Origin of the sequence: Dryocola clanedunensis subsp. sulfonylureivorans, from assembly GCF_016756775.1 — a bacterium.
GTDB lineage: Bacteria > Pseudomonadota > Gammaproteobacteria > Enterobacterales > Enterobacteriaceae > Dryocola > Dryocola clanedunensis.
Map to the genome: position 1 here is coordinate 170440 of NZ_JAERMU010000008.1, position 55414 is coordinate 225853.

The 55414-nt window shown below is 55.8% G+C and carries 56 protein-coding genes (2 of these 56 running past the window's edge); 25 read left to right on the forward strand and 31 right to left on the reverse strand.

Features of this window, described 5'->3' with window-relative positions; translation table 11 throughout:
- Both HYQ67_RS10435 and HYQ67_RS10440 read right to left on the reverse strand, forming a co-directional pair.
- On the reverse strand, positions 1 to 2837 hold the 5' portion of the coding sequence (locus HYQ67_RS10435) for a beta-galactosidase (RefSeq protein ID WP_202303623.1). It extends 259 nt beyond the left edge of the window; the window shows 2837 of its 3096 coding nt (coding positions 1-2837); the start codon lies at positions 2835 to 2837; its stop codon lies off the left edge, out of view.
- Between the two features lie 107 nt (positions 2838 to 2944).
- Entirely contained in the window at positions 2945 to 3535 is a 591-nt protein-coding gene (locus HYQ67_RS10440) for a hypothetical protein (RefSeq protein WP_202303624.1), read from the reverse strand.
- A 113-nt stretch (positions 3536 to 3648) separates the two neighbouring features.
- On the opposite strand from HYQ67_RS10440, the gene HYQ67_RS10445 reads away from it, so the two are divergent.
- From HYQ67_RS10445 to pptA, 3 genes are all read left to right on the forward strand, one after another.
- Positions 3649 to 4263 carry a glutathione S-transferase family protein gene (locus tag HYQ67_RS10445; protein WP_202303625.1) on the forward strand — a complete coding sequence of 205 codons (615 nt, stop codon included), beginning with the start codon at positions 3649 to 3651 and terminating at the stop codon, positions 4261 to 4263.
- A gap of 74 nt (positions 4264 to 4337) precedes the next feature.
- Positions 4338 to 5171 carry an arylamine N-acetyltransferase family protein gene (locus HYQ67_RS10450; protein WP_202303626.1) on the forward strand — a complete coding sequence of 278 codons (834 nt, stop codon included), beginning with the start codon at positions 4338 to 4340 and terminating at the stop codon, positions 5169 to 5171.
- Positions 5172 to 5184: 13 nt separating this feature from the next.
- Positions 5185 to 5415: a tautomerase PptA gene (gene pptA, locus HYQ67_RS10455; protein ID WP_202303627.1), complete on the forward strand. Its 231-nt coding sequence runs from the start codon at positions 5185 to 5187 to the stop codon at positions 5413 to 5415.
- Positions 5416 to 5487: 72 nt separating this feature from the next.
- On the opposite strand, the gene HYQ67_RS10460 is transcribed toward pptA, so the two are convergent.
- From HYQ67_RS10460 to HYQ67_RS10470, 3 genes are all read right to left on the reverse strand, one after another.
- The gene (locus HYQ67_RS10460; protein WP_202303628.1) at positions 5488 to 5856 is read right to left on the reverse strand and encodes a type II toxin-antitoxin system VapC family toxin; all 369 of its coding nucleotides are present in this window, start codon (positions 5854 to 5856) and stop codon (positions 5488 to 5490) included.
- Positions 5853 to 6092: a ribbon-helix-helix domain-containing protein gene (locus HYQ67_RS10465; protein ID WP_202303690.1), complete on the reverse strand. Its 240-nt coding sequence runs from the start codon at positions 6090 to 6092 to the stop codon at positions 5853 to 5855. The genes HYQ67_RS10460 and HYQ67_RS10465 overlap by 4 nt, the downstream gene beginning before the upstream one ends.
- Before the next feature lie 184 nt (positions 6093 to 6276).
- Positions 6277 to 7317 (reverse strand): AI-2E family transporter, encoded by a 1041-nt coding sequence (locus HYQ67_RS10470; RefSeq protein ID WP_202303629.1) that lies wholly within the window; start codon positions 7315 to 7317, stop codon positions 6277 to 6279.
- Between the two features lie 263 nt (positions 7318 to 7580).
- Between HYQ67_RS10470 and HYQ67_RS24200 the strand changes: the two genes are divergently transcribed.
- The 3 genes from HYQ67_RS24200 to mdtI all read left to right on the forward strand — a co-directional run bounded on the left by HYQ67_RS24200 (position 7581) and on the right by mdtI (position 8522).
- On the forward strand, positions 7581 to 7694 hold the full coding sequence (locus tag HYQ67_RS24200; protein ID WP_431355436.1) for a protein YdgV: 114 nt from the start codon (positions 7581 to 7583) through the stop codon (positions 7692 to 7694).
- 137 nt (positions 7695 to 7831) lie between these two features.
- Positions 7832 to 8206 (forward strand): multidrug/spermidine efflux SMR transporter subunit MdtJ, encoded by a 375-nt coding sequence (gene mdtJ, locus HYQ67_RS10475; protein WP_237391187.1) that lies wholly within the window; start codon positions 7832 to 7834, stop codon positions 8204 to 8206.
- Positions 8193 to 8522, forward strand: a complete 330-nt coding sequence (mdtI, locus tag HYQ67_RS10480; RefSeq protein WP_202303630.1) for a multidrug/spermidine efflux SMR transporter subunit MdtI — start codon at positions 8193 to 8195, stop codon at positions 8520 to 8522. The genes mdtJ and mdtI overlap by 14 nt, the downstream gene beginning before the upstream one ends.
- Before the next feature lie 76 nt (positions 8523 to 8598).
- Here mdtI and HYQ67_RS10485 read toward each other — a convergent pair whose 3' ends face one another.
- From HYQ67_RS10485 to HYQ67_RS10500, 5 genes are all read right to left on the reverse strand, one after another.
- Positions 8599 to 9405, reverse strand: a complete 807-nt coding sequence (locus HYQ67_RS10485; RefSeq protein WP_202303631.1) for a trypsin-like serine peptidase — start codon at positions 9403 to 9405, stop codon at positions 8599 to 8601.
- A 108-nt stretch (positions 9406 to 9513) separates the two neighbouring features.
- Complete coding sequence (gene ydgU / locus HYQ67_RS24485; RefSeq protein ID WP_489146062.1) at positions 9514 to 9672, reverse strand: small membrane protein YdgU; 159 nt, start codon at positions 9670 to 9672, stop codon at positions 9514 to 9516.
- Positions 9673 to 9798: 126 nt separating this feature from the next.
- Positions 9799 to 10131, reverse strand: a complete 333-nt coding sequence (gene asr / locus HYQ67_RS10490) for an acid resistance repetitive basic protein Asr (protein WP_202303632.1) — start codon at positions 10129 to 10131, stop codon at positions 9799 to 9801.
- A 174-nt stretch (positions 10132 to 10305) separates the two neighbouring features.
- Positions 10306 to 11790 carry a carboxypeptidase M32 gene (locus tag HYQ67_RS10495; RefSeq protein WP_202303633.1) on the reverse strand — a complete coding sequence of 495 codons (1485 nt, stop codon included), beginning with the start codon at positions 11788 to 11790 and terminating at the stop codon, positions 10306 to 10308.
- A 71-nt stretch (positions 11791 to 11861) separates the two neighbouring features.
- Complete coding sequence (locus tag HYQ67_RS10500; RefSeq protein WP_202303634.1) at positions 11862 to 13112, reverse strand: MFS transporter; 1251 nt, start codon at positions 13110 to 13112, stop codon at positions 11862 to 11864.
- Between the two features lie 110 nt (positions 13113 to 13222).
- Here HYQ67_RS10500 and HYQ67_RS10505 point away from each other — a divergent pair, with 110 nt between their 5' ends.
- From HYQ67_RS10505 to bioD, 3 genes are all read left to right on the forward strand, one after another.
- Positions 13223 to 14134 carry a LysR family transcriptional regulator gene (locus HYQ67_RS10505; RefSeq protein ID WP_202303635.1) on the forward strand — a complete coding sequence of 304 codons (912 nt, stop codon included), beginning with the start codon at positions 13223 to 13225 and terminating at the stop codon, positions 14132 to 14134.
- 114 nt (positions 14135 to 14248) lie between these two features.
- Positions 14249 to 15466, forward strand: a complete 1218-nt coding sequence (gene mlc, locus HYQ67_RS10510; protein WP_202303636.1) for a sugar metabolism global transcriptional regulator Mlc — start codon at positions 14249 to 14251, stop codon at positions 15464 to 15466.
- Between the two features lie 127 nt (positions 15467 to 15593).
- Positions 15594 to 16289, forward strand: a complete 696-nt coding sequence (bioD, locus tag HYQ67_RS10515) for a dethiobiotin synthase (protein ID WP_202303637.1) — start codon at positions 15594 to 15596, stop codon at positions 16287 to 16289.
- Here the strand turns inward: bioD and clcB are convergent.
- From clcB to HYQ67_RS10545, 6 genes are all read right to left on the reverse strand, one after another.
- Positions 16242 to 17537 carry a voltage-gated ClC-type chloride channel ClcB gene (clcB, locus tag HYQ67_RS10520; protein WP_202303638.1) on the reverse strand — a complete coding sequence of 432 codons (1296 nt, stop codon included), beginning with the start codon at positions 17535 to 17537 and terminating at the stop codon, positions 16242 to 16244. The genes bioD and clcB overlap by 48 nt on opposite strands.
- A gap of 271 nt (positions 17538 to 17808) precedes the next feature.
- Positions 17809 to 18975, reverse strand: coding sequence for a cupin domain-containing protein (locus tag HYQ67_RS10525; RefSeq protein ID WP_202303639.1), 1167 nt, complete (start codon positions 18973 to 18975; stop codon positions 17809 to 17811).
- A 10-nt stretch (positions 18976 to 18985) separates the two neighbouring features.
- On the reverse strand, positions 18986 to 19777 hold the full coding sequence (locus HYQ67_RS10530) for an HpcH/HpaI aldolase family protein (RefSeq protein ID WP_202303640.1): 792 nt from the start codon (positions 19775 to 19777) through the stop codon (positions 18986 to 18988).
- Positions 19774 to 20493 carry an alpha/beta fold hydrolase gene (locus tag HYQ67_RS10535; RefSeq protein ID WP_202303641.1) on the reverse strand — a complete coding sequence of 240 codons (720 nt, stop codon included), beginning with the start codon at positions 20491 to 20493 and terminating at the stop codon, positions 19774 to 19776. Before HYQ67_RS10535 ends, HYQ67_RS10530 begins: the two co-directional genes overlap by 4 nt.
- A complete protein-coding gene (locus HYQ67_RS10540; RefSeq protein ID WP_202303642.1) occupies positions 20490 to 21257 on the reverse strand; it encodes an SDR family NAD(P)-dependent oxidoreductase in 768 nt (255 codons plus the stop codon). The genes HYQ67_RS10535 and HYQ67_RS10540 overlap by 4 nt, the downstream gene beginning before the upstream one ends.
- A 140-nt stretch (positions 21258 to 21397) precedes the next feature.
- Positions 21398 to 22648 carry an MFS transporter gene (locus HYQ67_RS10545; protein ID WP_202303643.1) on the reverse strand — a complete coding sequence of 417 codons (1251 nt, stop codon included), beginning with the start codon at positions 22646 to 22648 and terminating at the stop codon, positions 21398 to 21400.
- Between the two features lie 367 nt (positions 22649 to 23015).
- Here HYQ67_RS10545 and HYQ67_RS10550 point away from each other — a divergent pair, with 367 nt between their 5' ends.
- The 4 genes from HYQ67_RS10550 (at position 23016) to hisD (ending at position 27688) form a co-directional block, all read left to right on the forward strand.
- Positions 23016 to 24086, forward strand: a complete 1071-nt coding sequence (locus tag HYQ67_RS10550; protein WP_202303644.1) for a LacI family DNA-binding transcriptional regulator — start codon at positions 23016 to 23018, stop codon at positions 24084 to 24086.
- Positions 24083 to 25054, forward strand: coding sequence for a nuclear transport factor 2 family protein (locus tag HYQ67_RS10555; RefSeq protein ID WP_202303645.1), 972 nt, complete (start codon positions 24083 to 24085; stop codon positions 25052 to 25054). The genes HYQ67_RS10550 and HYQ67_RS10555 overlap by 4 nt, the downstream gene beginning before the upstream one ends.
- A 183-nt stretch (positions 25055 to 25237) precedes the next feature.
- The gene (locus HYQ67_RS10560; RefSeq protein WP_202303646.1) at positions 25238 to 26377 is read left to right on the forward strand and encodes a nuclear transport factor 2 family protein; all 1140 of its coding nucleotides are present in this window, start codon (positions 25238 to 25240) and stop codon (positions 26375 to 26377) included.
- A 3-nt stretch (positions 26378 to 26380) separates the two neighbouring features.
- On the forward strand, positions 26381 to 27688 hold the full coding sequence (gene hisD / locus HYQ67_RS10565) for a histidinol dehydrogenase (RefSeq protein WP_202303647.1): 1308 nt from the start codon (positions 26381 to 26383) through the stop codon (positions 27686 to 27688).
- A 117-nt stretch (positions 27689 to 27805) separates the two neighbouring features.
- On the opposite strand, the gene HYQ67_RS10570 is transcribed toward hisD, so the two are convergent.
- The 3 genes from HYQ67_RS10570 to pcaH form a co-directional block, all read right to left on the reverse strand.
- Positions 27806 to 28729: a LysR substrate-binding domain-containing protein gene (locus HYQ67_RS10570; protein WP_202303648.1), complete on the reverse strand. Its 924-nt coding sequence runs from the start codon at positions 28727 to 28729 to the stop codon at positions 27806 to 27808.
- Between the two features lie 143 nt (positions 28730 to 28872).
- A complete protein-coding gene (pcaG, locus tag HYQ67_RS10575) occupies positions 28873 to 29493 on the reverse strand; it encodes a protocatechuate 3,4-dioxygenase subunit alpha (protein ID WP_202303649.1) in 621 nt (206 codons plus the stop codon).
- Complete coding sequence (pcaH, locus tag HYQ67_RS10580; RefSeq protein ID WP_202303650.1) at positions 29490 to 30230, reverse strand: protocatechuate 3,4-dioxygenase subunit beta; 741 nt, start codon at positions 30228 to 30230, stop codon at positions 29490 to 29492. The genes pcaG and pcaH overlap by 4 nt, the downstream gene beginning before the upstream one ends.
- Before the next feature lie 246 nt (positions 30231 to 30476).
- Between pcaH and hglS the strand changes: the two genes are divergently transcribed.
- From hglS to HYQ67_RS10595, 3 genes are read left to right on the forward strand one after another with little or no spacing between them, the layout of a single operon-like run.
- Positions 30477 to 31820, forward strand: a complete 1344-nt coding sequence (hglS, locus tag HYQ67_RS10585; protein ID WP_202303651.1) for a 2-oxoadipate dioxygenase/decarboxylase HglS — start codon at positions 30477 to 30479, stop codon at positions 31818 to 31820.
- Between the two features lie 41 nt (positions 31821 to 31861).
- Positions 31862 to 33388, forward strand: coding sequence for a carboxylesterase/lipase family protein (locus HYQ67_RS10590; protein ID WP_202303652.1), 1527 nt, complete (start codon positions 31862 to 31864; stop codon positions 33386 to 33388).
- 45 nt (positions 33389 to 33433) lie between these two features.
- On the forward strand, positions 33434 to 34054 hold the full coding sequence (locus HYQ67_RS10595) for a hypothetical protein (protein WP_202303653.1): 621 nt from the start codon (positions 33434 to 33436) through the stop codon (positions 34052 to 34054).
- Here HYQ67_RS10595 and HYQ67_RS10600 read toward each other — a convergent pair.
- Positions 34047 to 34907 (reverse strand): LysR substrate-binding domain-containing protein, encoded by an 861-nt coding sequence (locus HYQ67_RS10600; protein WP_202303654.1) that lies wholly within the window; start codon positions 34905 to 34907, stop codon positions 34047 to 34049. The two genes, HYQ67_RS10595 and HYQ67_RS10600, sit on opposite strands and share 8 nt — an antisense overlap.
- 115 nt (positions 34908 to 35022) lie before the next feature.
- On the opposite strand from HYQ67_RS10600, the gene HYQ67_RS10605 reads away from it, so the two are divergent.
- The 3 genes from HYQ67_RS10605 (at position 35023) to HYQ67_RS10615 (ending at position 38885) form a co-directional block, all read left to right on the forward strand.
- A complete protein-coding gene (locus HYQ67_RS10605) occupies positions 35023 to 36192 on the forward strand; it encodes a methionine aminotransferase (protein WP_202303692.1) in 1170 nt (389 codons plus the stop codon).
- Between the two features lie 12 nt (positions 36193 to 36204).
- Complete coding sequence (locus HYQ67_RS10610; protein ID WP_202303655.1) at positions 36205 to 36981, forward strand: ABC transporter substrate-binding protein; 777 nt, start codon at positions 36205 to 36207, stop codon at positions 36979 to 36981.
- 248 nt (positions 36982 to 37229) lie between these two features.
- On the forward strand, positions 37230 to 38885 hold the full coding sequence (locus tag HYQ67_RS10615; RefSeq protein ID WP_202303656.1) for a glucan biosynthesis protein D: 1656 nt from the start codon (positions 37230 to 37232) through the stop codon (positions 38883 to 38885).
- A gap of 163 nt (positions 38886 to 39048) precedes the next feature.
- Here HYQ67_RS10615 and HYQ67_RS10620 read toward each other — a convergent pair whose 3' ends face one another.
- The 4 genes from HYQ67_RS10620 to HYQ67_RS10635 all read right to left on the reverse strand — a co-directional run bounded on the left by HYQ67_RS10620 (position 39049) and on the right by HYQ67_RS10635 (position 41485).
- Entirely contained in the window at positions 39049 to 39411 is a 363-nt protein-coding gene (locus HYQ67_RS10620; RefSeq protein ID WP_202303657.1) for a type II toxin-antitoxin system HicB family antitoxin, read from the reverse strand.
- Positions 39408 to 39683: a type II toxin-antitoxin system HicA family toxin gene (locus HYQ67_RS10625; protein WP_202303658.1), complete on the reverse strand. Its 276-nt coding sequence runs from the start codon at positions 39681 to 39683 to the stop codon at positions 39408 to 39410. Before HYQ67_RS10625 ends, HYQ67_RS10620 begins: the two co-directional genes overlap by 4 nt.
- A gap of 113 nt (positions 39684 to 39796) precedes the next feature.
- The gene (gene hpxO / locus HYQ67_RS10630) at positions 39797 to 40954 is read right to left on the reverse strand and encodes an FAD-dependent urate hydroxylase HpxO (protein ID WP_202303659.1); all 1158 of its coding nucleotides are present in this window, start codon (positions 40952 to 40954) and stop codon (positions 39797 to 39799) included.
- A 129-nt stretch (positions 40955 to 41083) separates the two neighbouring features.
- A complete protein-coding gene (locus tag HYQ67_RS10635) occupies positions 41084 to 41485 on the reverse strand; it encodes a VOC family protein (protein WP_202303660.1) in 402 nt (133 codons plus the stop codon).
- A 65-nt stretch (positions 41486 to 41550) separates the two neighbouring features.
- Between HYQ67_RS10635 and rimL the strand changes: the two genes are divergently transcribed.
- A complete protein-coding gene (gene rimL, locus HYQ67_RS10640) occupies positions 41551 to 42105 on the forward strand; it encodes a 50S ribosomal protein L7/L12-serine acetyltransferase (RefSeq protein WP_202303661.1) in 555 nt (184 codons plus the stop codon).
- Here the strand turns inward: rimL and HYQ67_RS10645 are convergent, their stop codons facing one another.
- Positions 42106 to 43035, reverse strand: coding sequence for a hypothetical protein (locus tag HYQ67_RS10645; RefSeq protein WP_202303662.1), 930 nt, complete (start codon positions 43033 to 43035; stop codon positions 42106 to 42108).
- Between the two features lie 136 nt (positions 43036 to 43171).
- Between HYQ67_RS10645 and tehB the strand changes: the two genes are divergently transcribed.
- Entirely contained in the window at positions 43172 to 43765 is a 594-nt protein-coding gene (gene tehB / locus HYQ67_RS10650) for a tellurite resistance methyltransferase TehB (RefSeq protein WP_202303663.1), read from the forward strand.
- A gap of 57 nt (positions 43766 to 43822) precedes the next feature.
- Here tehB and pepT read toward each other — a convergent pair whose 3' ends face one another.
- A complete protein-coding gene (pepT, locus tag HYQ67_RS10655) occupies positions 43823 to 45058 on the reverse strand; it encodes a peptidase T (protein ID WP_202303664.1) in 1236 nt (411 codons plus the stop codon).
- 117 nt (positions 45059 to 45175) lie between these two features.
- On the opposite strand from pepT, the gene HYQ67_RS10660 reads away from it, so the two are divergent.
- Positions 45176 to 46768 (forward strand): ABC transporter substrate-binding protein, encoded by a 1593-nt coding sequence (locus tag HYQ67_RS10660; protein WP_202303665.1) that lies wholly within the window; start codon positions 45176 to 45178, stop codon positions 46766 to 46768.
- Between the two features lie 66 nt (positions 46769 to 46834).
- Here the strand turns inward: HYQ67_RS10660 and celB are convergent, their stop codons facing one another.
- The 3 genes from celB to HYQ67_RS10675 form a co-directional block, all read right to left on the reverse strand.
- A complete protein-coding gene (gene celB, locus HYQ67_RS10665) occupies positions 46835 to 48193 on the reverse strand; it encodes a PTS cellobiose transporter subunit IIC (protein WP_202303693.1) in 1359 nt (452 codons plus the stop codon).
- A gap of 75 nt (positions 48194 to 48268) precedes the next feature.
- The gene (locus tag HYQ67_RS10670) at positions 48269 to 49570 is read right to left on the reverse strand and encodes a 6-phospho-beta-glucosidase (RefSeq protein ID WP_202303666.1); all 1302 of its coding nucleotides are present in this window, start codon (positions 49568 to 49570) and stop codon (positions 48269 to 48271) included.
- A gap of 47 nt (positions 49571 to 49617) precedes the next feature.
- A complete protein-coding gene (locus HYQ67_RS10675; protein WP_202303667.1) occupies positions 49618 to 49941 on the reverse strand; it encodes a PTS sugar transporter subunit IIB in 324 nt (107 codons plus the stop codon).
- 276 nt (positions 49942 to 50217) lie between these two features.
- Between HYQ67_RS10675 and HYQ67_RS10680 the strand changes: the two genes are divergently transcribed.
- Entirely contained in the window at positions 50218 to 51315 is a 1098-nt protein-coding gene (locus tag HYQ67_RS10680) for a MurR/RpiR family transcriptional regulator (protein ID WP_202303668.1), read from the forward strand.
- Positions 51316 to 51756: 441 nt separating this feature from the next.
- Positions 51757 to 52419, forward strand: coding sequence for a DUF3313 domain-containing protein (locus tag HYQ67_RS10685; RefSeq protein WP_202303669.1), 663 nt, complete (start codon positions 51757 to 51759; stop codon positions 52417 to 52419).
- 71 nt (positions 52420 to 52490) lie between these two features.
- On the opposite strand, the gene HYQ67_RS10690 is transcribed toward HYQ67_RS10685, so the two are convergent.
- Positions 52491 to 53396: a DMT family transporter gene (locus HYQ67_RS10690; RefSeq protein ID WP_202303670.1), complete on the reverse strand. Its 906-nt coding sequence runs from the start codon at positions 53394 to 53396 to the stop codon at positions 52491 to 52493.
- Between the two features lie 178 nt (positions 53397 to 53574).
- On the opposite strand from HYQ67_RS10690, the gene HYQ67_RS10695 reads away from it, so the two are divergent.
- On the forward strand, positions 53575 to 54447 hold the full coding sequence (locus HYQ67_RS10695) for an AraC family transcriptional regulator (RefSeq protein WP_202303671.1): 873 nt from the start codon (positions 53575 to 53577) through the stop codon (positions 54445 to 54447).
- On the opposite strand, the gene HYQ67_RS10700 is transcribed toward HYQ67_RS10695, so the two are convergent.
- Positions 54427 to 55414, reverse strand: the 3' portion of a protein-coding gene (locus HYQ67_RS10700) for a benzoate/H(+) symporter BenE family transporter (protein WP_431355434.1). It continues 173 nt past the right edge of the window; 988 of the gene's 1161 nt are visible here — the last part of the coding sequence; the start codon falls outside the window, past its right edge — the gene reads right to left on this strand; the stop codon is at positions 54427 to 54429. The two genes, HYQ67_RS10695 and HYQ67_RS10700, sit on opposite strands and share 21 nt — an antisense overlap.

Genomic DNA, 55414 nt, shown 5'->3' on the forward strand with positions numbered 1-55414 from the left:
CGCAGGCCGTTTTCCGACGGAAATACGTACGGGGTGTACATTTCATCAAGCGGGAGCTGCCATTTATCGAATAATGCCGACTGCTTGCGGTCCGGGTAGTTCTCATGTGGCCCCAGCCCCAGCCAGCTCACGGCCGGCTGAACCTCCGCCAGCTGACAGCTCAGTCCGATACGTGCCGGGGCGGGCGTGCCGTACGCAACCTCCACGTCAACATCGAGATGCAGCACTCCCTGGCCATCAATGCGGTAAGTTTTCCGGCTGATGAACAGCGTCTGGCTGCGGTACTGCCAGCGATGAACGGAACGTAGCAGGACTTCGCTGTCCGTGGCGAAGGCGTCAAAACTCAGCAGCGCTGGCTCCAGATCGTAATGACCGGCGGCTTTCCAGCGCTCCACCCAGGCGTTCGGGTCGATGCGGGTGGCTTCGCTGACGCCGATATCGTTATCCAGCGGTGCGCGAGTGAACTGATCCTGCAGCGGAGACAGCAGCGTGTCTTCGCCATGCTGACACCATTGCGTCAGCAGGCCAGATTCGCGGCTGAACACCCAACGATGCTGTTGGTGGCTAATTTCATAACTGCGGTCGGTGGCGAGCAGCTCGGGTCTGTCACCGCCAGCGACCGTCTCTGGCATCGTCAGCACACCAGGCAGCTGCCACTGATCCCAGGCGCAGATGTGGCCCGCCGTTGACCACTCGGTCGCTTCGATTTGTTGCACCTGCACCGTTAGCCAGAGGTCGCCGCTGCGGGCAGTCTCCGGTAGGTCATCCAGAACGATAGTCTGCTTGCCCTGCGGTGATATCTCCAGCAGCGCTTCGCCACGCGCCAGCACCACGCCATTCTGTTTTACCTTCCAGAGCAGGCGCTCGTTATCCACCGGGCGGAACAGATATTCACTGGTAATTTCAATTTTTAGCGAAGCTTCCCGCAACAGAGCGAACTGGAAAAACTGTTGCGCCCGCTGTGCTTCATAAAGCGCCGGATGCGGCGTCCGGTCAGCAAACACCAGGCCATTCATGCAAAACTGGCGGTCGTTAGGGTTGTCCCCAAAATCGCCGCCGTAGGCGCTGTACGGCTGACCATTTTCATCGTGCTTTATCAGCGACTGATCCACCCAGTCCCAGACAAAACCACCCTGTAATTTAGGATGCTGGCGGAAGGCGGCCCAGTATTTGTGGAAGCCGCCAAAACTATTCCCCATCGCGTGAGCGTATTCGCAGAGGATGAGCGGGCGGGTTTCACCCGGCAGGCCAATCCATTTTTTTATCGACCACTTCTCTACCGCAGGGAACGGCTGATCCTGGTCCACGCGGGCGTACATCGGGCAGATGATATCGGTCGCCGCGCAATCGGCACCGCCGCCTTCGTATTGTACCGGGCGGGTTGGATCGCTGGATTTAACCCAGTTGTAAAGCGCATCGTGATTGGCACCGTGCCCGGATTCGTTACCCAATGACCAGATGATGATCGACGGGTGGTTGCGGTCGCGCTGCACCATACGCGTGACGCGTTCGGTCATGGCTGGCAGCCAGACGGGGTCGGCGCTCAGGCGGTTCATCGGCACCATGCCGTGGGTTTCAATGTTGGCTTCGTCCACGACGTACAGGCCGTAGCGGTCGCACAGGCGATACCATAGCGGATGGTTCGGATAATGTGAGCAGCGCACGGCGTTAAAGTTATGCTGTTTCATCAACAGGATATCCTGACGCATGGTGTCGATGTCCATCACCTGGCCATGGTTCTGATGATGCTCGTGGCGATTGGTACCGCGGATCAGCAGCGGCTTGCCGTTAAGCTTAAGCAGCCCGTTTTCAATTTCAACCTTACGGAAGCCCACATCGCAGGCTTCTGCCTCAATCAGCACGCCGTGCCTGTCTTTCAGCTCCACGACCACACGATAGAGGTCAGGCATTTCTGCGCTCCACAGCCGCGGATGGTCAACCGCGATGCGAACTGTGGTGCGGTCAGAATAGGTACCGCGCTCGTCGATAATGGCGCTGCCGATGGGCTGCTGTGTTTCAGCAATGAGCTGATTTGCCTGCCAGAGCCGGACGCAAACCTGGGTATTGGCCTGCGGGTCGCCAGTGACGATGACCTGCGTTTCCAGTTCGGCGCGGGTGAAGCTGTCAAAAAGATGCGTGGTCACGTGGAAATCGCAGATTTGGGCACGGGGTTTATGCAGCAGCGTCACGTCGCGGAAGATGCCGCTCATTCGCCACATATCCTGATCTTCCAGGTATGAGCCGTCGCTCCAGCGCAGTACCATCACCGCGATGCGGTTTTCCCCTTGCTGCAGCACTGGGCTGAGGTCGAATTCAGAGGGCAGGCGGCTGTCCTGGGCGTAGCCTACCCAGCGGCCGTTACACCACAGATGGAACGCGGAGTTCACTCCGTCGAATACGAGACGCGTTTGCCCCTCGGCAAGCCAGGCGTCATCAACGTTGAAATTGAGCGAGTAGCAGCCGGTTGGGTTTTCCTGCGGCACAAAAGGGGGATTGACCGGAATCGGGTAGGTGACGTTGGTGTAAATTGGCGCGTCGTACCCCAGCATTTGCCAGTTGGCAGGCACCGGGATCTCGTCGGCGTCGGCCAAATCCTCGTGTAGCCAGCTTTCCGGCACCTCTTCCGGGCAGGCAAAATAGCTGAACTGCCAGCGGCCATTCAGGGAGCGCAGCGATGTGGACGGGATGTCATCCCGCGCATCTTCAGCTGCGCGCCAGCTATGAAAAGGCGGATGTGCCGGGAGTTGGTTTAGCTGCGTGACACCCGGATTTTCCCAGTCACGGCGAGCCAGCACGGCGGCAAGAGAAGCGGCGTGGGTGCCTGCTTTGATGCTCATAATTTGATGCCCTAAGGTTCGCTCAGAATCAGAGGGCTACTATGATTTTTAAAATATTACCTGTAAAGGAAAAGCAGGGGATTACAGGCGGTTATCAAATGCATATCTCAATTCAGCGAGAGCACGCCCTCTAAAGCTGAAACTTTCTTCATACCAGAAGTGAATTCCGCCCGGAAATACTCATTTTGACTGGGGGATACAAGATGCTCGATGTTCCAGTTGTTTCTATATATATCCCGAAGGCGTAACAACGTGATGCCAGCGCTTACCAGGATCCAGATAGCGGGTATGACAGCGAGAAGCAGCATCCATGAAAATAGTGGTTCCCATATTTGACCAGCGAGAAATATCAAAAATACGATCTGCACAATCAGGCGGCATGTATAAGCCCGGATGAAGAAGGTTCTGGCGTGGGCTTTGGTGACAAAACAAGGATTCGTCAAAACGGAACGTTTTTCTTCTACCGGGATCCCATGTACATACATTGTCCATTGGGAAAATTTTGTTGGTAGTGCAACCAGACCCTTTTCATTAAGACCGTGAAGACGCATAGAGATTGAAATGGGCATGATAAGACCCATGGCTAATAGATAACCGACAGGGGCGGTCACGCCTGCAAAGGCGATGAATACGCAAAAAATTAAAATTAACAGAAGCTTAGTGGAATAGATTAAAAGAGCGGAGCTTTGATAGTTCATATTCTGTTCCTTCAGAATGCGAAATGAGTTGTTTATTATTCATACGTTGCTGAAAGGTGGCAACGGATTTACGCTAAGGTTTATAGGTTGATCACATCAGAGGGGATACCGTCATGATGAAGCTCTATGGCGCGCCGGGGTGCGGATCGGCGATTGTTGAAATGATGTTTGTGCTGGCGGGAGAGCAGTATCGCTGGGTAAACGTAGAGGGGTTTGATGCGCCGGGGCCGCAGCGTGATGCTTTGCTTGAGCTGAACCCGCTGGGGCAGGTGCCGACGCTGAAGCTTGACGATGGCACTGTCGTCACGGAAACAGCCGCCATTGCGCTCATGCTGCTGGATGCCCACCCTGAGCTGGCACCGCCTGTTGGATCCGCTGAACGGCAGCGTTTTCACCGGCTGCTGATCTGGCTGGTCGCTAACGTCTATCCCACATTCACTTACGGCGACTACCCTGAACGCTGGACGTCGGGTAGCGCCCTCGAGCTTCGTGACAGCACCAACAGATATCGCCAGCAGCTCTACCTGTGGCTGGAATCGCAGCTTGGTGCCGGGCCGTACGTCTTCGGCGACCACATCTCGTTACTGGATACTTACCTCGCCGCAATGATTAGCTGGCGACCACGGCAGGCGTGGTTTGAAAAAAATACGCCGAAAATGTATGCGATAGCGCTAAAAGTTCGTGAGCGCGAAGATTTGCAGGAGATTATCAGCCGCAACGAGCTGTAGCGATCGCACCAACGATCATATGGCCCGCCGCAGTTTCGCTATAGTGGACTCACTTAACACAGCGGAGCCTGTTTATGCCCTTTAATCTTGATGCCTATCTGGCGCGTATTCAGTTTAGCGGTGGCTACGCGCCGGACTTAAAAACGTTGCAGCAGATCCATCTGCGCCACACCTGTGCCATCCCCTTTGAAAACCTCGACGTCCTGCTCGAACGAAAGATTCAGCTCGATGATGACAGCGTTTTCGCGAAGCTGGTCACCGGTGGACGAGGCGGCTATTGCTATGAGCAAAATGCTTTGCTGCGGCGGGCGCTGGTGGACATTGGGTTCCAGGTTGAAGACTTAGGCGCGCGGGTGGTGATTATGCGCCCGCCGGAAATGCCGCCCAGGACCCATCGCCTGCAGTTGGTGACCCTTGGTGACGAACGCTGGCTGGCGGACGTAGGGTTTGGTGGTAAAACGCTGACATCCCCGATTAAGCTGGAACGGAACAGCGAACAAACTACCCCGCACGGCGTCTATCAGCTTTCGCTTATTGATGAAGATTATCTGCTGAGCGTAAGGGAAGGGAGCGAATGGCTGCCGCTGTACCGCTTCGATCTGCAAACGCAGTATTTTGCCGATTACGAAGTGGCGAATCACTATGTTGCCACCTGGCCTGCATCGCATTTTCGACATAACTTAACGGTTTGCCTGAAAGTGGCCGCCGGTCAGACCATCACGCTGAGCAACAATCAGCTGAATGTGGCGGGCCAGAAACAGGCGCTGCCCGATGCCGTGGCGGTGTATCAGGCGCTGCAAGCACAACTCGGTTTACGCCTCGACGATAAACAGCAGGGTATCGGGCTTGATACATTTACGGCTGCGTTTAATGTAGTGATACAACAAGACAAATCAATAACACCATAATGGAGAACAACCTGTGCCGCATATTACCGTTAAGCATTTCCCGCGTGAACTGAACGAAGAACAGAAAAAAGCCCTGGCAGACGACCTCTGCGAGATGGTGAAGAAGCACTTTGGCTCGAAGGACGGCTCATTATCAGTGGCGCTGATCCCGGTAGAGCAGGAGCGCTGGAAGGAAGAGGTCTACGACGTGGAGATTGGCCCGGAGCTTGAAACGTTAGCCAGAAAACCGGGTTACAGCCTGTAGGGGCTGGGTGAGGTGTTGGTTTCGGCGATCTCACGTTCAGCCTGAATTCAACACCTCAATATTCTATGGGGACTAATAGGGCAGTACGACGCCGGGTACCCGTTCAAAATCTCTACTATTTCGCGTGACAAAACGCCTGCCGTTAACGCGGGTGGTGGCAAGAATAATCGCATCCGGCAGTTTCATGCCAAACTGAGTACGAACCCCAACCGCTTCTTGCGCGACCGCCTGGCTGACCGGCAAGACTTCGAACTGCGTTAAAAAATGGCGGGTAGCGCCTTCCTGACCAAATTTTTTGGCCCCTACCATCACCTCCATCCAGGTGATGGCGCTGATAGCCGGTTTGTTGTTCCAGGCGGCAAGCGTGGCTTTTGCTTCGGGGATGCCGTTGAGATAATCGATAAGGATATTGGTATCAAAAACGGCGGCTTCACGGGTCATGACCACTCCTCCCTGAGCAGACGTTCGTATTCAAGGCCATCGATTTTACGCTCGCCCCATAGCCCAAAGGCATGGGTGAACACCGTTTGTGCCTGGCGCTCAAGATACTGGTCGACGGCTTCCCGCAGAAGCTCGGCACGGGGCAGATTGCGGCGTTTTTTTAACTCATCAAGGCGGCTGACGACTTCATCAGACAGATCCAGAAGAATGCGTCCCATCTTCTCTCCCAACATCATTATCATATATCACCTTATTATATCATTATTGTTTGAATTTAATACACCCGTGTTCGCAAAGGCTATCACCTGACGAAGAAAAAAATAAGCGTTTATCAAAACGAGCGTTTAGTTTTGCGTGGAGTATTCAAAAACGATGAAAAAAAGATGAAACGGCAGCCAGCATGCAGGCTGGCTGCGGCGGTTAACGCTGTGCTTTCGACATATCGCTCAGCAGTACGGCAATCCCTTTGCCGCCTTCACTTTGCTCCAGGCTAATTTTGACGACGATGGTGAGCGGGACAGAGAGCAGCATGCCCACCGGGCCGAGCAGCCAGCCCCAGAATATCAGCGACAGGAAAACCACCAGCGTCGACAGGCCCAGCCCGCGTCCCATGATGCGCGGTTCAATGATATTGCCGAACACCAGATTGATGGCCAGATAGCCGGCAACAATGATTAACGCCTCGTACAAGCCGCTAAAGACCAGCACCTGCGCGACGGGTGGGATGGCAGCCAGTACGGAACCTATGTTCGGAATATAGTTGAGCGAGAAGGCCAGCAGCCCCCAGACAAAGGCAAAGCGCACCTCCAGCGTGGCGAGCATGATCCAGACCACCAGCCCCGTGACCAGGCTGATAGCCGTTTTCAGCACCAGATACTGGCTCACGCTGTCCAGCGCACGCTGAATGGCTCCCATTCCTTCCGCAGGGCGTGACATTAACTGCTGAAGCTTCAGCGGCAGCTGCGGCACCTCAAATAACATAAACACCACGGTCAGCAGCAGCAGGAAGACGGACGTCATGGCATTGGAAAGCTGGGTAATGAGGCTGCTGACCAGCGTCATTGCCGCGTTCGGGTCGATATATTTAACCAGCTCATCCACCGACACCGCGATCCCGGCGCGCTGCAGCCAGGGTTCAATCGCCAGCAGCGGAGCTATCAATGATGAACGGTACTGCGGCAGGGTTCGCGCCAGCTCATTAAGGGACGTGCCAAGATAGGCCAGCAGCAGCACCATCAGCATCACTATCGCCATGACGACAAACGAGATCGCCAGAACTCGGGGCACCCTTAAACGTTCCAGACGACGGATCAAAGGGTTAAGAATGACCGCGATGAACATCGCCAGGATAAAGGGGACGATCATATCGGCGGCCACTTTCACGCCGGCCATAATGATGATCAGCATCCCAGCCATAATGACAGCTTTTAATCCGCCAGGGGTAATAATGGGTTTTGCCATGTAACGAGATTCTCCACATCATGGTGAGGAAAAAAATCGCCGCCGCTTTTGCCTGCGCGAATAATTTATCCTTTGTTAACGATATAATACGGGGAAGGGGGCCGCGTGACACAATTATTTTAGTGTCCGGCAAAGTAAAGAAGTGAAAAAGGGCGGCAGGACATTCCTTAAATATGGTATAAATCCGGCGTGTTTAACTACCGAGGACAATTGACTATCCGCAACTGATGAGAAGCAACCCCCGCGGATATGTTGTGAAAATCATGGACATTATGAGTGCGAACAAGCTGTTCAGAACGTTATTAATGAACCACCGCGTCATCCTCTCTTCTGCTTTATCCCTGGCTGGTGAACAACACTGGCGCAACGCGCTGTAGTCCCGCTCTCCTGCATATTCCTGCACGCAAAACGCTTGCGCTGTAAGGTTTTTTGACGATCTATTTTTAGCCTGCCTGTCGCCGTTGGCGATATTGCATGCTGTTGCACCGTTATTTTCTCTGTCAGGAGAGAAATCATGATTTACTGGATTTTATTAGGACTGGCAATTGCCACGGAAATTATTGGCACCTTGTCGATGAAATGGTCGAGCGTGAACGACAGTAACCTCGGTTATATTTTCATGCTGGGTATGATTACCCTTTCTTATATTTTACTGTCGTTTTCTATTAAGCGCATTGCGCTGGGCGTGGCGTATGCCATGTGGGAAGGGGTGGGCATTCTGTTCATTACGCTGTTCAGCGTTTTGTTGTTCGATGAAGCCATCTCTGCATTAAAAATTACCGGGTTAGCGACGCTGGTCATTGGGATTGTCTTAATTAAATCGGGGACCAGTACCAAAACGAATCGCGACGATAAAACAGAGCGTGGAGGCGATCATGCCGTCATTTGAATGGGTACACGCGCTCTGGCTGCTGCTGGCAATAGTGCTTGAAATCGCGGCGAATATTTTTCTTAAACAGTCGGATGGCTTCCGCCGTCTGGGGTACGGCGTGCTCTCTTTACTGTCGGTTCTTGCGGCGTTCAGCGCCCTGGCCCAGGCGGTCAAAGGTATTGAACTTTCCGTTGCCTACGCGCTATGGGGTGGGTTTGGCATTGTCGCCACCGTGGCCGCAGGCTGGATCTTATTTGGTCAACGCCTGAACCGCAAAGGCTGGCTGGGACTGGCCGTATTGTTAGTGGGCATGGTCATCATAAAATTTGCCTGATGTATCATCGCAGTCTGTGAGCGTTGCTCAGCCAGTGCCGATATATGACCCGTTACGGGAGCAGTGGCGGGACTAACTATTGTGTCGCCAGCTGCTCCAGCCGGTCACGGAAGCCGGTGACGGAGATTGCCCGGTTGTCGGCGCGGTAGCGATCTTTCGCCGCGGGGGCTGAGCTTTGTACGGCGATCAGCTGCCAGCCGTTATCTATTTTCAGCATCAAAGGTGAACCGCTGTCGCCGGGCAGGGTGTCGCACTGATGCGAGAGCACCGTTTTCTGAGCCCAGCCCGTGATCAGGCAGTCGCTGTGGGTATAAAGATCGTCGAGATGATCTTCAGGGTAGCCTGACTGCGTGACCTTTCTGTCCTGCGATTTCAGCAGCTGGGTCAGGGCGTCGCGATCGCCTTCGAAGAGGGGCAATGGGGTAATCCCGGAAGGAGGGTTATGCAAAATAACCAGCCCAAAATCATGGGGGGCAGCGCCTGCCGGCACAATCCAGCCGTCACCATCCGGCTTCAGCCGACGACCGAGGGTGCTCTCTACGCGACCCTCGATGTCATGAATTTCGTAGCGCCATTTCCCTTTATCAGAGATGAAGCGCAGGGCGACCGCCCGATCTGGTTTACCGCGTGGAGGTTGTAGCAGACAGTGCCCGGCGGTCAGCGCCAGATGGGGGGAAATCAGTGTGGCCGTGCAGAGATTGCCGCTGGCGGTTTCTAACTGGCCGATGGCGTCCCACGGACTGTCAGCCGGGTTAGCGACACGCACACGGTCATCGTTGCCAAAAAACAACGTTTTTACATCCGCCGCGCTGTTATCACCAGCGTGGGCGAGGGCCGCAATTAACAACAACGCTCCTGGCAGCAAAATTACTTTTTTTTGCATATCACTCTCTGATGGGGCGATTAATTCTGATTATGTATAAACCCGCTGAATGGGGTAACTATAGACGGGTAACGCTGAAAGTGGGAGTAAAAACAGGGTGCTACGTTCCTAAAACCAGAAACTAAAGGTAATGACGCCGCAGATTATCAGCAGCGAGAGGATGATTTCAAAACCGTAGCGTCGCAGCATCATCCGCCCTTCAGAAAGAAACACCCGGCAAGCCGAGTTAATGAACCTTTGTCGTAGATCGGATAAGCGCAGCAGCATCCGACATCGCGAGCGTCACTAGCAGATGACGCTACGCCTGTCCCCCTAAGAAACTCCAGAAAGAAACACCCGGCAAGCCGGGTGTTTTTATGGGGGAGGTCGTTCAGCGGGATAAACCCGATAAACTTAAGCTGCTGGCTGTGCGGCTGGTTTGGCTGCAGCTGGTTTAGCCGTGGCTGCGGCTGCTTTTTTATGGTGCTTTTTAGCCGCCTGGGCTTTCTGAGCTGGTTTTGCCGCGTCTGTCGTTACGGCTGCTTTTTTGTGGTGCTTTTTAGCGGCCTGAGCTTTCTGCTCGGTAGCTGCTTTTTTGTGTTTTTTATGGTGGGTAGATTTAGCCGGTGCTTTAGCGTGTGTGGTCGCCGTCGCAGCAGGTGCCGGCGCAGCAGCAGTTTCAGCAGCGAAAGCAGCGGAAGATAAACCCATCAGTGCAGCAACGGTCAGCGCTAATACTTTATTCATCTCGACATCCTCGAATTTGGTTTTTATGTAACCCCACGATGGGGCCGTTGAGATGACTATAGGCCTGTGGCTCAGCGCCTTCAGTGAGTGATTGGTATCGGCGTGTAACGCAATGTACGAAGAGGGGACGAGGCGTGTTAAAACGCCGGGAACCGTGGCTCCCGGCGCAGGAGGTTACAGATAACGTGATTCTAAATGTTGACGGAAATACAACGGATTGAGGTCTTCACCGGTGGCATGGGTCATCAGCTGCGAAGTGGTGAATCGGCTGCCGTGCTGCCAGATATTCTGACGCAGCCAGTCGAACAGCGCGGTGAAACTTCCTTCGGCGATATCACTTTCAAGCTGTGGCAGGGCACGGCTGGCGGCATTGAACAGCTGGGCGGCGTACATTGCCCCTAAGGTGTATGACGGGAAGTAGCCAAAGGCACCGTCCGTCCAGTGAATGTCCTGCATGCAGCCGTTGCGGTAGTTGTCTTTGGTGGACAGGCCCAGCCAGTGCTGCATTTTCTCATCCCACAGCGCGGGGATATCGTCCACTTCGATGTCGCCATCAATCAATGCACGTTCAATTTCGTAGCGCAAAATGACGTGCGCCGGATAGCTCACTTCATCGGCATCCACGCGGATAAATCCTCGTTCTACGCGCTGGTTCACGGCGATGAAATTTTGCGTCTCGAAAGCTGGCTGGTTACTGAAACGAGCAATAATCTTCGGCAGCAGCAGGTTGAGGAACGCTTTGCTGCGCCCCAGCTGCATTTCGAAGAACAGGCTCTGGGACTCATGAATGGCGGTTGAACGAGCAAGCGCCACCGGCTGGCCCAGCCACTCGCGCGGGAGGTTTTGTTCGTAGCTGGCGTGGCCAGTTTCGTGGATCACGCCAAACAGCGAGGTAATCAGATCGCTTTCGTCATAGCGGGTGGTGATGCGGACGTCTTCCGGCACGCCGCCGCAGAACGGATGTGCGCTGACGTCCAGGCGGCCGCCATTAAAGTCAAAGCCCAGCATCCGCATGGTGTCCAGGCCCAGCTCTCGCTGAGTCCCGGTAGCAAACGGGCCGACAGGATCGACCGCTGGCCGACTGGACTGCTTATCAACAACCTTTTGCAGGAGGTCTGGTAACCAGCTCCGCAGGTCGCCAAACACCACGTCCAGCTTTTCGCTCGTCATACCCGGCTCGTAAAGATCGAGCAGGGCATCATATGGGGATTTCCCTTTAGCATCGGCCCGCAGCCTGGCTTCTTCGCGGCTGACGCGAACAACCTCTTTCAGATTGGTCGCGAAACCCTGCCAGTCATTTGCCGGACGCTGCGTGCGCCAGCCGTGCTCGCAGCGGGAGCCAACCAGCGACTTCTCTTCAACCAGCGAGTCAGGTAACACTACGGCTTCCTGATACTGGCGAGTCATTTCACGCAGGTTCGCGCGTTCGACGTCATTAAGATCTTCCTGAGCCGCGGCCTGCAGGAAAGTGACCGTTTTCTTATCGGTCAGAATCTGGTGTTGCAGGACACTCAGCTCGGCCAGCGCCTCAGCGCGAGCGGTGCTGCCGTTTGGTGGCATATAAGTAGACATATCCCAGCCAGCGATAGCAGAGAGATGACCGAAGCGGGACAGGCGGCGGAAGGTGCGGGTGAGATGGTTATAGTTTTGCTTTTCCATAGGGCCTCGCGAGTATTATTGACGCAGCGAAAATAACAAAAAGCGTAAATAAACACGAGGCCCGACGGTGGTTAGTGTGTGCGATGATGCAAACGCGTGCCGGTCAGCAGGGCAACCACCAGCAGAGAGCCGATAAAACCGGCCACGCCGTTCCAGCCAAACTGGTGCCAGAACACACCACCGAGGGTACCGGCAATGCTGGATCCCAGGTAGTAGCTGAACAGATAGAGTGAGGAGGCCTGACCTTTGGCTCGTCTGGCGCGCGGACCTATCCAGCCGCTGGCGACGGAGTGCGCGGCAAAGAAGCCGGCGGAGAACAGCAGCATGCCGCCAAAGATCGCGACAAGCGGCGAGAAGACGGTGAGCAGAAGCCCCAGCAGCATAATGCCGATGGAAAACAGCATCACCGGGCCGCGGCCAAATTTCGCGGTCATCGCGCCTGCTTTAGGGGAGCTCCATGTGCCCGTCAGGTAAGCAACGGACAGCAGGCCCACCACGGCCTGGCTCAGGAACCATGGGGCCTGCATCAACCGATAGCCAATGTAGTTAAACAGCGTAACGAACGCCCCCATCAGCAGGAAGCCTTCGGCAAACAGCAGCGGTAAACCCTGGTCGCGCCAGTGCAGACGAAGGTTGATAAACAGCGTTTTCGGACGCAGGGAAGAAGGGCGGAAGTGCCGCGATTCAGGCAGGATCTTCCAGAACATCAGCGCCGAAGCCAGGGCAAAACAGCCGATGGCGGCGATGGCGATGCGCCAGCTAAAGAAGTCCGTTATCACCCCGCTCAGCAGGCGTCCGCTCATGCCGCCGATAGAGTTACCGCTGATATACAGCCCCATAGAGAAAGCCACCACGCTCGGGTGGATCTCTTCGCTCAGGTAGGTCATGCCTACTGCCGCCACGCCGCTGAGCGACAAACCAATTAGCGCTCGCATTATCAGGATGCCGTGCCAGCTGGTCATCATGGTCGACAGCAATGTGCAGCAGGAGGCCAGCAGCAGGGCGGTGACCATCACCGGTTTACGGCCAATCGCATCGGACAGCGGGCCGGTAAACAGCAGGCCAATGGCCAGCATGCCGGTAGAAATGGAAAGGGAGATACTGCTGCTGGCAGGGGTGACGCCAAACTCCTGTGAAAGCACCGGCAGTATGGGCTGCACGCAATAGAGCAAAGCAAAGGTAGCAAGCCCGGCGGAAAAGAGTGCGAGGGTGACGCGCATGAACTGCGGCGTTCCGCGCTTAATATAAAGAGGGGAACTGGCTGAAATTCGTTCGTCAACGTCCTGTGCCGGAGCGGTGCTGACGGAGGATATACGGCTCAAAATCAATCCTTACTGCGTGCGTTGCGCTGCGTGATGTCTTTCATTGCAGAGTAGGAAAATGTAAATGTTATGTCTAATATATTAATAATCTCAATTGATACTTATAAGATATGACAATCGAATTACGACATTTGCGTTACTTTGTGGCGGTGGCCGAAGAGCTGCACTTCGGCCGGGCCGCGGCGCGTCTGCGTATTTCGCAGCCGCCGCTGAGCCAGCAAATTCAGATCCTGGAACAGCAAATTGGTGCAAGGCTGCTGGCACGAACTAACCGCAGCGTCAGCCTGACGGCGGCCGGGACGCAGTATCTGAGCGATGCCAGGCAGATTTTGAGCCAGGTGGATGCGGCAGCGGCGCGCGCCGAACGATTACATCACGGCGAGACGGGGGAGCTGCGCATCGGATTTACCTCCTCGGCTCCTTTTATTAAGAGCGTGTCGGACAGCCTGTCGACCTTTCGCCAGCGCTACCCGGACGTGCATATTCAGATGCGCGAAATCAATACCCGCCAGCAGATTGCACCGCTTAATGACGGCGAGCTGGAGCTTGGGCTGATGCGTAATACGCGTCTGCCGGAGACGCTGGACTGGAAGCTGGTGCTGCGCGAACCCCTGCTGGGGATGGTGCATCGCGATCACCCCCTGGCGACCGCGACCGATATCTCGCTCCAGGATTTGGCCTCGCAGCCCTTTGTCTTCTTTGATGCCCATGTCGGGACGGGGTTGTATGATGACATCATCGGTTTGTTACACCGTAACGGAATCTCACCCTATATCACGCAGGAGGTCGGCGAGGCGATGACCATCATTGGGCTGGTCTCCGCCGGGCTGGGCGTCTCCATTCTGCCCGCGTCATTTAAGCGCGTGCAGCTAAGCGATGTCGTCTGGCTCCCCCTCAGGGAGCCAGAGGCGCAGTCAGAAATGTGGCTGGTCTGGCCAAAACATCGGGAGCTTAGCGCCGCCGCGGTTCGCATCAGCACGCTGTTGACCGAAGCGAATTTAGGAAATAAACAGCTAGTTTAAGGTTAAATATGTGCGTCAAATCACAACCCTACGCAAATATTTGACTCCTTTGCCTGAAGTGTTTAACCATAGCCCAAAGATTATTTCGAAGCGCGAAAATAAAGGGAGTCGCACGTGGTTGCTGACAGCCAGCCGGGACACATCGATCAGATTAAGCAGACCAATGCGGGGGTGGTTTACCGTCTCATCGATCAGCATGGCCCGGTCTCGCGCATCGATCTCTCCCGCCTGGCGCTGCTCGCGCCTGCCAGCATCACCAAAATTGTTCGCGAAATGCTCGAAGCGCACCTGGTGCAGGAAACCGAAATTCAGGACCCAGGAAGCCGCGGTCGTCCCGCCGTAGGTTTAATGGTGGAAACGGAAGCCTGGCACTACCTTTCCGTGCGGATTAATCGCGGCGAAATCTCTCTTGGGCTGCACGATCTCAGCAGCCAGCTTATTGTTGAGGACACCGTTTCTCTTCCCCTGGACGACCCGAACCCGCTGCTGTCGCGCGTTATCGCCCAGGTCGATCAGTTTTTTATCCGCCATCAGGACAAGCTCGAACGTCTCACCGCGATTGCCATTACCCTGCCGGGAATTATCGATACGGTGCGCGGCATCGTGCATCGCATGCCGTTTTATGATGTGTGCGATATGCCGCTGGGTGAAGAACTGGAGAGCCACACGGGGGTGCCGGTCTTTATTCAGCATGATATCAGCGCGTGGACGATGGCGGAGGGGCTGTTTGGCGCCTCGCGTGGCGCGCGTGATGTCATTCAGGTTGTTATCGATCACAACGTCGGGGCTGGCGTTATCACGGACGGGCGTCTGTTGCATGCGGGTAGCAGCAGCCTCGTCGAGATTGGCCACACGCAGGTCGACCCGTACGGCAAACGCTGCTACTGCGGGAATCACGGCTGTCTGGAGACGATTGCCAGTATTGAAAGTATCCTTGAGCTGGCCCAGCAGCGTATGAACCAATCGATGGGTTCGATGCTCCACGGCCAGCCGCTGACCGTCGAGTCGCTTTGCGATGCGGCCTTACAGGGCGATCTATTGGCGAAAGATATCATTCTCGGCGTGGGGGTCAACGTCGGCCGCATTCTTGCCATCATGGTTAATTTGTTCAATCCACAAGTTATTCTGATAGGTTCCCCGCTGAACCGAGCGGCGGAAATATTGCATCCGGCCATCGCCGATAGCATTCGCCAACAGGCGCTTCCCGCCTATAGCCAGCATATTGCGGTGGAAAGCACGCAGTATAGTCATCGCGGCACGATGGCCGGGGCGGCGCTGGTCAAGGACGCAATGTATAACGGTTCGTTACTGATTCGCCTCCTGCAAGGATAATCATTTCCATTGATGCAATAAATGTTGCGCTATCTCAAATTGGCCTTTCGCCTCATCTCTTAGACTTCCGCCACTGAACTATTCATTTTTAAATAAAATTTTTAGCGTATTGCCCTCGGGAGTCATCATGCTTAAGCGTTTCTTTATCACAGGTACCGATACCGCAGTCGGCAAGACGGTGGTGTCACGCGCGCTCTTACAGGCGCTGGCAGCCAGTGGCAAAAGTGTTGTCGGCTACAAGCCGGTAGCCAAAGGAAGCAAAGAGACGCCGGAAGGAATGCGAAATAAAGACGCGCTGGTTTTGCAGAGCGTTTCTTCTCTCACCTTGCCGTATAGCGCAATCAATCCTATTGCTTTGAGCGAAGAGGAGAGCAGCGTCAGCCACAGTTGCCCAATCAATTACACATTGCTGTCCGATGGTTTGCAGAACCTGAGCCGACAGGCAGACCATGTGGTTGTCGAGGGGACGGGCGGCTGGCGTAGCCTGATGAACGACCTCCGTCCGCTGTCGGAATGGGTTGTTCAGGAGCAGTTGCCGGTGCTGATGGTGGTGGGGATTCAGGAAGGGTGCATCAACCACGCTCTGCTGACCGCCCAGGCTATCGCCAACGATGGTCTGCCGCTGGTGGGCTGGGTGGCGAACCGTATCAATCCGGGTCTGGCGCACTATGCTGAAATCATCGACGTGCTTAGCAAAAAGCTGCCGGGACCGCTGATGGGCGAACTGCCTTATCTGCCGCGCGCCGAACAGCGCGAGCTGGCGCACTATATCGATCTATCCGTGCTCAGCGGCACCCTGACGGTAAACCGAGTGGGGGCGTAGCCAGCGCGACAGCGCGGAGGCGACAACACAGGCCACCAGTAAACCGGGGAGTAGCGAGAACTCTCCGGTCATTTCACAAACCATCAATGTTGCCATTATCGGCGCATGCGTTGTTGCCGCCAGCAGCGTTGCCATGCCGGTTAACGCCATCAGTATAGCCACCGACTCCCCGCTGGCAGGCCATAATCCACAGACCTGTCCGAACAGCATCCCCAGCGCCGCCCCCACGAATAGCGTAGGTGTGAATACCCCTCCGGGCGCACCCGAACCACTGCTTGCCAGCACCGCCGCCAGTTTGCAAAGTAAAATAGCCGCCACGAAAAGCAGCGCCGGAGGACGTGACAGGAACGACTGCACAACGCTGTAGCCGTTACCCCAGACCAGCGGCGTGATGAGCGAAAGCATGCCGACAATCAGCCCGCCGAGCGCCAGCTGTAACGGCGGCGTCAGATGCAGGCGACGGAACAGTTCGCCGCTTGTTGCCATCATCCACAGGAACAGGGGGCCGGCAATACCTGCCAGTACGCCGAGGATGCCCATCAGGCCATACTGGACGGGAACCGGTGCGTTGAGCATTTTGACGGTATAAAGCAGCGTTTGTCCGCCGCTAAGAAGATTTGTTATCAAAAGAGCGGTAACGGCAGCAATGACCACCGGGCCAAGTGAGGCGAGCATCAGCGTGCCAAAGAGGATCTCTGCAATAAACAGGCTGCCCGCCAGCGGCGCGTGATACGCGCTCGCCATCCCGGCGGCGGCCCCGCAGGCCACCCAGAGCTTCCATTCATCGTTCCGCGTGAAGCGCTGGGCGAACACCGAGGCGAAGACGGTCGCCAGCAAAATCATCGCCCCTTCGCGCCCGATGGCGCTGCCGCTGGCTACCACCAGCAGTGAGGCGGCAGATTTCACCAGGCTTGCGGGCACGTCAAGCCGCCCGTCGCCGGTTTCAATCGCTTCCATATAATCCGTTGGCGCGCCCGGTCGCTGCCGCGTCGCCCGTTGCCAGCCCCACAGCAGCAGGCCCGCCAGCAGCCCGCCCATCGCCGGGGTTATCAGCCTGCGCCACGACGGCAGCGCCGCCGCTGCGGCAACCAGGCTGCCGCTATGGTCGCCAAGAAACAGACCTTCCAGCAGATACATCGACTGGCGAAACAGCCAGACCACGAGGGCGGAGGCAATACCGATCCCGACGGCGAAAACCAGCCGTCTGAGCATGCCTTGAATGTCCGGGAAATGATTTAAGCGGTGCATAAACAATAGCGTAGCGGGTAAAGGGGGGAATTGTGCGGCAGAAACTGCTTTCTATAAAGCTTCCGGAAAGAAAAAGGGACCGTTTAAGGACCCTGACCTTCAGACTGATGACAAACCTAAAGCGAATGAGTGTCGCAAAGATCTCACCGAATAAATCACAAGGAAAATCAATTCATTGATTTTCGGCTGCTAACCACAAAGAAGGAAAAACCACGCTTTTTCCTTCTTTGTTAGCAATCTAAGGGTCCGTTTAAGGACCCTTGCTGGATAATTATACGGGCTGTTCGATTTTCAGCCCCGCGCGACGGGCGGTAGCGGGCAAGATACTGGCGATAGCAACGTAGCCGTCCGGGTCGAGGCAGCGGTCATTTTCCCGTGCCCGTTCGATAACGTCTTTGTCCCAGTAGAGGCGTTTTCGCTGGTCGCCTTTGGTGGTCAGGGTTGCCTCCATTACGCCGTCGGTGGCCCGGTACTGACGCCAGCTTCCGCCCGGCACGGAGATCACCGAACCTTCCGTTGCCACGACGGAGACTTCCTCACCCTGACGGTTCCAGGTCACTTCCAGCGTGCCTTTAAACACCATCAGCACCTGAGTCTCTGGGCAGCAGTGCAGGCCGACACGGTGGTCGTGCTGGATGCGCAGCCACTCAACGGAAAAACCGTGCGGGTTAACGATAGCGGGCGCGCTGTTGCGATCCTGGGAGATGCCGAAGCCGATAACCGGGGCAATTTCTCCGCCGTGACCGGGCAGAACCGAGTCCAGCAGGCCAGCATGCGACCACGCTCGTTGCTCACCGGTGACCGCGCGGCGGCTCATCTCTTCAACTGAGTAATCACGTAGGGCTGCAATTTGCTCGGGAGCAAGCGGCTGTAGCCGCTCGTTTTCCGCAGGAACCGGCGCGCCAGCTTCGACATCGATCAGCATGTTGTCACGGCTGAGATACAGGCCGTACTCGCTCGCTGCGTCCAGAATCGACGGATGCCAGATAATCCCGCCCGTATTGTCGCCGCCGAGCACGGTAAACACCATGCCTTTGGTATCCTGCGGGCTGACGTTGGTAAAACCACGGAAAATCCACGTCGGGATCGACAGAATAGCCGGGGCGCTGAACTCTGCTTCATGCTCGCCGTTCGCCCCCCAGCGGAAGCGCCAGCTCCCTTCGTGGATCAGGAATACTTCGGCGGTAAAGTGCAGATGCAGGTTGTTGGTCACGCCTTTCGGCATGGCTGCCGCGCCGATATTAAAGCCGTGGGCTTCAGGAATATTCACCACCTGTGAGGCGGACTGGGTGACACCCGGCCCGACGAACGAATAGTTCTCCTTGAGATGCGAGCCAGGTAGCTTGCAGTCGATAAACGCCACGCGGCATGAAACCCGGTCTTCCGGAAGCACGAGACGACGGCGCGCCTCTTCCTGAGTCAGTGTTACGTATTGCATGTTGTTCTCCTTAATAGCCTGAAGAGCCGCTGGCGGACGGCGTTTCACCGCGTGCATAAGCCACGGCTTCACGGGAAGCGCGGCCAAGCTGCATGACGTCATTGGCGGGGGTAACGAAAGAAAAGCCTTCTGCCAGACGCTTCGCAGCGGCCTGGCCGGAGGTACAAAAGATACCGGCGACTTTGTTGTGCGCCCGGCAGCGGGCCACGACCAGCTCAACGGCGGCTAACATTTTCGGATGCTGTGATTCCGCGCTGGCGCTGCCGGTCAGGGTAAGCGAGAGATCGTTGGGGCCGATAAACACGCCGTCGAGGCCGTCGGTCGCCAGAATCGCGTCCAGATTGTCCAGCCCCTGCTGGGTTTCAATCATCGCCAGCGTCAGGATCTCCTCGTTGGCATACTGCGGATAATCTTTACCGCCGTAGAGCAGGGCGCGCGCGGGGCCGAATGAGCGGTTACCCAGCGGCGGATAGCGGCAGGCGGCAACAAACTGCTGCGCCTGTTCAGGGGTGGAAACCATCGGACAGATAATCCCCCAGGCCCCGGCGTCCAGCAGGCGCATGATCTGCGCGGGATCGTTGCTGTTCACCCTGGCAAGCGGCGTGGCAGGAGTAGCGGAAATGGCCTGCAGCATGGCGAGCGCGCTGGCAAAGTCGATCATGCCGTGCTGCATATCAACGGTGACGGCATCGTATCCCTGATGACCGGCGATTTCAGCGCTGTAGCCTGAAGGGATGGCCAGCCAGCCGTTAATTACCGGCTGCTGCTGGCGAAAGGCCTCTTTGAGCGAATTTTTTCTCATGTCTTTGACTCCTTAATCCATGTGCGCAGGGTCGTGGCAACCCAATCAGGGGCTTCCAGCGGCAGAAAGTGCCCGCTATCTGCATGGGTTAGCCAGCGTGCGGTTTTAGCCGCTTCGGCGGCGAGCTGGTGATGTTGTGGGGTACAAATGGCGTCATGTGCGCCATTGAGGATTAGCGTTGGTCTGCTGAAAGCCGCCAGGGCGGCGCGGTGGTCGGCGCGGGAAATCGCTATTTCTGTTTGCCGGGAAAAGGCTTTGATGCCGGACTCGTCAGCCATGGTTGCTATAACCGAACGCATGCCAGCATCGTCCTGGTGCCCCGGCGCGACGTACTTCTGCCACATCTTTTCGCTCACCCAGCGTCCCGCCCCCAGCGCTTTCGCTTCCAAAACTGCCGCATGCCGTCCGACCGCGTTAGCGGGCAAGTCAGCCAGCGGATTGACGGAGAGGAGGGCAAGTCCGGCGAGGCGTTCAGGTGCTTCGGCCAGCATTTGTAGCGCCACCATAGCCCCGAGGGAAAAACCCGCCACGCAAAATCGCGGCGGCAAAGTCTCGAGCAATCGGGAAGAAAGTTCCCGCGCGGAATCTGCGCCGCTGACGGCAATACTGGTCACCTGACTGACGTTGAGCCGTTCGATGACCGGCTGCCACAGCCGGTGGTTGCACAGCGTGCCGCCCAGTAAAACCAGTGGAATATCGTGATTATCCTGAATCATGTTGCCGTCCACCCTCCATCCACCAGCAGAGCGGCACCGGTTATCAGCGCCGAGGCGGGCGAGGCCAGAAACACCACCGGCCCCATCACGTCCTCAAGGGTGCCGAGCCGCCTGAGCTTGATGTTATCCAGCACATAATGGCGGAACGCCGGGTCGGCCAGATTCGCGCGCGATAGCTCGGTGGCGATAAACGTCGGACACAAAGTGTTCACTCTGATCCCCGCATCCCCCAGCTCCAGCGCCATGGTTTTGGTCAGCCCTTCAAGCGCAAACTTCGAGGCGCAGTAAACGCTGCGGGAAGGACCGCCCACATGCCCCATCTGAGAGGAGATGTGGATAATCGAGCCGGCAATGTGCTCCTGTTTCATTCTGCGGGCAACCTGCTGGCTGAAGAAGAAGGTGGCACGCAGATTAAGATCCATCACCGCGTCATAGTTTTCCTCGCTGACATCCAGAAACGGCTGATGACGAGCCAGGCCCGCGCTGTTCACCAGAATATGGAAGGCGGGCAGTCCGGCCAGCGTCTCTCTGACCTGCCGCGTATCGGTGATATCAAGAGTGACGGGATTCAGCCGCAGATCTTCCTGCGCGGCGGATTCCGTTGCGTCGCTGAGCTGTGCGGCATTGCGCGCAACAATCCAGACCTCCGCCCCGGCCTGCGCCAGCGCGATGGCTGCCGCAAAACCAATGCCGCGGGAACCCCCGGTGACCAGCGCGCGGCAATTATCGAGACGAAATGCTGGTGTTTTTGGTAGCGATGCCATTACGGCTTCCCTCGCTGTAATAAGGGTAATGCATTGCGCATTAAATAATACATCGTCTTAGCCTCCGGTATTTTCAGACGAGCTTCATCCGCCCGTTATCGGGGAGCGTAATATTTTCATACTATGCAGAATGAAAGTTTTCAGGCCTTGTTTATATATTCCTGGGCGGCAAGTAAATCCTTTGCTTCCCTGTTGGTTTCTGAATGTTTTATTTGTCGCTGATTGACGCTACGCACGGCCAGGGGAGTTAATGCCGCGGCAATTAGACAAAGCACGCCAATGAATAAATAGCCCGATGATAAGTTAATATGCTGGAGCATCAGCCCCATTAATACCGGACCGGCAAACATCCCGCAGGAATATATTGTCTGAAATAATCCCATGCGGGTAGATTGCTCATCCTCAACCGTATTAACCACGCTCAGGGACATAAATACCGCAAAGGCCATGCCGAACGAGAAGCCGCCAACGGACTGCAGCAGATAAATCAGATAAATATTGCTGGTGAAGGGCACGCCAATGGTGGAGACAAGCTGCAGGAGGATCCCGATAACCGCAGTTTTGGCCAGCCCCCATCGTTTGTAAAACACCGAGCTACACATGGCGATAGCCAGCGCGTAGAAAATCAGATGCAGATTGCTGAGCAACGTCAGAATGCCCGCTTTAGCCCCGAGCTGCTGGGCATAAATAGGGGTCAGGGTATCGCGTGTCGCAAACGGCACCAGAATAACGATGGTTGCCAGAAGGCCGATAATCCATACGGAGGGGTCGCCGAGCTGGCGCTTAGCGCTGGTAATACAAGCTTTAAGAGACGGTGCCTGTGCCGCGTCGTGAAACTCCTTAATGCGAAACGTCAGGATCAGCGCCAGCAGGGCCGCAACGCTTGAAACGAAGTAGCCGATACTTTTATCAAAGAAGTGAATCAGCGTGCCGCCGATACAGTTCCCCAGGAAGACGCCCAGCGGCCCGGCAAGCGCGAGGAGGGCGACGGCAGCAGGTGCATCCTTACGATCGAAGTAGCGAATAAACAGGATGTTATAAAGCACCCAGGTCGCAGCGGTAAAGCCATCGGCTGCTTTCGCCAGATAGAGCGTAATGGCGGTGGGTTCATACCAGGCGATGGGCCATGTCACCAGCGGCAGCAGCAGGCTGACCTGAATAAAAATTTTTCGGCTCTTCACTACGTCCGACAGGATACCAATAGGAAAGCGGACGAACAGGGTGGCTAAACCGCTGGCCCCCATAATCATGCCAACCACTTCCGGCTGCATGCCTTCGCTAATGAGCATCGGTGCCAGAAAGGCATCAATACTGTGGATACAGATGAAGAACAGGACGCTGATGGTGAAAAACAGCCTGACCTCGGATCGACTAAATAGTGCACGAAACATGGTGGTGAACCTCTTAAAATTAATGGGTTATAACCAATCAAGTACGGCATAAACCGGTTCAATCCTTTGACTGTGACTCCTGTCCCCGGTAAAAACTGACGGCGTTTTTGCACTGCATGCATACGTATTCAAAAATGAAAGTTACGAAAAGGTTTTAGTTTTGTAAAGGTTAAGATTGTAAATGTGAAAAAATTTATTTTGTCTGTTGCATACGCATGCAAAGATGGTGTAAGACTTAAAAAAAGACATTCCGGCGGGGACAGGCAAGGGCCAGACTGGCAATCCCCCCGCAGCGCGTTACACTGGGCAACGCCTTGTTTTTATGAAAAATGCACCGTGGCGGGAATGTTGATAAGGAACAGCGACAATGAAACGTAAGACTTTTGGGCCCGTGACGTCGCAGCAGGTGGCGCAGATCGCGGGAGTGTCACAATCGGCGGTGTCACGCACGTTTACGCCGGGGGCCAGCATTTCACCCGCCACGCGTGAAAAAGTGCTGAAAGCGGCGCGGGAGCTGGGCTACCGGCCTAACGCCATCGCGCGGTCGCTGAACACCGCTCGTTCACGCATTGTCGGCGTGGTGATGTCCTATTTTGACAACCAGTTCTACCCGCAGGTGCTTGAGGCGCTGGCGCAGAAGCTCGATGAGCTGAACTACCACCTGCTGCTGTTCGTGGGCGACCGCGACGGCAACGTGGACAGAATTTTTGATCAGATCATGCAGTACCGGGTTGACGGCATCGTGCTGGCGTCCGTTTCGCTATCCATTGAATTATCGGAAGAGTGCCTGGCCGCCGGGATCCCGGTGGTGCTGTTTAACCGCGACGATGAGAACGGCATAGTTTCCAGCGTCAACACGGATAACGAAGCCGCCGCCCGCCAGATAGCCGAGTTTTTACTGGCCGGTGAGCACCAGCGCTTTGCCTATGTCGCGGGCATTGCTGATTCATCGGTAAATATTGCGCGCCAGGCCGGGTTCGTCAGCACGCTGCGGTCGAAAGGCGTCGAGGATATCCGGGTGGTGCAGGGTAACTACGATGCGCAGCAAACCAGCCGCGCCGCCCGGGAGCTTTTCTCTTCACCGCAGCCGCCGGACGCCATCTTTGCGGCCAATGACCATATGGCCTTAACCGTGATGGATATCGCCCGCTACGAGTTCGGCCTGCGTATTCCCGACGATTTGTCGGTCATCGGCTACGACGACACCGGCCCGTCCGGCTGGCCATCCTACGCGCTGACCTCCGCCTCGCAGCCGGTGGACGAGATGGTCAGCGCCACGGTGGCGCTGCTGATGAAGCAGATAGAAAGTGAAAACATCGAACCCGAACAGCTGGTGGTCAAGGGGGCGCTGATTGTCCGCCACTCCGCGCGCCGCCCACGCTCAGGCGTAATCGAAAAAGACGGGTTGTCTCTGTTCCAGCCGCAGGAGGTTGAATGACCAGGTTGCCGGGCTTTAGCCCTCAGTTTGATTCCATACAGCAGTTTATTCTGACGCTGACCCACGTGGTCTGGGAGCAGAAGGACATTGGACAGCTCGCAGATTTTTACGCCACGCCGGTGGTCTTCCACACGCCGGAAAAGCAGCTGAACGATCTTTCCGGTTTTATGCGTCTGACGCTTGAGGCCATGCACAGCTTCCCGCAGCGCACGGTGCTGACCGAAGATATTCTGACCACCCACACCCCGGAATTCGAGTATTACGCTGCGCAGCGCACGCTGGCCTGCATCCAGCACCAGGGCGAAGGGTTCTTTGGTCAGCCGAGCGGCAAAGCCGTTTGGGTCCGCACCTGGGCGGACCGCGTGTGCGCCGATGGCGCGGTAAGGCAGGAGTGGCTATTGCAGGATCGTGCAGCGATTGTCTCGCAGATTGGCCTCAGCGCGCGAGATTTTGCGTTGCAGCTGGCGACGGCCCGACAGGAGTTAGGGCTGGAGAATACTTCCGCTGAGGAAATGGACGCGCGCTGGGCGGGTGGCCCGGAAGGCGACGACGTTGATGGCCCTCTGGCCGGGCTTGTTGAACGCTATCTCTCTATGTGGGCCGGGGGCAACAGCGGCGTAGTACCGGGGCTTTATCATCCGGCGGCTACCTTCCATGGCCCGGCGCACGTGCTGCGCACCGGCGAGCAGGATATTGGCGCGTTTCTCTCGGGCTACCGGGCTTCCTTTGCCGACAGCGAAACGCAGCTGCACCATCTTATTGTCCGCCGTGACGCCAACGAACCCGTGCGCCTCTCCCTGCGCTGGTCGCTGTTAACCTGGCACGACGGCTATGGCCGATTCGGCGCGCCGACGCGTCGCCCGATCTCTATCACCGGCATCAGCCAGCTGGAACTGCGCGACGGATTAATTATCCGTGAATATCTGGGCATTGATGAGTTAGCTATCTGGTCACAAATATTTAATTAAGTCTGCGGGGGATAGCTCCCCCGAATAAATAAAGCCCGTGAAAATGATAATTCATTTATCAGGGGCTGCTGTTGCCTGAATTCTGAAAACAAGCTGTCACTATTTGCAGGTGAGGGATAATTACATCCCGAATACAGTGCGCCGGGAAATTTCTCAGTGCATCCATCGAACGCAGGAGGTTATATGTCATCAACTGAAGCGACAAATAAAACGCCGGTAGTAGCTGAGAAAACCAATACGAAATCCACTCGTGACGAGCCTGTATTACAGGTTGAGCGCCGTGACTTTGTGGATTTAGTTCCCGAAAAACGTCCCCGCGTGCAGTCATTAAGAGGATTTGACGACTGCTATACCGATATTGTGGATTATATCGTGCGCTGTACGCATAAAATATGGGACGAGCGAGACGTGGGTTTAATTTACTCGCACTACACGCATAACTGCGTTTTATATAACGCGCTGGGCACCATGTATAACCGCGAACAGGTCGTGCAGGATACGTTACAGCGTCTGATTGCCTTCCCGGAGCGCCGCGGTATGGCGACCCAGGTTATCTGGAACGGTAACGACGTGGACGGTTTCTACACTTCGCACCTGGTAACCGGCACCGGTCGCCACACGCAGTTCAGCCATCTGGGCAAGCCGACGAACCGCACCTTTGTGACCCGCACCGTAGCGGACTGCATGATCCACGAGAACAAAATTTACCGCGAGTGGGTGGTCAGCGACAACATGGCAATGATGCGCCAGCTTGGCCTGGATACCGACGCGGTGGCGTACGGCATGGCGAAAGAGCAGTTTGATAAAGGCTTCCGCGTGACCGATATCGGCGAGAACCGCCGCATGGTAGGCCAGTATCCGCCGGAAATGGAATGCGACGTCTCCATCGCCCATACCGACACCGAAGAGCAGTGCCTGCGCTGGCTGCATGAGATCTACAACCGCCGCATGCTGGGCAAAATCAAAGCCGTGTACGCGACCAACGTTCAGTGGCACGGCCCGCTGATGAAAGAGCTGTACGGTCAGGCGGCGGTGATCCACCAGACGCTGGCGCTGATTGGCATGATCCCGGACGGCGCGTGGATGCCGCAGCACGTCTGCTCTAACCCGTGCGAAGAGGGCGGTACCAAGGTCGCGGTGCGCTGGATTATGGAAGGTCACCACCTGGGCTACGGCGAACTGGGCAAGCCAACGGGCGAGCGCCTGTTCGTGATGGGCATGTCCCACTACCACATCGTCAACGGCAAAATCGTCGATGAATGGGTCGTCTACGACCACCTGGCGCTGCTGGCGCAAATCAAACTGGGTCAAATGGAGGAGTAAGAGATGGGCGCAATCAGTGAAGCAGACGTGCAGTTTCTTAAACGCCCGCAGGGTCAGGACGCGCAGGCGGACAGGACGCTGACGGACACCGTTCATGATGTTATCGAACAGGTAAAAACGCGCGGGGACGCCGCGCTGCGGGACTTCTCGGCGAAGTTTGATAAAACCGTGCCGGAAAGCTTTGAAGTGTCGGCAGACGAGATCAAAGCGGCACTGGCGGATCTCGACCCGCAGACCCGCAGGGACAGCGAGTTTGCCATTGCCCAGGTGAAGCGCTTTGCCCAGGCGCAGCTTGCCACCATGAAGCCGCTGGAAATAGAAACGCTGCCTGGCGTGCATCTGGGGCACCGCATTATCCCTATCGAAAAGGTCGGCTGCTACGTGCCGGGCGGGCGCTATCCCATCCTGTCCGCGCCGGTGATGTCCATAGTGCCAGCCGTGGTGGCAGGCTGTGACGAGATTATTGCCTGTCTGCCGCCGGGCGCGCATCCGGCGATGATCGCCGTTTGCCACTTAGCCGGGGCGCACCGCATTTTTAAAGTCGGTGGCGCGCAGGCGATTGCCGCCATGGCATGGGGGACGGAATCTGTACCGGTGGTGGATAAAGTTGTCGGGCCGGGCAACGCCTTCGTCAACGAAGCCAAGCGCCAGGCATTCGGCAAGGTAGGGATTGATGCTCTGGCAGGCCCGAGCGAAATCTACGTGATCGCCGACGACAGCGCGAACCCGCAGATGTTAGCCGCCGACCTGCTGGCGCAGGCGGAGCACGACGTTCATACCCGCGTGGGGATGGCGACGACCAGCGAACGCATCGCCAGCGAAACCCTCAGCGAAATCGAACGCCAGCTGAAAACGCTGCCAACGGCGGCAACGGCGGGGGAAGCGTGGCGCCGTCAGGGGGAAATTGTGATTTGCCGCGACGAAGAGCAGCTGATTGCATGGGCGGACCATATGGCAACGGAGCATCTCCAGGTCCATACCCGCGACCCGCACGCCACGGCGGGCAAAATCCGCAACTACGGCTCGCTGTTTATCGGCCAGAACGCCAGCGTGGTCTTCTCTGATAAATGCTGTGGCACCAACCACACGCTGCCAACGATGGCCGCAGCGCGCTACACCGGCGGTCTGTGGGTGGGCGCATACGTGAAGATCTGCACGCACCAGTGGATTGATGACCACGGTATCGCGGCGATTGCGGAACCGGCAATTCGCCAGAGCCGTACCGAAGGAATGCAGGCCCACCGCCGCGCGGCAGAAATTCGTTTACGTCCTGAGGAAATTGAAGGGATCACGGGCGGCAAGCGGGATTAATCCGCCGCCAGGTGATAAGCGCCAGCGTCATCCACCGAGAAATTGTCGGATGACGTTGCGCTTATCCGACAATTTCTCGGTGTTGCAGGGGGATAAACGGCAGCGTCATCCCCCGCGTTAAGCTGGCATCGACTTACGAATAGACGTCAGCAGGATCTGTGCGGCAGGTGTTAGTGTTGCATCTACCCTGGTAAGAATACCGATGGGTTCTCCAGCTACCTGCGTCGCTATCGGCAGGGCCGTCAACGTCCCCTGACGCAAATCTTCTTTTACCGCCCCTGAAGGCACAAACCACACATAGTTATAATCCACGGTTAACTGGCGGGAAAGTGACGCAGAAAGTGTCTCAATGCAGGTGGCCGGGAGTTTGCAATTCTGGCTGGTCAGCAGCGTTTCAGCGTTCTGGCGCGGGATGGTTCCTTTCGGCGAGACGACAGCAGGCCACTCCATGACGCGGCTTAACGTGATATTTTCTTGCAGCAACGGGTGGCCGGGGCGGACTACCAGCTTCAGCGATTCTAAAAAAAGCAGCTCATAATTCAGCCCGGTCATCAGTTCCGGATCGGACATGCGCCCAATTCCCAGATCCAGCTCGCCGGATTTCAGCCCCGCCAGCAGCATCGTATTATTCATTGTGCCGACCTGAAGCGTGACGTCGCTTTGCTGCTTGTGAAACTGGCCGATAACCATCGGCAAAATACCCAACGCCGCGGTAGGGAGTGCGCCAATTCTGACAATGCTGGAAGCCTGCCCATCCTTACGATTAAGGGACTGGCCTGCGTGGTTAAGGGCATCAAGCACCTTCACCGCATGCGTCAGAAACTGTTCGCCGACCAGCGTCAGCTGGGCCCCAAGCCGACCGCGGTCGAACAGTCGGGCGCCGGTGAGCTGTTCCAGTTCGTTGAGCGTTTTAGACAGGGCTGGTTGGCTCAGATTGAGCGTTTCGGCCGCGCGCCCCAGCGTTCCCTGCTGGGCGACGGCCACGAAAGTATGTAGATGACGCAAGCGAATGCGCTGACTAAAGAGACCTTTTTTTTCCATAGCTGATGTTAAAAACAGACGGACCGCGGTGACAAGGTAAGTTGTTTGATTATGTTAACTTGCCTGCAAAATATCATTAACATTTAACCGTTTTTGGCAACAAGTCATCCAGCCGGGCGGGTAAACGTCATCTGCCGTCACGGCTACACATCAAAAAAGACGGTTTCCTTGTCGCCCTGTAGATAAATATCAAACGTATACACAACCTCATTGCCACGCTTTTCACGTTTGCCGATCAGCGAGTGGCGGCGAATTTCCCACTCGATAAGATTCAGCACCGGGTCTTCACTGTTGGCCGCTTGTTCGTCGGAGAAATACATCCTGGTATTCAGGCCGATGTTAATTCCGCGGGCAACAATCCACAGGTTCAGATGTGGGGCCATCATTCTGCCGTCGCGTCCCACGACTGCACCTGGTTTGATGGTCTCAAAGCGCCAGACGCCGCTGTCAAAGTCAGAGCAGGTACGGCCCCAGCCGCGAAAATCTGCATCGATTTTTTTCTCCTGCTGCTGGTCAGCAGGATGGTTATAACGCCCGGCAGCGTTGGCCTGCCAGAGCTCAATCAGCACATCCCGCACCGGCGTGCCCGACCCGTCGAACACTCGTCCTTCTACAACAATGCGTTCGCCTTCGGTATGTGAGTTAGTCAGGATATGGCTGAAATTTGTCTCAAAGATGTTGAACCCGGCAGCGTGCGGCGCAAGCCCGATATGCACATAGGGCCCGGCAGTTTGTGAGGCGGTTTCCTTTAAATAATCTTTCATCGTGCGGCCCCCTGCGTACGGTTTTCAAACAGCGTCGCGCGGTGTCCGCGCAGCACCAGATCAAAGCGATAAGCCAGACTGTCCAGCGGCACGGCGGCGTGGGTGTCCAGCTCGGCAATCAGCGTGCGGATCGCATCGTCGTTATTGATGGTTTTAACAATCGGGCACTGCTTAATCAACGGGTCGCCTTCGAAGTACATCTGGGTGATCAGCCGCTGGCCGAACGACTCGCCGGAAAGGGAAAAGTGAATATGCGACGGACGCCAGTCGCTGGCCTGATTCCGCCACGGATACGGGCCGGGCTTAATCGTGCGGAAGAAGTAGTAGCCGTTGTCATCCGTCAGCACGCGCCCGCAGCCGCCAAAATTAGGATCGATTGGCGCGAGATATTTGTCCTTTTTATGGCGATAGCGTCCGCCGGCGTTGGCCTGCCACACTTCTACCAGCGTGTTTTTCATCGGGCGGCCAAAGCCGTCGCGAACGTAGCCATGCACAATAATACGCTCGCCAATCGGCAGGCCGTCTTTGGCGTAATTCATGATCAGGTCATTATCCAGCGGATCTAAATCCTTTGCGCCGAACACCGGCCCGGTAATTTCTGAGAGTGAGTTTTGCAAAGAAATAAGGGCGTTACGCGGCGAACGCAGCACGCTGGTTTTATACCCCGGCGCAAAGGCGGGCGGGTGGGAATCATAATCGCGATGCACAAGCTCGCGGGGTTGCCATAGTTGAGACATAGCTGGCTCCAGTTGTAGGGTAGGTGGCTTATTGTTTTCACTACTGCCAGCGCCAGTCTCGGTTAATGAAATGTTAATTTAAAGTGATTTTATCTGCCTATTGCCATTACCGGGGGTTATGTATTCGGGGGATTACCATCACTCTTAGTGCAGCGCTGTAAAGCAGATCACAAAACGCAAATTCTTAGCCCTGAGTTGCCCGTCAGACTCTACGCTTTCAGCAATATCCACTGGAGACACGACATCATGGCGAACAACATCACGGCTGATGAGATTCGGGAAAAATTTTCGCACGCAATGTCGGCAATGTACCAGCAAGAGGTGCCGCAGTACGGCACGCTGTTAGAATTGGTTGCCGATGTGAATCTCGCGGTGCTGGAAAACGATCCGCAGCTGCAACAGCGGCTGGAAAACGCAGACGAACTGGCAAGGTTAAACGTGGAGCGGCACGGTGCCATCCGTGTCGGCAAAGCCTCTGAGCTTGCGACACTAAGACGCATATTTGCGGTAATGGGCATGCAGCCGGTGGGTTATTACGATCTCTCCCAGGCAGGCGTGCCGGTGCACTCCACCGCATTCAGGCCTGTCGATGACACGGCGCTCGCCCGTAACCCATTCAGGGTGTTTACTTCACTACTGCGCCTTGAACTGATCGAAAACGAATCATTACGTAAAAAGGCGGCCGCTATCCTGGCGAAGCGCGACATCTTCACGCCGCGCTGCCGGGCTTTGCTTGATATCTACGATAAGCAGGGTGGTTTGAATGAAGCTCAGGCCGAAGAGTTTGTCCGAGAAGCGCTGGAAACGTTCCGCTGGCACAGCCACGCGACGGTGGATACCGAAACTTATCAGGCTCTGCACGACCAGCATCGGCTGATTGCCGACGTCGTTTGCTTCCGCGGCTGCCACATAAACCATTTGACCCCCAGAACGCTGGATATCGACCGCGTTCAGGCGTTGATGCCGGAGTACGGCATTTCGCCGAAGGCGATCATCGAAGGGCCGCCGCGTCGGGAATTCCCCATTCTGCTGCGCCAGACCAGCTTCAAGGCGCTGGAGGAGCCGATTTTGTTTGCCGGTGAACATCACGGCACCCATACCGCGCGCTTCGGGGAAATTGAGCAGCGTGGCGTGGCGCTGACGCCGAAGGGGCGAGCGCTGTATGACGAACTTTTACTGGCGGCGGGCAACGGCAAAGACAACCTCAGCCATCAGCACCATTTGCGGGAGGTGTTCAGCCGCCTGCCGGACAGCGACGCGCTTCTGCGCCGCCAGGCGCTGGCTTACTTCCGCTATCGCTTAACGCCAACGGGGGAGATGCACCGCCACAACATCAAACCCGGCGACGACCCGCAGCTGCTGATAGAGCGCGGCTGGCTGGTGGCCCAGCCGATCACCTACGAAGACTTTCTGCCGGTCAGCGCCGCAGGTATTTTCCAGTCTAATCTTGGCAGTGACAACGGCGCCCGCAGCCACGGACATGCGAGCAGGGAAGCCTTTGAGGAGGCGCTGGGTGCGCCGGTGGCCAATGAGTTCGATCTCTACCAGCAGGCAGAAGATCGCAGTAAACGGCGTTGCGGTCTGCTCTAAACGCGCTACTCTGCTCGGGTGTCGTTAACAAGGAACAGCAGATGGAAAAGCCTGAAGTCCGGAGCGAGGATGCTCTGGTGGAGATAGCCCAGGGTAAACTTGCCGGAAATCTGGAAGGGGATGCGGCGGTATTTCGCGGTATTCCCTTCGCCGCTCCGCCCGTTGGTGAGCGCCGCTGGCGCGCACCGTTCCCTCCCGAAGCCTGGGAGGGTGTTAGATCGGCCAGCCAGTTTTCACCTGCCTGCTGGCAAAGCCTTGAGTATTGTAAAGCCGTCGGCGGCGGCGATCCGGGGCAGTTCTCTGAAGATTGCCTGTACCTGAACATCTGGAAGCCTGCTGATTGTGCGGGAAATAAATTACCCGTCATGGTCTGGCTGCACGGCGGTGGTTACACCATCGGCGCAGGCGGTCTGACTCCCTACGACGGCGCCGGGTTTGCATCGCGCGGCGTCATCCTCGTCTCAATAAATTACCGTCTCGGCCATCTCGGCTTTTTCGCCCATCCTTCGCTGGAAGGAGAAGATCCCGACGGGCCACTCTACAACTTCGCGCTGATGGACCAGATAGCCGCGCTGCGCTGGGTGCAGGAAAACATCTCCGCTTTCGGAGGGGCTGCAGACAATGTGACGCTGTTTGGCGAATCGGCCGGAGGCCGCAGCGTGCTGTCACTACTGGCTTCGCCGCTTGCCGCCGGGCTGTTTCACAAGGCTATCGTACAAAGCGCCTATACCCTGCCGGACGTGGACCGCAACATGGCGATTAAAAAGGGGATCGCGGTGGGACGCCATTTCGGGCTTGAAAACGCTACCGCCGAACAGCTGCGGGCGCTGCCCGCAGAGGCGTTCTGGCCGCTGGAAGCGCCGCTGAATATTGGCCCGGCCCCCATTTGCGGCGACCGCGTGTTGCCGGAGCCAATGCTGGACACGTTCTTTGCCGGCAAGCAGCATCCGCTGCCGGTGATGATTGGCAGCAACAGCGACGAGGCCAGCGTGCTGAGCTATTTCGGCATCGACCTTGCCGGGCAAATCGATCTGCTGCGCCGCGAGAAACGTTTCGGCCTTGGGCTGATTAAGCTGCTTTATCCGGGCGTGAAAGGCGACGTTGAGCTTGGTCGGCAGGTTTGCCGGGATATGGCATTCACCACGATGGGATTTGTGGTGATGCAGGCCCAGCAGCGCATCGGCCAGCCCTGCTGGCGCTATTACTTTGACTACGTCGCTGAGGCGGAACGGGAGACGTACGCCAACGGTGCCTGGCACGGCAACGAAGTGCCGTACGTGTTTGATACCCTGCATCTCACGCCGCCCGCATGCGATTATGTGACGGAAGATGATTTAGCCTTCTCGGCCAGGGCCTGCGATTACTGGGCTGAATTTGCCCGTAAGGCGACGTCCAGCAGCGACTGGCTGGAGGGCAAATTACGCTGGCCCGCCTGCACGCGCCGCCGCGACAGAACCATGCTGCTGGGGGTCAATAAACGGGCTAAATTTTCCATCATTAACCGTTTTATGCGTTTGAGGATGCAATTGTTTAAACGTGTGATGAGACATCATGTGAAATTGATGTAGGCCGTGTGTAGGGTTGCGTGACTGTCCACGCAACCGGAGGCTGCTATGAATTTTGATCCTGCCTGCGACAATATCGCCATCGTATTGTCCGCGCTTAAGCTAAGAAAATCGTCTGATGGATTAGACAAATACAACGAGCCGTACATCGTCGTGCTGGCGATGGACGAGCACGACGCCGGAAATACCCGGCTGGCTTACCAGCTGAAAGAGTTCCATAACGTTAAAGCTTACGAGCAGATTATTCTCGCCGGGGACGGGGTGATGCTCTACGGCCCGGCAAACCCCGGCTCGTTCGTCACGCTAAGCGTTATGGTGATGGAGTCTGACGAAGATTTTAAGGCGGTAGGGGCGCAGATTGACTCTGTTATCTCCCGGCTAAACGCTGGCCTGCCAACGACCAATGTGGCCAAAATGCAGCCGGGCGTTGCGGCGGCGGAAATGATCCTGCAAACGGCGCTGGGCGAACTTGCTGATGTGCTTTCCGGCAACAAAGATGATTATCTGCTGACGGTCAGCGGCACCTGGCTGAGAGATACGCCGACGCCGTATAAAATCGGCAGCTTTTCTACCCACCATAATGATTTCGCGGAGGCCACGCTGAAGGTTGTGCCGCTCATCCAGCAGCCGCCGAAACAACCCAGCCCCGAGAAATGGCGCGTTAGCTGATATTCAGCAGGCTTGTGCAGAACGCCGCCAGCCCGGCGGTGTTTTCACTTCCCTGGCGTACGCAAAGGCGATAGCTGGCCCCCGTTTTCACGCTGTGGCTAAACGGACGCACCAGACGCCCCATGCGTAGATCCTCTGCCACCAGCGTGACGTCGGCAATCGCAATGCCAAACCCCTGAATGGCGGCGCTGATGGCAAGATCCATGGTATCGAAATGCTGATTTTTGCTCATGGCTGGCCTGAGCGACGGGTCGCCTGCAAGCCAGAGTGACCAGTCGGTGCGGTCGCGGGTGGGGTGCAGAAAGGTTAAGCGCTGCAGGGCATCCTCTGCGGACTCCTCTTTGTGGAGCAGGCTTTCGCTGATAACTGGCGTGAGCGTCTCTTCAAACAATAGCGTGCCGGATTTGGCGTGCGGACCGAACACAATCGCTGCGTCGTAAGGCTCATTTTTAAAATTGATGCCGTGCTCGATAGTGGTGGTGAGGACTATCTGGATGTCCGGCGCGCTGTGCTCCAGCTCGACAATCTTCGGCACCAGCCAGCGCATGGCGCAGGTCGGAGCCTTAAGACGTATGACGCTGGCTTTGCGGCAGGCGCGATCGGTGACGTCCAGCAGGTTTTCGTAGGCGCTTTGCAGCTCAGGAAGCAGCGCGCAGCCCCGGTGGGTCAGGTGCAGGCCGCGGGCGTGACGTTCAAACACGGCAAACCCTAGCCATGCTTCAAGGGTAGCAATTTTACGGCTCACGGCGCCCTGCGTCAGGCACAGTTCTTTCGCTGCGCGCGTCAGGTTCAGGTGGCGGGCCGTGACGAGAAAAGCATCAATCGTGTTAAGCGGGATGGTACGACGGGTCATGCCGAACTCCTCTGAGCCATGCAATTTTTGCATGGCTATTATGACAACAATTCGGTTGTCGTGACAAGCGGGGCAATGAATAGTTATGCAAACAGAAGTCATAACAGGAGCGGCCATCACCATGCAGACCCCGGTACAACATCGTTCGAAATTGCCTGATGTGGGCACCACCATTTTTACCGTTATCGGCCAGCTCTCGGCACAGCACAACGCGATTAACCTGTCGCAGGGCGCGCCCAACTTTGCCCCGGACCAGAAGCTTGTCGACGTCGTAACCAAAGCGATGCTGGATAACCACAACCAGTACGCCTCAATGACGGGGCTGCTTGCGCTCAAAACCCTCATCGCGCAGAAAGTGGAAGCGCTTTACGGCGCACGTTATGACGTAAACGAAGAAATTCTGATTACCGCCAGCGCCAGCGAAGGGCTTTATTCCGCTATTGGCGGGCTGGTGCATCCGGGGGATGAAGTCATCTATTTCGAACCCTCGTTTGACAGCTACGCGCCCATCGTTCGCTTACAGGGGGCAAAACCCGTCGCGCTGAAGCTGGCGCTGCCTGACTTCACCGTCAACTGGGATGAAGTGCGGGCCGCCATCACGCCGCGCACCCGGATGATCATCATCAACACGCCGCATAACCCTAGCGGCCAGGTGTTTGGTGCGCACGATCTGGAAATGCTTGCAGCGCTCACCCGCAACACGGATATTGTTGTGCTGTCTGACGAAGTGTATGAACACATTGTGTTTGATGGTCAGCGGCATCACGGTATGGCGACGCACCCGCAGCTGGCGGAACGCAGCGTGATTGTTTCGTCGTTCGGCAAAACTTTCCACGTTACCGGCTGGCGTGTCGGGTACTGCCTGGCACCGGCGGCGCTGATGGATGAAATCTGCAAGGTGCATCAGTTCCTGATGTTTTCCGCCGATACGCCGATGCAGTACGCATTCGCAGATTACATGAAGGACCCGCAAACCTATCTGTCCCTGGGGGCTTTCTACCAGCGCAAACGCGATTTGATGCAAACTTTGCTGGCGGAGTCGCCCTTTAAGCTGTTGCCGAGCGCCGGGTCGTTCTTCCTGCTGGCAAGCTATGAGCATTTCAGCAACGAGTCGGATAGCGATATGGTGAAGCGACTCATTACCGAACACGGCGTGGCGACGATTCCGCTCTCCGCGTTTTACACTGACGGAACGGATAACAAACTGATCCGTCTCTCCTTTGCGAAAGATGAAGCCACATTACGGGCAGGCGCGCAGGCGCTGTGCCAGCTGAAGCCACGTTAAACAGGGGTCACAATGAAAAAATTACATGCGCTTGGTTTAGCCGTTGGGATGTTAACTACTTTTTCTACGCTGGCCGCAACCGAAATGCGCTACGGGGTGGAAGCTGAATATCCACCTTTTGAGAGCCGTAACTCTTCGGGCGAGCTGGAAGGGTTTGATATCGATCTGGGTAACGCCGTCTGTGAGGCAGCGAACCTGAAGTGTTCGTGGGTGGAAACGTCGTTTGATGCGCTGATCCCAGGCCTGATGTCGAAGAAGTTCGACGCCATCAACTCGGCGATGAACATCACCGAACAGCGCCGCAAAAGCATCGACTTCACCCAGCCAATCTACCGCATTCCTTCCCAGCTGGTGGGTAAAACCGGCAGCGTAATGGAAGCAACGCCCGCGGGCCTGAAGGGCAAAACCATCGGCGTGCTGCAAGGCTCCATTCAGGAAACCTATGCGAAAGAGCACTGGGAGAAGCAGGGTGTGACCGTTGTGTCTTATAAAGACCAGAATATGGCGTGGGGCGACCTGCTCAACGGGCGAATTGATGCGTCGCTGGTAATGTCGGCCGCGGGCCAGGCCGGTTTCCTCAGCAAGCCGCAGGGCAAAGGCTTTGGTTTTATCGGCAAGCCGGTGAGCGATGACACTATTCTGGGCAGCGGTATCGGTTTCGGCCTGCGTAAGGGCGATGCTGAAACTAAGAAGCAGCTGGATGCCGCAATCGAAAAAGTAAAAGCCGACGGTACGGTGACCACGCTTGCAAAGAAATACTTCCCGGGTATCGACGTCAGCGTGAAGTAATTCCTTTCTTTCTCAGGGTGGATGCCAGCAGGCTTCACCCTTCGAAGCCTCTTTTCTGCCGCCTCATTTTCATCCCTTTCTGCTTCTAATAAAAAAACTGTGCTCTTAAGGCGGATCCAGGACGACAACGATTGGATTAACAGTGAATTTTGTCTAGAGTGTGCGGTCGTAATGGTTGCAACATTTGCCGTAGTTCTGCCTCACGGGCAGAGCGAAATACATCGACATAAAAGGACGATTTCTCAGGCATGAACCGCAGACGTTTTATCAAAGCCTCTATGGCTCTCGCCGCAGCCTGCGGCACTCCGACCCTTGCCACGCTCTTCCCTCGCGCAGCCTTCGCCGCGGAATCTGACATCGCTGATGGACGCACGACCGCGTTCGATTTCTCGGTGTTACAGGCAATGGCCCATGACCTGTCGAAAAAGCCCTGGAGCGGTGCTCCGCGCCCGTTACCGGACACGCTGGCTAACCTGACGCCACAGGCTTACAACGCCATTCAATACGATGCAGCCCATTCGCTGTGGAACAATACCCATGACCGCCAGCTGGACGTGCAGTTCTTCCACGTCGGCATGGGCTTCAAGCGCCGCGTACGTATGTTCTCCGTGGATTCGTCTACGCAACAGGCACGTGAAATTCACTTCCGTCCACAGCTGTTTAATTACAACGACGCGGGCGTGGAGACGAAACAACTGGAAGGGCAGATGGATCTCGGCTTTGCCGGATTCAAGGCCTTCAAAGCGCCAGAGATTGCCCGCCGTGACGTGGTTTCCTTCCTGGGGGCGAGCTACTTCCGCGCCGTTGACAACACTTTCCAGTACGGTCTGTCCGCGCGGGGCCTGGCGGTCAATACCTTCACCGATCAGATTGAAGAGTTCCCGGACTTCACCTCGTTCTGGTTTGAGACGCCTAAGGCCAGCGACACCACCTTCGTGGTTTACGCGCTCATGGACAGCAAAAGCGTCACCGGTGCATATAAGTTCATCATCAACTGCGAAGAAAAACGCGTGGTGATGGAGGTGGATAACCACCTCTACGCCCGTGAAGATATTAAACAGCTGGGCATCGCGCCGATGACCAGCATGTTCGCCTGTGGCACCAACGAACGCCGCACGTGTGACACCATCCACCCGCAGATTCACGACTCCGATCGCCTGGCAATGTGGCTTGGCAACGGCGAATGGATTGCCCGCCCGCTGAACAACCCGCAGAAGCTGCAGTTCAATGCCTACCAGGATAAAAACCCGCAGGGCTTCGGGCTGCTGCAGCTGGACCATGACTTCGCCAGCTACCAGGACATCATGGGCTGGTATAACAAGCGTCCAAGCCTGTGGGTGGAGCCGCGTAATAAATGGGGCAAGGGTAGCGTCTGCCTGATGGAGATCCCAACGACCGGCGAAACGCTGGATAACATCGTCTGCTTCTGGCAGCCGGAAAAACCGGTGAAGGCCGGGGATGAATTAGAGTTTAAATATCGCCTTTACTGGAGCGGTCTGCCGCCGGTTACCACCGAGCTGGCGCGTGTCTATGCGACCCGTACCGGTATGGGGAGTTTCCCTGAAGGCTGGGCGCCGGGCGAGCACTTCCCGGATAAATGGTCCCGTCGTTTCGCCATCGACTTTGTGGGCGGCGATCTGAAAGCCGCTGCGCCGAAGGGCATTGAGCCGGTGATCACGCTATCTAACGGTGAAGCGAAGCAGGTAGAAATCCTCTACGTGGAGCCGTTCGACGGCTACCGCATTCTGTTCGACTGGTACCCAACGGATGACTCTACCGCGCCGGTAGATATGCGCATGTTCCTGCGCTGTCAGGGGGATGCTATCAGTGAAACATGGCTGTATCAGTACTTCCCACCGGCGCCGGAGAAGCGTAATTACGTTGATGACCGCGTGATGAAATAAACAAGAACCCCGCTGATGATGCGGGGTTTTTTATGTAGGGCGGGTAAGCAATTGCGTCACCCGCCGGTAGTGGTTTGGCGTCCCTCCGGGAACCAAATCCCGATGTTTGCCCTAATTCATTGACTTAAATGAACGATATTGGCTCACAATAATGCGGGGATTTTTACTTGAGCTTCATCTGCTTGCTCAGTACCTCAACGATATAGCTGTTCACAGACATCCGCTGCTCGGCCGCCGCAATGGCCAGCCGTTCGCCGAAAGATTCCGGATAGCGCAACGTAAACGTCCTGGTTTTCTCTTCCCGCTCATAGGGATCAATGCCGCTTGCTTTACAGTCAGCAAGATACTCCCGCAGCGAAATCTCACCTTCTTTTATCAGGCCCTTAGCGCTGTCAGAAACAAAATCGCAATAGCCCGATAGCCCTAAAAATTTACCGCGAAACTGGTTAATTTCCGGAACCCAGGTGATTAACGCAGGCTGACCGCAAATAACCATGGTATTGGGGATAAGGTGGGTGTTTGTCATGGTGTCACTCCGATACTTTCAAGCCATTCCCGTAAGCTGACGACGGCGCCTTTGTCCGTTACGGGCGACGGGTGAGGCCGGTGAAATCTTGCAATGCTGCCATTGAGCAGGAAACGCACGCGTGAACCTCTGCCGCTGCTTACTTCTCCTCCTAAGGCCACAATGAGCATTTCTATTTCCTGCCACCTGACGTCAGGGGCGGTAGGTTTAGCAAAAATTTGCTTTAGGGTACTGTTATGTTTGTTTCTGAGGTATTCCCTGCCATGTCCCATGAATCCTTCCGTGATGTCAATTTATGAAGTCACTATAGCATATAAAAAAATGACGTCAATTTCTGACGTCATTGTGGAACACACCTTACAGGACTGAGTGAAATTTTCTGCAACTACTCCAGCGGCCCGCCCATAATCGTTTCGCGCATGCCAGACAGCACGCGTTCACCCGTTTCGCTTTTCAGCTCTTCGTACCAGCTGCGGGTGACAGCCATGTCTTTTCCATGGGTCACGTCGCAGCGTTTGCGGGCTTTGAGAACCAGATCTTTCACCCGGTACGCGCGTTTTTCCTGGTAACGGAGCAGGGCGTCTTCAACGCCCAGGGAGTTGGTTTGCAGGGCAATGGCGAGGACCACCGCATCTTCCATTGCCGCACAGCCACCCTGACCGATGTCCGGCGTGGTGCTGTGACCTGAATCTCCGAGCAGCGCAACGCGCCCACGAACCAATTGCATAAATGGTTCGATATCGTGAATTTCTATGCGGTTGGTGGAGGCAGGGTTAATTGCCGCAATGAGCTTTTGCACCGGCGCAGCCCAGCCGGAAAAGTAGCGGGTGAGATCTTCTTTTACCGTTGTGCGATCTTCCGCCAGGCCCTTTGGCAGCGGGACGTCGAAGAAGAAGTAGAAGCGATTTGCTGAAACGGGCATCAGCGAGACGCGTTTGCCTTCGCCCACAAAAGTCGTCCACTGGTTGGCGGGGGCGATTGACTCGTCTATCTCCACCAGGCCGTTCCAGTTCACATAGCCCGCGTAGCGGCGTTCCGTCTCAAATCCCAGTACATAAGGGCGGATGACAGAATGAGTGCCGTCGGCGGCAATCAGCAGGTCCCCTTCGGCGACATGCCCATCGTCGAAAATGGCCCGCACGCCGCCGTCAAACTCTTCGACCTTTGCCACTCGCTTGCCGAAATGCACGTCTGTACGACCATACGTATCGAGCAGCATATCCTGCAACTCCGCCCGCGCGACAGGATAGGGGCGTTCGCCAACGCTGTTGATTAGCGGATCGAGGCTGAAACGGGTTAAAGTCTGGCCCTGCTGATATTCCCGATAGGCCATAAATTCCATGGGCCCGCCAAGCTGCTGAAGCCGTTCTTTCATACCGAGCCAGTTGAGGCACTTCACGCCGTTAGGCCAGATGGAGATTGCCGCGCCCACGGGTTTCATCTCTTTCACGGCCTCATACACTTCTGTTGCGATACCGCACCGTTTCAGCGCGATAGCTGCTGATAATCCGCCAATGCCGCCGCCTATTACGATCGCTTTCATCTCGGTCTCCTTATGGTTACCCTGATGAAGTAGCAACTTTTGTACCAGATTGCAGAGGCGGTGAAACTTACGTTTCTGACCCTTGTTGCGAGTTATTGCGCAGCCGTGGGGATCAGCTATGGTGCAGAGCTATTTTTCTGCACCATAGAACATCCCTTCAAGCTTCATGCCGTCCGGGTCGAGAAAGAACACCGCGTAGTAGTCCGGGTAATATTCACCGGCGGGATCGACCACCGTGACGTGGTGTTCGGTGAGCCATGCCTGGAGTTCATCGACGTCCTGACGATTTCGCAGGCTCCATGCGTAGTGGTGAAAGCCCGGGTCTCCCTTACGGTACGGGTGCTTAAGCCCCTGTTTGTCTGCCTGGCTTATCCACAGACGGGTAGTGCCATTAGTCCAGCCCATCATGTCCGTGAGTTCGTCCAGCACTTCAAAGCCCAGGAAGCCCATCAGCCCGGAGTAGAACTCGCGGGAGACGGCGAAATCCGTCACTGAGACCACCAAATGGTCAACTGCGGTAACACGAGACATCTGCTTTCTCCTCGTAAAAGCCTGTGCTAACTATAGTAAACAGGAATTCACTAAGGAGGCTGGCGGTGCAAGAGACTGAAAACTGGCAGGATGAAGAGATCGCGCTCGGCGAAGACGTGGTACTAAAATCGATTAATGAAAAATATTCAGAAGCGCTTTTTGACCTGGTGGTGCGTAACAAGGCCTGGCTTCAAAAAGCGATGGACTGGCCACAGTACGTCACGTCGGTTGAGGACATCCGCAAAACCGCGCAGGGCAATTACCTGCTGCACCATCACGGTGGCGCGAAAATGTTCCTGATTTATCGGCGCGACGAGATGATCGGCGTGTTTTCGTTTAACGCCATCGAACAGACAAACAAAACGGCCTATATCGGTTACTGGCTGGATGAAGATATGCAGGGGCAGGGAATTATCGCCAGGGCCATCGAAGCCGTAGTGGCAAAGTATTCAAAAGAGGGAACCATCCGCCGCTTCGTTATCAAATGCCGCGTGGTAAACGAGGCCAGTAATCGCGTGGCCCGCCGCAACGGCTTCACGCTGGAAGGTTGCCTGCGGCAGGCGGAATACCTCAACGGGCAGTTTCACGATCAGAATATTTATGCCCGCATTATCGAGTAGTCAGAAAACGCCATAGAACGGCGTGCGCGTCACCCGCTGGGCGCCGCCGATGTCCTTGATGCCGCGAATATGGATAAGCTCGCCATCAAGGCCATCCACCTCGGCCCGGTCGTAAATCTGTACGTTATTTTCAATCAGCACGTTACCCGTCACTCTCGCGCTGCCGTAGACCTGAACCTTGTTATCCAGCTGCATAGGGCCGCCTGTCAGCGTCGCATCCCCGTAAATATGCACCTGATGCTTCAGCACGCAGTCACCTTCAATGAGCGCATTGCCGTAGACCTGGGACGAGTAGCGGATAGTGGGGATCTGATCTTCGCCGCTGCCGGCAATAATACGGGCGTTGTCAAAAATTCGGGCGCAGTCGCAGATCCAGACGTTATTTTCCTCATTGCCTTTCAATAACGCGTTGCCGAACACCTCGGCGCGGTGCTCGACAAACGCATGGCGAACAACAGCATCGCCATAGATTTGCGCCTGATGAACAACCCGTGAGGCCTCCACCTGCGCGTTATCATAGATTTGCAGCAGCTGGTCGCGGTCTGCCGTTAGCCCACGTACGGCGATAATCTGGCTGCTATCGCGTACCTGAGCAAAGCCATAGACGTTACATTCGCCGCTGATCAGCGAATCTTCAATAACGGCGTTACCGTAGACATGGGCCTGATGGCAAAGGGTGGACACCCCGCGCACCTGCGCGTTATCGCGAACATCGGAGCTGCCAAAGATCAGGCATTCATTGTCGTAAACCCAGCAGTCACCCTGCTGGGCCAGATTCATTTCGCTTTCAACCCAGCCGCCGGTTTGCCCCTGTTTCACATCGGCAAAATCCCGTAGTGCGACTATCTGCCGCAGTTTGACCTGCTGTTTCTCACCGTCCTGCAGATAAGTATGCAGCTGGTCATCGTCGGTTAACCGGTATTTGTTCATCCGTATCCTCCACAGAGCGCTGCTTAAAACGTAGCAGGTAATTTGTCGGCGTGGCGTTCGGCAGGGGGATCGAATAAAATGCATTCCAGATGCATTTTAATACTTAGCGAAATGAAAACGTTGCCAGGGAGCCGTCATGAATAAGAAGCCAGAGAACTACTACACGGAAAAATACAGCTTAACAGCCACACATTCCGAAGTGCTGAATGCGGCAGCCATCGTGCCGCCGGGCAAAACCCTCGATCTCGGCTGCGGCAGCGGGCGCAACAGTCTGTATCTGAACCTGAAGGGGTTTGATGTCACAGCATGGGATAAAAATCCTCTGAGTATCAATAACCTCCAGCAGATTATCGAAACGGAAGGGCTTCAAAATATCGTCACTGATATCGTCAATCTTAACGAACTAAAATTCGACGGTGAGTACGATTTTATTCTCTCCACCGTGGTGATGATGTTCCTTGAGCGTGACACCATCCCGGGCCTGATTGCCAACATGCAGCGCTGCACCAAAGCAGGCGGCTACAACCTGATCGTAGCGGCGATGGACACGGAAGATTACCCCTGCAACGTTGGCTTCCCGTTTGCGTTTAAGGCGGGTGAACTGAGCAATTATTATGAAGGCTGGGAGCTGATTAAATACAACGAGGACGTGGGCGAGCTGCACAGAACCGACGCCGACGGTAACCGCATCAAACTGCGTTTTGCAACGATGCTCGCACGTAAAAAATAATCGACGGATGACGCTGCTGTTTGCCGGGCGGATAAGCGCAGCGTCATCCGCCGTGAATCAAACGGGCTTAGCCGCCAGCAAACAAAGTTTTAAAGCCACGTTATAAGACGCCTCGAAAGATTTCAGCGGTAAAAACTCAAAGCGCGAATGGAAGTTATGCGCCCCGGTGAAGAAGTTTGGCGTTAACAATCCTTTTGCTGACAGCGCCGCGCCGTCCGTGCCGCCGCGCATCGGGATCACCTTCGGTTCGATATCCAGTTCCTCCAGGGCGGTAAAAATCAGGTCGATGGCCCGACGGTCATCGGCAATGGCGTTGCTGATATTGCTGTAGGTATCGCTGATGCTGTATTCCACGCGGGCGGTAGGGTACTTAGCCTTAATCTTCCCCGCGACCTCGCCAATCTGCTGTTTGCGGCGCTCAAAGTTTGCCAGATCAAAATCGCGGATGTTCGCCTTTAACACAGCTTCGCTCTGGGAGGCCTGCATACCGTTAAACCAGATATAGCCTTCACGCCCCTCGGTATGCTCCGGCGTCTGCTGGCGGTCAAAGTGGCTGATGTAGTCCATCGCCATCAGCAGCGGGTTTACCAGCACACCTTTTGCTGACATCGGATGAGTGGTCACACCGGTGAACTTCAGCTCTGCATGGGCCGCATTGAAGTTTTCGTACACCACTTCCCCTAATTCACAGCAGTCGATAGTCCACGCAAAGTCCACATCAAAACGCTTCAAATCCAGCGCCTTTGCGCCGCACAGGCCGATCTCTTCGTCCGGGACAAACGCGACCACGATATCACCATGTTTATCTTCGGCGGTCAGGTTTTCGAGCACGGTCATCACCACCGTCACCGCCGCTTTATTATCCGCGCCCAGCACGCTGGTGCCGTCGCTGAAAATAATTTCTTCACCTGGATAAGCATTGATTTCCGGGTGCTCGGCAGTACGCAACCAGATGTTCTGCTCTGCGTTAAGGCAGAGATCCTGACCTTCGAAACGCAGAATTTGCGGATGGATATCCGGCGCAAGCCCAACGTCCACGGTATCGATATGCGTGATGAACCCGACTCGCGGCGCGCCCGGCACGTTTCCCTTTTTCACCGCAGTCACCGTTGCGTGCTCATCGATGACGATATCGTCGAGGCCCAGTTCGCGCAGTTCCTGTGCCAGCATTTTCGCCATCTCATGCTGGCCCGGCGTACTCGGGAGGGTGCTGACGCGAGGATCACTCTGGCTGGTTACGGCAAGATAGCGAAAGAAACGTTGGGTTAGCTGTTCGCTGAGCGGCGAGGACATAGTGTTTCCTTATTGTTCGATGTTGTTTGTTAGCAATGTAAATTTAATGTTATTTATTAAGGCGCTTTGCACAAGCTTTATTCGTTCAGGGGCAGGATAACCAACAGGAAGATAGCGATGAAAATAAAAATGACCGCGCTTGCGCTTACCGTGAGCGCGCTTTCAGTCAGCGCTGGGGCAACGGCTGGAACGCTGGTTTATTGTTCTGAAGGGTCGCCGGAGAACTTTAACCCGCAGCTTTATACCTCCGGGACGAGCGTGGACGCCAGCGCGGTGCCGGTCTACAACCGGCTGGTAGATTTTAAAGTCGGCACCACCGAGCTGCAGCCGAGCCTTGCGGAAAGCTGGGACGTCAGCGAGGACGGCAAGGTGTATACCTTCCATCTGCGCAAGGGGGTGAGGTTCCAGAGTAATAAATATTTCAAACCCACCAGGGATTTTAATGCCGACGACGTGATCTTCTCGTTCATGCGTCAGAAAGATGCAAAGCACCCCTATCACAACGTCTCTAACGGTAACTATTCCAACTTCGAAAGCCTGGAGTTTGGCTCGCTGATCACCGCCATTGACAAGGTTGATGACAATACCGTGCGCTTCACGTTGGCCCACCCTGAAGCACCGTTTATCGCCGATCTGGGGTGGTATTTTGCCTCGATTCTTTCGGCTGAATATGCTGATGCGATGTTAAAAGCCGGCACGCCTGAACGGGTGGATATGAACCCCATCGGCACCGGGCCGTTCGAACTGAAGCAGTATCAGAAAGATTCCCGCATTTTGTTCACCGCCTTCCCGGACTACTGGCAGGGCAAGGCAAAGCTCGACAGGCTGATTTTCTCTATTACCCCGGACGCCTCGGTGCGCTATGCCAAGCTTGAGAAAAACGAATGTCAGGTGATGCCGTTCCCCAATCCGGCAGATTTGCCGCGCATGAAGGAAAATAAAGATATCAATCTGATGCAGAAGGCGGGGCTGAATACCGGCTTCCTGGCGTTCAACACCCAGAAGCCACCGTTTGATAACGTCAAAGTCCGGCAGGCGCTGGCCCTGGCCATCAACAAACCTGCGATTATTGAAGCGGTATTCCACGGCACCGGAACCGCGGCGAAAAACCTGCTTCCACCGGGAGTCTGGAGCGCCGATGACCAGCTGAAGGATTACGATTACGATCCGCAGAAAGCCAAAGCGTTGCTGAAAGAGGCAGGTTTCGCCAATGGCATGACTGTCGATCTGTGGGCGATGCCGGTTCAGCGGCCCTATAACCCGAACGCTAAGCGCATGGCGGAGATGATTCAGGCGGACTGGGCGAAAGTGGGCGTTCAGATCAAAGTCGTGACCTACGAATGGGGTGAGTACCTCAAGCGCGTGAAGGACGGAGAGCATCAGGCGGCGCTGATGGGCTGGACGACGGCAACCGGCGACCCGGATAACTTCTTTGGCCCGCTGTTTACCTGTACCGCCGCCGACGGTGGCTCTAACTCGTCAAAATGGTGCTACAAGCCGTTTGATAAGCTGATAATAGAGGCGCGAGCGGAAGGGGATCACGATAAGCGCGTGGCGCTGTACAAGGAAGCCCAGCAGATGATGCACGACCAGATGCCGGCGGTGATGATCGCCCACTCAACGATTTTCGAGCCGGTGCGCAAGAACGTCACGGGCTACGAAATCGATCCGTTCGGTAAACACATTTTTTATCAGGTGGATGTGAAGTAGCGCGGATCTGCTAAACAAAAAGCCCTGTCGTTCAGCAAACGGCAGGGCTTTTTTGATAATCAACCGTCAGGTCGGGCTGCGTTCAACCACACCCTGAAGTTCAGCCTGCTGAGACTTCTGGCTGGCCTGCTCTTCACGGAATTTCAGGTTATCCCAGATGCGGAAGAACGGGTAATACATCACTAGCGAAATCCCCAGGTTTACAATTTGCAGCACCGAGCCGGAAATATGCCCGCCGGTTGCCAGATAGCCGCTGACGACAATTGGCGTGGTGAACGGCAGGGCGATACCGGCTGGTTTGGCCACCAGACCCGTCGTCATCGCAACGTAAGAGACAATCACCAGCACTACCGGCGTGAGGATAAACGGCACGACCAGGTACGGGTTCATGACGATAGGAATGCCGAACACCATTGGCTCGCTGATATTGAACAGGCTGCCGGGCGCGGCGATTTTACCCAGCTGCTTCATCTGCGCGCTGCGGCTGCGGATGAGCATAAAGATAACCAGGCCTAACAGCGCGCCCGTGCCGCCGGGGGCGATCCACAGGTCATAGAACTGCTGGGTAATGATGTGCGGGATCGGCAGGCCGTTCTGAAACGCCTCCAGGTTTTCCGACATGTTGCTCAGCCAGACCGGGCGGATAAACACCAGCACGATGGTGTCGCCGTGCAAGCCCAGCATCCACAGAATGCCGATCAGCAGCACCGAAACAATCATCCCCGGCAGCGAGCCGCCGACGTGGCTCATTGGAATACCGACCAGGTCGGTGATCATGGTGTTGATATCGCCAAACGGCGTGGCTTCCACCAGCAGACGCAGCGCCAGCACCACGGCCAGCACGCAGAAGCCAGGGATCAGGGCAAGGAACGATTTTGCCACCGCTGGTGGCACGCCCTCCGGCATGCGAATCACCAGGTTGCGATCGTTGATAAAGCGGTAAATTTCCGTCGACATCAGGGCGATGATGATCGCCACAAACAGCCCCTGGCTGCCAATCTGGCCCATCGGCATCACGCCTTTCACCAGCACGGCGGCGTCACCTGCCGCCGGGGTGAACATGATGTGCTGGGGAATGGTCATGATGAACGCCACCAGCGAAACGGCCCCGGCGGTCAGCGGGTCGAGGGTGCGGTACTTTTCAGCCAGCCGGTAGGCGATACCAAAGGCGGAGATTATCGCCATGATGTCGTACGTCGCCTTCACCGGGTAGAGCACCTTTTCCTGCCAGGTTGGGCCAAACAGGCCGTTCATCATCTGGGCATAGCCCGGCACCGGCAGGTAGGCAAAAATCAGGAAGAAAGAGCCGATAAGCATAAACGGCATGTTCAGAATGATACCGTCACGCACGGACAGCACGTGCTTTTGTCCGGCGATTTTTAACGCGGTCGGCAGCACGTATTTTTCGATAATGGATTTACTCACTGACACAGACACCCCCTGCCCGGGGCAGAGCCTGCCGACCGGGTATTATTGTTATTTGGTTTTGGTGAACAGCATTTATCTGGCGAACTGCGGCAGCCACGCTTTGTTAATACTCAGGACTTCTTCAACCAGCGCGGACGCCAGGTTTACATCGCTGACCAGCGGGTTGGCGACCAGCGCCAGCAGCGCCTTTTGCTTATCGCCATGGACGGCGGCCTCGATGGTCAGGCGTTCAAAATCTTTTACCTGCTGGGTCAGCCCGTTCATCAGCGGCGGCAGTTTGCCAAACGCCAGAGGATGGGCGCCCAGGGCGTCAATCAGGCAGTTGGTTTCGATGACGGCATCGTCGGGCAGCCCCTGAATCGCTCCGTTGTTGGCGGTATTGACTACCATCTCAACGCCGAGGTTGTTGTGCAGGGCGTTAATCAGCTGAACGGCAACTTCGGAATAGAAAGAGCCGCCGCGCTGGCTCAGCTCTTCCGGCTTGTGGTCAAGATTTGGATCTGCATAAAGAGCGAACAGAGCGTCTTCGACCTTCATCACCTGTTCGGCCCGCGTGCCTTTGGTGTCCGCATCCTTAAGTTCATCTTCAACCATAGTGCGGGTCTGCCAGAAATAGCGGTGATAAGGGCAGGGAATGGCGCGCAGCGCACGCAGCATGTCTGCGGGCCATGGAGTCGCCTTAATGTTATTCATGGAGAGCTGTTCGCCGTCGCAAAGCATCTCAATGACTTCGTCCGTGGCGTCGCGACCGGCGGCCAGCACCTTATGTACCCAGACCATATGGTTCAGGCCCGCAAAGCGCAGGGATACCTGGTCGTACGGCAGCTTCAGCATATCGGCGATGGTGTGGTGCATGGTCACAGGGACGTTGCAAAGGCCAATAATTTTCGCCTTGCTGTAGCGGGAGACCGCCTCGGTGACAATGCCTGCCGGGTTGGTGAAGTTGATTATCCACGCATCCGATGCCAGGCGTTCTACACGGCGGGCGATGTCCAGCATCACCGGAATGGTACGCAGGGCTTTAGCAAAGCCGCCGACGCCAGTCGTCTCCTGGCCGAGCAGCTTATGGCTTAAGCCCAGGCGTTCGTCGGCAGCGCGGGCCGGTAGCTGTCCGACACGGAGCTGGGTTAAGACGAAGCTTGAGCCTGCAATAGCGCGGTCGGCATCAAAGTGAACGGAGACTTTGACGGCCTCCAGCCCGTTGCGATCCAGCATGCGGCGAGCCAGCGCGGCGATAACCTCAACTTTCTGGCGGCCAGCTTCCACATCCACCAGCGCCAGTTCCGTAATCGGCAGGGCAGCGTGGCGCGCAATCAGACCTTCAATCAGTTCCGGGGTATAGCTACTGCCCCCGCCAACAACGGTAATTTTCATCGGTGTCTCCGTTAGTTTTAAATCGCGATACCCATAGTTCCTCTAATTCACTGGCCTGAGGGGAGAGCCTCCATCATGGCGAGGGCTTTATCCAGCACGCGGTCGCCGCGCATGGTGCCGTAATCCATCATATCGATAACGGCAACGGGCTTGCCGAGCGGGCCTGCAAGCTCCGTCAGCCGTTGCAGTTCAAACTGTACCTGCGGACCAAGCAGCACGACATCCGCATGTTTTAGCTCGCTCTCAATTTCCGCGACCGGGTAAGCATCGATAGCAACATCCAGCGCGCGCTTTGCCGCTTCGTTTTGCATTTTCTGAACCAGCATGCTGGTGGACATCCCGGCGGCACAGCACAATACGATCTTTTTCATCACAACTCCTGCGGGGTTTGAAAACATATTTCATACATTAGCGGTTTTACGCAGCATGTATGAAAATTATTTTCATGAGTGTGATCGCCGTTGGATTCTGGTGCTGAGGCGGGTTTAGGGCGACTGGAGTGTGATCTGGTTAAAGAAAATCATGATTGTTGCGGTGAAGGCTCAGGAAAAAGGCAGAGGCTTGTCTGAAGAAATTGAAAAATATTTTCAATGATCTATGATGGCATTTATCGTCACGCTGTCGCCCCAATAAGGAACCAACCCATAATGGATATTGTTTACCAGCTGGTGAATGGGTTATCCGGCCTGCCTGCCCAGGAGTCGCGTCTTGCACGCTTCTTCCTGGAAAATTTCGCTCAGGTTCCTGAGTCGACAATGGAGGAGCTGGCGGCTCAGGCTGGGGTCAGTCCGGCCACGCTGCACCATTTTGCTCGCAGCATAGGTTGCGCGGATATCAATGATTTCCTGGGGCGAGTCAAGTATCAGCAGCAAGAGGCCGGTGCCCCATCTTTACCATCACCCTCCAGAATGCTGGGTGACGCCGCGTGGGTAGAGCCAGCTTCGCTACAAAAATTGGCTGCCCATGCAGGGGTGGGCAGCGACATCCTGGAGAGGTTCACACACTCTCTCGGCAAGGAGACGGCGGGGGATCTTCTCGAGCAGATCCGCAGTCGTCTTCCTGATTTCAGCCAGCAGGAAGCGCGGGTGGCGCAGACCATCCTTGATGATGTCGCTTTTGCCTCTTCGGCGACGATTGACCAGCTGGCGAATGCCGCTGGCGTTAGTCCGGCTACCATCACGCGTTTTGCGCGCGCGGCGGGATGCGACGATATCCGGGACCTGCGCATGAAACTTGCTCAGGCCAACACGCCAGCCCCGTCGGGGACATTGCCGCAGGCCTGGAGGGAGAAGCTTCATGGTATAAACGGCGCGCTGGTTTCTCAGCTTGGCGATTTGCCACCGGCCATGCTGCAAAAGGCAGTGACTGCCTTAAAAGAGGCCCGCGGCGTTCATATCTTTAGCGCTGGTGCAGCAGACACGCCTTTCGCCAGCCTTCTGCAATACCGCCTGCTGACTCAAAGCTGCCCCGCAACGCTCTGTCTGGAACCGGCGTTAATGAGTATTACGGCAGCGATGCTCCATGAAGGACAGACACTGATTATTGTCGCGGGGGGACATCCTGAAGCGGCTTTACTTGCTGCGGCGCATCAGGCCAGGCAGCAGGGGGCTGCGGTTATTGTGATTGCCCCTCACCGCAGCGAGCTTATCGCCAAAAAAGACATCGTCCTACCCCTGATGGACTCCCGCTACGGCACGTTGCTCATCATCGATCTTTTATGTGAGGGATTGCTGGTCGGAAACTAAGGTTATCGCCTCAATCCTTGCTGCATCCGGCGAAACAACAACGCCATGATGTTAATAATTGTTCATAAATATAAATATCTATTTATTATTGCTGAATTATAAATTCACTACTGATTAATTATTTTAAGTCCATGTTTTGCATCACCGCCGCGCGCCCGCTTTGTTTCTGCTTTATATAAATAAACACCCATGTTTGTTTGTCGTTGCTATCTCCTGGTGTTAATTTAATGGTTGTATCGTTATTAAATATTATGGGATTTAATGTTAATTTTAAGAGGGTGTTTAATAAGGTTTGTCGATTAAATATCCATTTAATTGACCTTGAGTGCTATATAACTTAGACAATATCTCAATTTGTGACAAATCAAGACAGCCTCATAGTTTGTATGGATTTCATTTGCTATAAACAGCGCCGCTTACATGCTATTACAGGGAATATTCATGCGCACTTCAATGCTATTTAAAGCAGCCTGCCTGACAGGCCTGCTGGTTCTTACTGGCTGCGCGTCTAAAGTGACGCCGCCCGAAAAATATTCAGGTTTTTTAAAGGATTATTCAGGCCTTCAGGAAACCACCTCCCATACGGGTAAAACCGTTTTGCGTTGGGTTTCAACAGATTTTAATAGTGACAACTATGACAGTCTTGTCTATAACCCATTGACCTATTATCCAGTGCCAAAACCAAATACCCAGCTGGGGCAGGATACGCTGGATAAAATTCTTAATTACGCAAACACCAAACTTAAGGCTGGCGCGGAAGAACGTATTAAGCTGGTTCGCACGCCGGGGCCACACAGCCTTATTTTCCGTGGTGCAATTACCGGCGTAGACAGCAGTAAAGAAGGGCTGCAGTTCTATGAGGTTATTCCGGTTGCCATGATTGTTGCCGGTACGGAGATGGCAACGGGCCATCGCACCATGGATACCAGCCTTTATTTTGAAGGTGAGCTGATTGATGCTTCCACCAACAAAGTTGTCATGAAAGTCGTGCGCAAGGGTGAGGGTAAAACCATTAATAACGAAAGCGCGCCGATCACGGTTGAATCTATAAAAGGGGTGATTGACGATATGGCGACGGATGCTTCGATGTTTGAAGTTAAATAACGCCATTAAAGAAGGAAAACCACACTTTTTCCTTCTTTGTCAGCAATCTAAGGGAGCGGTGCTCCCTTTTTTTATACCGCACGTTTACGAAGCAAAAAACCTTTAAACATCCCAGGTCTTGAGAACATGACCAGATTGCCCAGCAGAATCATTGCCAGGCCGATAACGGCATTACTGTGCCAGACGTAACCCTCATAAACCGTCGATAAACTCAGCGCCACCAGTGGGAACAGCAGTGTACTGTAGGCCGCCTGACCCGCACCAATGCGCCCGACCAGCGTGAAATAAGCGCCGAATGCGATGACCGATCCGAAAATGGCCAGATAGAAAAGGGAGCCGAGATAGCGTGCTGTCAACTCGGGCATAAACGAATCCCCCCGCGCCAGCGCAACGATACCCATCATGACCGCGCCGTAGAACATCGCGTAGGTGTTCGTTGAGAGCGTCTCCAGCCCCCGGCGCTGGTGGCGAGTGCTGATCATATTACCCATCGAGAAGCCAAACGTGCCCAGTGCGCTCAGGCCGATGCCGGTCAGCAGCGAAGGAGCTAGCTGCGTGGCAACCAAATCGTGCCAGAACAGCGCAATGACACCGGCAATGCCAAGCACTGCGGCAGGCAGCAAATTGGGGTGCGGGCGCTGGCGAAAGAACAGCATGCTGTTAACGGCGTTGAACAGCACCGCCATCGAAAAAATCACCGACTCGAGACCGGAGCTTATCCAGGCGGCGGCGTGATAAAAACAAAAGAAGTTGAAGCCGAAAACGCATGCCCCCTGCAGCAAGCAGAAAAGATGATCGTGCAGGCTAATTCGCCTTAGGCGCCCGAGTGATGTCAGAACAATCACCATTACCGCCGCCGCGACGGCAAATCGCCAGAATATTGAAACCGGTACGGAAACCACACCCTGCTGCATGTAAATGGCCAGCCACGTCGTTCCCCAAATCACTACCACCAGAATATAAAGCAAAGCGTTCATGTTGTTATCTCCGTCGAACAATGGCCCCAGTGTGCGGATAACTTCGCCGGCTGGCTTTCATCTGCCTGCGTGACTTGCATATTCTTGCGCATTTATTTCATCAGCTGCGGGGGAATCACTGGTAACAAGCCCTGGCACTCCATACACTAACGCTCTGGTTCCACACTGATACTTGCCCATGACTAAGCCTTACGATGCTTTTGAAAATCTGCGTAAGCACAACGCTCATCTTGACGATAGCGTGCAGCTTGGCTCGGGTATTCAGCTGGCGGCCTGGTCAAATCATTTCGACAGAGTCACCCAGTGCAGCGACCACCACACGCTCAGTCTGTACATCAACAACGGCTACGAAACCTACCAGAAAACGACCCGCGGCTGGAAAAGCGGCGGCGGGCCCGATCGCTTTTGCCTGATGCCGGAAAACAGTGAGACGACGTGGGACATTCGCAATGCGTTTTCCTTTGTCCATCTGTACTGCACGGATGAACACCTGCGACACATTGCCATGCAAATCTGGGATCGCAGCCCGATAAATTTACAGCTGGATGAAAAAATCTTTGCGGACGATCCGCGTATCACGCAGCTGTACCGCCATTTTCTGTTGAGCAGCGACTGGCAGCAAAGCGCCAGTCATATGACGTTAAGTACCGCATCAACGCTGCTGCTGACGCATCTGGTGCAGCATTACAGCAGCGTGCAGTGGAAACTGCCCGCCGTTCGCGGCGGGCTTGCGCCGGTGGTGTTGCGCAATATACAGGCCTACATAGAGCAGCATCTCAGTGAGCCGCTAACGCTCGCCGAGCTGGCGCTTGAGGCAGGCCTGAGCGAATTTCATTTTGCCAGAATGTTTAAGCAGTCAACGCAGCTGGCGCCGCACCAGTACGTCATGCAGCGACGTATGGTGCGTGCAGAAGCGCTGGTTCGCCACAGCCTGCTGTCGCTGACGGACATAGCCATGTCCTGCGGGTTCAGCTCGGCCAGCCATTTCAGCAACCGCTTCAAGTCTATGATGGGCGTTACGCCGTCGCAGCTACGCTCTGCGGCGCAGTGAAAACACCCCGTAGCATAACCCTCCGGCAAGCAATCCCCAGAACGCTGAACCAACACCCGCCAGCGTCAGCCCTGAGGCGGTGACCAGGAAGGTGACGACGGCGGCATCGCGCTCCTTTTCATTGGCCAGCGCCTGATGCAGGCTTCCGGCAATGGTGCTCAGTAGCGCAAGCCCGGCCAGGGTATGGATATAGGCCAGCGGCAGGGCGGTCAGCAGCGTGGATATCGAGCCACCAAAAATGCCCGCCAGTAAATAAAATACGCCGGCAGCAGCAGCGGCCAGCCATCTTCTGGCAGGATCCGGATGCGCTTCGGGGCTCTGGCAAATGGCGGCGGTGATCGCAGCGATACAAATGGAAAAAACGCCAAAAGGCGCCAGCAGCAGGGCAATGGTGGCCGTCACGACAATCAGCGGCGAAACGGGAACGTCATAGCCTGACGCTTTAAGCGTTGCTACGCCGGGGGCATTTTGGGAGGCCATCGTGACCAGGAAGAAGGGCACGCCAATGCCCAGCAGGCTGGAAAGCGAGAAGTGGGGCGCGGTGAACTCGGGTAACACGATGGCCGTCGACACGCTTTGCGCCTGAAACCCGCCGGTAACCAGAGAAATCACTAATCCCGTGAGCATCGCCACCACAACGGCATAGCGAGGGGCCAGCACTTTAGCCACAAGCCAGCCGAACAACATACCTGCGCTTAATAAAAAGTGACCCTGTAACGATGTGAAGGCATCCAGCCCAAACCGCAGCAGTATTCCCGCCAGCATGGCAGCGGAAAGCGTAGGGGGGATAAGGCGCATCAGGCGCGCAAATAGCCCCGTTGCACCGCAAATCAGAATCAGAAAAGAGGCAAAGATAAACACGCCCACGGCTTCGTTTAGCGTGCTGCCATGCAGGCTGGTTGCCAGAAGTGCCGCACCCGGCGTGGACCAGGCCGTGAGAACAGGAGCGCGGTACCAGAGCGTCAGA

Bases quoted from the DNA above. Each gene is read 5' to 3' on its own strand.
- HYQ67_RS10440 (WP_202303624.1), bottom strand. From the start codon at position 3,535: ATGAACTATCAAAGCTCCGCTCTTTTAATCTATTCCACTAAGCTTCTG.
- HYQ67_RS10445 (WP_202303625.1), top strand. From the start codon at position 3,649: ATGATGAAGCTCTATGGCGCGCCGGGGTGCGGATCGGCGATTGTTGAA.
- HYQ67_RS10450 (WP_202303626.1), top strand. From the start codon at position 4,338: ATGCCCTTTAATCTTGATGCCTATCTGGCGCGTATTCAGTTTAGCGGT.
- HYQ67_RS10460 (WP_202303628.1), bottom strand. From the start codon at position 5,856: ATGACCCGTGAAGCCGCCGTTTTTGATACCAATATCCTTATCGATTAT.
- HYQ67_RS10465 (WP_202303690.1), bottom strand. From the start codon at position 6,092: ATGATGTTGGGAGAGAAGATGGGACGCATTCTTCTGGATCTGTCTGAT.
- HYQ67_RS10470 (WP_202303629.1), bottom strand. From the start codon at position 7,317: ATGGCAAAACCCATTATTACCCCTGGCGGATTAAAAGCTGTCATTATG.
- HYQ67_RS24200 (WP_431355436.1), top strand. From the start codon at position 7,581: ATGGACATTATGAGTGCGAACAAGCTGTTCAGAACGTTATTAATGAAC.
- mdtJ (WP_237391187.1), top strand. From the start codon at position 7,832: ATGATTTACTGGATTTTATTAGGACTGGCAATTGCCACGGAAATTATT.
- mdtI (WP_202303630.1), top strand. From the start codon at position 8,193: ATGCCGTCATTTGAATGGGTACACGCGCTCTGGCTGCTGCTGGCAATA.
- HYQ67_RS10485 (WP_202303631.1), bottom strand. From the start codon at position 9,405: ATGCAAAAAAAAGTAATTTTGCTGCCAGGAGCGTTGTTGTTAATTGCG.
- ydgU (WP_489146062.1), bottom strand. From the start codon at position 9,672: ATGCTGCTGCGCTTATCCGATCTACGACAAAGGTTCATTAACTCGGCT.
- asr (WP_202303632.1), bottom strand. From the start codon at position 10,131: ATGAATAAAGTATTAGCGCTGACCGTTGCTGCACTGATGGGTTTATCT.
- HYQ67_RS10495 (WP_202303633.1), bottom strand. From the start codon at position 11,790: ATGGAAAAGCAAAACTATAACCATCTCACCCGCACCTTCCGCCGCCTG.
- HYQ67_RS10505 (WP_202303635.1), top strand. From the start codon at position 13,223: ATGACAATCGAATTACGACATTTGCGTTACTTTGTGGCGGTGGCCGAA.
- bioD (WP_202303637.1), top strand. From the start codon at position 15,594: ATGCTTAAGCGTTTCTTTATCACAGGTACCGATACCGCAGTCGGCAAG.
- clcB (WP_202303638.1), bottom strand. From the start codon at position 17,537: ATGCACCGCTTAAATCATTTCCCGGACATTCAAGGCATGCTCAGACGG.
- HYQ67_RS10525 (WP_202303639.1), bottom strand. From the start codon at position 18,975: ATGCAATACGTAACACTGACTCAGGAAGAGGCGCGCCGTCGTCTCGTG.
- HYQ67_RS10530 (WP_202303640.1), bottom strand. From the start codon at position 19,777: ATGAGAAAAAATTCGCTCAAAGAGGCCTTTCGCCAGCAGCAGCCGGTA.
- HYQ67_RS10535 (WP_202303641.1), bottom strand. From the start codon at position 20,493: ATGATTCAGGATAATCACGATATTCCACTGGTTTTACTGGGCGGCACG.
- HYQ67_RS10540 (WP_202303642.1), bottom strand. From the start codon at position 21,257: ATGGCATCGCTACCAAAAACACCAGCATTTCGTCTCGATAATTGCCGC.
- HYQ67_RS10545 (WP_202303643.1), bottom strand. From the start codon at position 22,648: ATGTTTCGTGCACTATTTAGTCGATCCGAGGTCAGGCTGTTTTTCACC.
- HYQ67_RS10550 (WP_202303644.1), top strand. From the start codon at position 23,016: ATGAAACGTAAGACTTTTGGGCCCGTGACGTCGCAGCAGGTGGCGCAG.
- HYQ67_RS10555 (WP_202303645.1), top strand. From the start codon at position 24,083: ATGACCAGGTTGCCGGGCTTTAGCCCTCAGTTTGATTCCATACAGCAG.
- HYQ67_RS10560 (WP_202303646.1), top strand. From the start codon at position 25,238: ATGTCATCAACTGAAGCGACAAATAAAACGCCGGTAGTAGCTGAGAAA.
- hisD (WP_202303647.1), top strand. From the start codon at position 26,381: ATGGGCGCAATCAGTGAAGCAGACGTGCAGTTTCTTAAACGCCCGCAG.
- HYQ67_RS10570 (WP_202303648.1), bottom strand. From the start codon at position 28,729: ATGGAAAAAAAAGGTCTCTTTAGTCAGCGCATTCGCTTGCGTCATCTA.
- pcaG (WP_202303649.1), bottom strand. From the start codon at position 29,493: ATGAAAGATTATTTAAAGGAAACCGCCTCACAAACTGCCGGGCCCTAT.
- pcaH (WP_202303650.1), bottom strand. From the start codon at position 30,230: ATGTCTCAACTATGGCAACCCCGCGAGCTTGTGCATCGCGATTATGAT.
- hglS (WP_202303651.1), top strand. From the start codon at position 30,477: ATGGCGAACAACATCACGGCTGATGAGATTCGGGAAAAATTTTCGCAC.
- HYQ67_RS10590 (WP_202303652.1), top strand. From the start codon at position 31,862: ATGGAAAAGCCTGAAGTCCGGAGCGAGGATGCTCTGGTGGAGATAGCC.
- HYQ67_RS10595 (WP_202303653.1), top strand. From the start codon at position 33,434: ATGAATTTTGATCCTGCCTGCGACAATATCGCCATCGTATTGTCCGCG.
- HYQ67_RS10600 (WP_202303654.1), bottom strand. From the start codon at position 34,907: ATGACCCGTCGTACCATCCCGCTTAACACGATTGATGCTTTTCTCGTC.
- HYQ67_RS10610 (WP_202303655.1), top strand. From the start codon at position 36,205: ATGAAAAAATTACATGCGCTTGGTTTAGCCGTTGGGATGTTAACTACT.
- HYQ67_RS10615 (WP_202303656.1), top strand. From the start codon at position 37,230: ATGAACCGCAGACGTTTTATCAAAGCCTCTATGGCTCTCGCCGCAGCC.
- HYQ67_RS10620 (WP_202303657.1), bottom strand. From the start codon at position 39,411: ATGACAAACACCCACCTTATCCCCAATACCATGGTTATTTGCGGTCAG.
- HYQ67_RS10625 (WP_202303658.1), bottom strand. From the start codon at position 39,683: ATGGGACATGGCAGGGAATACCTCAGAAACAAACATAACAGTACCCTA.
- hpxO (WP_202303659.1), bottom strand. From the start codon at position 40,954: ATGAAAGCGATCGTAATAGGCGGCGGCATTGGCGGATTATCAGCAGCT.
- HYQ67_RS10635 (WP_202303660.1), bottom strand. From the start codon at position 41,485: ATGTCTCGTGTTACCGCAGTTGACCATTTGGTGGTCTCAGTGACGGAT.
- HYQ67_RS10645 (WP_202303662.1), bottom strand. From the start codon at position 43,035: ATGAACAAATACCGGTTAACCGACGATGACCAGCTGCATACTTATCTG.
- tehB (WP_202303663.1), top strand. From the start codon at position 43,172: ATGAATAAGAAGCCAGAGAACTACTACACGGAAAAATACAGCTTAACA.
- pepT (WP_202303664.1), bottom strand. From the start codon at position 45,058: ATGTCCTCGCCGCTCAGCGAACAGCTAACCCAACGTTTCTTTCGCTAT.
- HYQ67_RS10660 (WP_202303665.1), top strand. From the start codon at position 45,176: ATGAAAATAAAAATGACCGCGCTTGCGCTTACCGTGAGCGCGCTTTCA.
- HYQ67_RS10670 (WP_202303666.1), bottom strand. From the start codon at position 49,570: ATGAAAATTACCGTTGTTGGCGGGGGCAGTAGCTATACCCCGGAACTG.
- HYQ67_RS10675 (WP_202303667.1), bottom strand. From the start codon at position 49,941: ATGAAAAAGATCGTATTGTGCTGTGCCGCCGGGATGTCCACCAGCATG.
- HYQ67_RS10680 (WP_202303668.1), top strand. From the start codon at position 50,218: ATGGATATTGTTTACCAGCTGGTGAATGGGTTATCCGGCCTGCCTGCC.
- HYQ67_RS10685 (WP_202303669.1), top strand. From the start codon at position 51,757: ATGCGCACTTCAATGCTATTTAAAGCAGCCTGCCTGACAGGCCTGCTG.
- HYQ67_RS10690 (WP_202303670.1), bottom strand. From the start codon at position 53,396: ATGAACGCTTTGCTTTATATTCTGGTGGTAGTGATTTGGGGAACGACG.
- HYQ67_RS10695 (WP_202303671.1), top strand. From the start codon at position 53,575: ATGACTAAGCCTTACGATGCTTTTGAAAATCTGCGTAAGCACAACGCT.